Annotated in this window: 61 protein-coding genes (1 of these 61 cut by a window edge); 32 read left to right on the forward strand and 29 right to left on the reverse strand. The window is 53.8% G+C overall.

Annotation, left to right across the window (positions count from 1 at the left end):
- Positions 1-681 (reverse strand): MBL fold metallo-hydrolase (locus MVC73_RS06555; RefSeq protein WP_297508836.1); only part of this gene is annotated, 681 nt, incomplete at its 3' end.
- Between the two features lie 146 nt (positions 682-827).
- Between MVC73_RS06555 and MVC73_RS06560 the strand changes: the two genes are divergently transcribed.
- Positions 828-1,292 (forward strand): Mut7-C RNAse domain-containing protein, encoded by a 465-nt coding sequence (locus MVC73_RS06560; RefSeq protein ID WP_297508622.1) that lies wholly within the window; start codon positions 828-830, stop codon positions 1,290-1,292.
- On the forward strand, positions 1,289-1,996 hold the full coding sequence (locus tag MVC73_RS06565) for a 6-hydroxymethylpterin diphosphokinase MptE-like protein (protein ID WP_297508625.1): 708 nt from the start codon (positions 1,289-1,291) through the stop codon (positions 1,994-1,996). Before MVC73_RS06560 ends, MVC73_RS06565 begins: the two co-directional genes overlap by 4 nt.
- Here the strand turns inward: MVC73_RS06565 and MVC73_RS06570 are convergent.
- Positions 1,980-2,807, reverse strand: a complete 828-nt coding sequence (locus tag MVC73_RS06570) for a hypothetical protein (RefSeq protein WP_297508628.1) — start codon at positions 2,805-2,807, stop codon at positions 1,980-1,982. The two genes, MVC73_RS06565 and MVC73_RS06570, sit on opposite strands and share 17 nt — an antisense overlap.
- Before the next feature lie 88 nt (positions 2,808-2,895).
- Between MVC73_RS06570 and MVC73_RS06575 the strand changes: the two genes are divergently transcribed.
- On the forward strand, positions 2,896-3,111 hold the full coding sequence (locus tag MVC73_RS06575) for an LSm family protein (RefSeq protein ID WP_297508839.1): 216 nt from the start codon (positions 2,896-2,898) through the stop codon (positions 3,109-3,111).
- 9 nt (positions 3,112-3,120) lie between these two features.
- Positions 3,121-3,855: a molybdopterin-guanine dinucleotide biosynthesis protein B gene (gene mobB / locus MVC73_RS06580; protein WP_297508631.1), complete on the forward strand. Its 735-nt coding sequence runs from the start codon at positions 3,121-3,123 to the stop codon at positions 3,853-3,855.
- Positions 3,856-3,864: 9 nt separating this feature from the next.
- Here the strand turns inward: mobB and MVC73_RS06585 are convergent, their stop codons facing one another.
- Positions 3,865-5,850, reverse strand: coding sequence for a pentapeptide repeat-containing protein (locus tag MVC73_RS06585; RefSeq protein ID WP_297508633.1), 1,986 nt, complete (start codon positions 5,848-5,850; stop codon positions 3,865-3,867).
- A 104-nt stretch (positions 5,851-5,954) separates the two neighbouring features.
- Complete coding sequence (locus tag MVC73_RS06590; protein ID WP_297508634.1) at positions 5,955-6,356, reverse strand: M67 family metallopeptidase; 402 nt, start codon at positions 6,354-6,356, stop codon at positions 5,955-5,957.
- 65 nt (positions 6,357-6,421) lie between these two features.
- On the opposite strand from MVC73_RS06590, the gene MVC73_RS06595 reads away from it, so the two are divergent.
- The gene (locus MVC73_RS06595; protein ID WP_297508636.1) at positions 6,422-6,571 is read left to right on the forward strand and encodes a hypothetical protein; all 150 of its coding nucleotides are present in this window, start codon (positions 6,422-6,424) and stop codon (positions 6,569-6,571) included.
- Between the two features lie 135 nt (positions 6,572-6,706).
- A complete protein-coding gene (locus MVC73_RS06600) occupies positions 6,707-6,865 on the forward strand; it encodes a hypothetical protein (RefSeq protein WP_297508892.1) in 159 nt (52 codons plus the stop codon).
- Here the strand turns inward: MVC73_RS06600 and MVC73_RS06605 are convergent, their stop codons facing one another.
- The 5 genes from MVC73_RS06605 to MVC73_RS06625 form a co-directional block, all read right to left on the reverse strand.
- Positions 6,866-7,111 carry a hypothetical protein gene (locus MVC73_RS06605; RefSeq protein WP_297508639.1) on the reverse strand — a complete coding sequence of 82 codons (246 nt, stop codon included), beginning with the start codon at positions 7,109-7,111 and terminating at the stop codon, positions 6,866-6,868. It lies immediately after the preceding gene.
- Positions 7,112-7,567 (reverse strand): transposase, encoded by a 456-nt coding sequence (locus MVC73_RS06610; protein WP_297508642.1) that lies wholly within the window; start codon positions 7,565-7,567, stop codon positions 7,112-7,114. It lies immediately after the preceding gene.
- Between the two features lie 75 nt (positions 7,568-7,642).
- Positions 7,643-10,036 carry a CDC48 family AAA ATPase gene (locus MVC73_RS06615; RefSeq protein WP_297508645.1) on the reverse strand — a complete coding sequence of 798 codons (2,394 nt, stop codon included), beginning with the start codon at positions 10,034-10,036 and terminating at the stop codon, positions 7,643-7,645.
- An 88-nt stretch (positions 10,037-10,124) separates the two neighbouring features.
- Positions 10,125-10,610 carry an Hsp20/alpha crystallin family protein gene (locus MVC73_RS06620; protein WP_297508648.1) on the reverse strand — a complete coding sequence of 162 codons (486 nt, stop codon included), beginning with the start codon at positions 10,608-10,610 and terminating at the stop codon, positions 10,125-10,127.
- A 351-nt stretch (positions 10,611-10,961) separates the two neighbouring features.
- Positions 10,962-11,819 (reverse strand): MBL fold metallo-hydrolase, encoded by an 858-nt coding sequence (locus MVC73_RS06625; RefSeq protein ID WP_297508651.1) that lies wholly within the window; start codon positions 11,817-11,819, stop codon positions 10,962-10,964.
- Positions 11,820-11,905: 86 nt separating this feature from the next.
- Between MVC73_RS06625 and MVC73_RS06630 the strand changes: the two genes are divergently transcribed.
- From MVC73_RS06630 to MVC73_RS06660, 7 genes are all read left to right on the forward strand, one after another.
- Positions 11,906-12,844: an ABC transporter ATP-binding protein gene (locus MVC73_RS06630; protein ID WP_297508654.1), complete on the forward strand. Its 939-nt coding sequence runs from the start codon at positions 11,906-11,908 to the stop codon at positions 12,842-12,844.
- Positions 12,841-13,668, forward strand: coding sequence for an ABC transporter permease (locus MVC73_RS06635; protein ID WP_297508657.1), 828 nt, complete (start codon positions 12,841-12,843; stop codon positions 13,666-13,668). Before MVC73_RS06630 ends, MVC73_RS06635 begins: the two co-directional genes overlap by 4 nt.
- An 88-nt stretch (positions 13,669-13,756) precedes the next feature.
- On the forward strand, positions 13,757-15,445 hold the full coding sequence (locus tag MVC73_RS06640; RefSeq protein WP_297508660.1) for a methylmalonyl-CoA mutase family protein: 1,689 nt from the start codon (positions 13,757-13,759) through the stop codon (positions 15,443-15,445).
- Between the two features lie 200 nt (positions 15,446-15,645).
- Positions 15,646-17,094 carry a hypothetical protein gene (locus MVC73_RS06645; protein WP_297508663.1) on the forward strand — a complete coding sequence of 483 codons (1,449 nt, stop codon included), beginning with the start codon at positions 15,646-15,648 and terminating at the stop codon, positions 17,092-17,094.
- Between the two features lie 6 nt (positions 17,095-17,100).
- Positions 17,101-18,963: a hypothetical protein gene (locus tag MVC73_RS06650; protein WP_297508666.1), complete on the forward strand. Its 1,863-nt coding sequence runs from the start codon at positions 17,101-17,103 to the stop codon at positions 18,961-18,963.
- A gap of 120 nt (positions 18,964-19,083) precedes the next feature.
- Positions 19,084-19,695, forward strand: coding sequence for a hypothetical protein (locus MVC73_RS06655; protein WP_297508842.1), 612 nt, complete (start codon positions 19,084-19,086; stop codon positions 19,693-19,695).
- A 66-nt stretch (positions 19,696-19,761) separates the two neighbouring features.
- The gene (locus MVC73_RS06660) at positions 19,762-20,997 is read left to right on the forward strand and encodes a phosphoglycerate kinase (RefSeq protein WP_297508668.1); all 1,236 of its coding nucleotides are present in this window, start codon (positions 19,762-19,764) and stop codon (positions 20,995-20,997) included.
- Here MVC73_RS06660 and MVC73_RS06665 read toward each other — a convergent pair.
- From MVC73_RS06665 to MVC73_RS06680, 4 genes are read right to left on the reverse strand one after another with little or no spacing between them, the layout of a single operon-like run.
- Complete coding sequence (locus MVC73_RS06665; RefSeq protein WP_297508671.1) at positions 20,987-21,748, reverse strand: ABC transporter permease; 762 nt, start codon at positions 21,746-21,748, stop codon at positions 20,987-20,989. The genes MVC73_RS06660 and MVC73_RS06665 overlap by 11 nt on opposite strands.
- Positions 21,749-21,752: 4 nt before the next feature.
- Positions 21,753-22,745 (reverse strand): ATP-binding cassette domain-containing protein, encoded by a 993-nt coding sequence (locus MVC73_RS06670; RefSeq protein ID WP_297508675.1) that lies wholly within the window; start codon positions 22,743-22,745, stop codon positions 21,753-21,755.
- The gene (locus MVC73_RS06675; protein ID WP_297508845.1) at positions 22,729-23,154 is read right to left on the reverse strand and encodes a ferredoxin family protein; all 426 of its coding nucleotides are present in this window, start codon (positions 23,152-23,154) and stop codon (positions 22,729-22,731) included. The genes MVC73_RS06670 and MVC73_RS06675 overlap by 17 nt, the downstream gene beginning before the upstream one ends.
- Before the next feature lies 1 nt (position 23,155).
- On the reverse strand, positions 23,156-23,602 hold the full coding sequence (locus tag MVC73_RS06680) for a PadR family transcriptional regulator (RefSeq protein ID WP_297508678.1): 447 nt from the start codon (positions 23,600-23,602) through the stop codon (positions 23,156-23,158).
- 93 nt (positions 23,603-23,695) lie between these two features.
- Here MVC73_RS06680 and MVC73_RS06685 point away from each other — a divergent pair, with 93 nt between their 5' ends.
- Together MVC73_RS06685 and nth are read left to right on the forward strand one after the other, a co-directional pair.
- Entirely contained in the window at positions 23,696-24,124 is a 429-nt protein-coding gene (locus MVC73_RS06685) for an ATPase (protein WP_297508847.1), read from the forward strand.
- Positions 24,093-24,806, forward strand: a complete 714-nt coding sequence (gene nth, locus MVC73_RS06690) for an endonuclease III (RefSeq protein ID WP_297508680.1) — start codon at positions 24,093-24,095, stop codon at positions 24,804-24,806. The genes MVC73_RS06685 and nth overlap by 32 nt, the downstream gene beginning before the upstream one ends.
- 45 nt (positions 24,807-24,851) lie before the next feature.
- On the opposite strand, the gene MVC73_RS06695 is transcribed toward nth, so the two are convergent.
- Together MVC73_RS06695 and MVC73_RS06700 are read right to left on the reverse strand one after the other, a co-directional pair.
- A complete protein-coding gene (locus MVC73_RS06695; protein ID WP_297508683.1) occupies positions 24,852-25,430 on the reverse strand; it encodes a potassium channel family protein in 579 nt (192 codons plus the stop codon).
- A complete protein-coding gene (locus MVC73_RS06700; RefSeq protein WP_297508686.1) occupies positions 25,423-26,028 on the reverse strand; it encodes a TrkA C-terminal domain-containing protein in 606 nt (201 codons plus the stop codon). Before MVC73_RS06700 ends, MVC73_RS06695 begins: the two co-directional genes overlap by 8 nt.
- A gap of 134 nt (positions 26,029-26,162) precedes the next feature.
- Here MVC73_RS06700 and MVC73_RS06705 point away from each other — a divergent pair, with 134 nt between their 5' ends.
- The 4 genes from MVC73_RS06705 to MVC73_RS06720 all read left to right on the forward strand — a co-directional run bounded on the left by MVC73_RS06705 (position 26,163) and on the right by MVC73_RS06720 (position 30,399).
- On the forward strand, positions 26,163-27,353 hold the full coding sequence (locus MVC73_RS06705; protein WP_297508689.1) for a magnesium transporter: 1,191 nt from the start codon (positions 26,163-26,165) through the stop codon (positions 27,351-27,353).
- The gene (locus MVC73_RS06710) at positions 27,350-28,123 is read left to right on the forward strand and encodes a sugar phosphate isomerase/epimerase (RefSeq protein ID WP_297508692.1); all 774 of its coding nucleotides are present in this window, start codon (positions 27,350-27,352) and stop codon (positions 28,121-28,123) included. The genes MVC73_RS06705 and MVC73_RS06710 overlap by 4 nt, the downstream gene beginning before the upstream one ends.
- Before the next feature lie 87 nt (positions 28,124-28,210).
- Positions 28,211-29,626, forward strand: coding sequence for a CoA-binding protein (locus tag MVC73_RS06715; protein ID WP_297508695.1), 1,416 nt, complete (start codon positions 28,211-28,213; stop codon positions 29,624-29,626).
- A gap of 11 nt (positions 29,627-29,637) precedes the next feature.
- The gene (locus tag MVC73_RS06720) at positions 29,638-30,399 is read left to right on the forward strand and encodes an acetate--CoA ligase family protein (RefSeq protein WP_297508850.1); all 762 of its coding nucleotides are present in this window, start codon (positions 29,638-29,640) and stop codon (positions 30,397-30,399) included.
- Here the strand turns inward: MVC73_RS06720 and MVC73_RS06725 are convergent.
- The 3 genes from MVC73_RS06725 to MVC73_RS06735 form a co-directional block, all read right to left on the reverse strand.
- Entirely contained in the window at positions 30,396-30,713 is a 318-nt protein-coding gene (locus MVC73_RS06725; RefSeq protein ID WP_297508698.1) for a hypothetical protein, read from the reverse strand. The two genes, MVC73_RS06720 and MVC73_RS06725, sit on opposite strands and share 4 nt — an antisense overlap.
- A gap of 76 nt (positions 30,714-30,789) precedes the next feature.
- Positions 30,790-31,368 carry a hypothetical protein gene (locus MVC73_RS06730; protein ID WP_297508701.1) on the reverse strand — a complete coding sequence of 193 codons (579 nt, stop codon included), beginning with the start codon at positions 31,366-31,368 and terminating at the stop codon, positions 30,790-30,792.
- A gap of 57 nt (positions 31,369-31,425) precedes the next feature.
- A complete protein-coding gene (locus tag MVC73_RS06735; RefSeq protein ID WP_297508704.1) occupies positions 31,426-32,079 on the reverse strand; it encodes a PHP domain-containing protein in 654 nt (217 codons plus the stop codon).
- Positions 32,080-32,200: 121 nt separating this feature from the next.
- Between MVC73_RS06735 and MVC73_RS06740 the strand changes: the two genes are divergently transcribed.
- The 6 genes from MVC73_RS06740 (at position 32,201) to MVC73_RS06765 (ending at position 39,027) form a co-directional block, all read left to right on the forward strand.
- The gene (locus MVC73_RS06740) at positions 32,201-32,629 is read left to right on the forward strand and encodes a cobalamin B12-binding domain-containing protein (RefSeq protein ID WP_297508853.1); all 429 of its coding nucleotides are present in this window, start codon (positions 32,201-32,203) and stop codon (positions 32,627-32,629) included.
- Between the two features lie 38 nt (positions 32,630-32,667).
- A complete protein-coding gene (gene meaB, locus MVC73_RS06745) occupies positions 32,668-33,639 on the forward strand; it encodes a methylmalonyl Co-A mutase-associated GTPase MeaB (RefSeq protein WP_297508856.1) in 972 nt (323 codons plus the stop codon).
- Between the two features lie 4 nt (positions 33,640-33,643).
- Positions 33,644-34,042: a methylmalonyl-CoA epimerase gene (gene mce, locus MVC73_RS06750; RefSeq protein WP_297508707.1), complete on the forward strand. Its 399-nt coding sequence runs from the start codon at positions 33,644-33,646 to the stop codon at positions 34,040-34,042.
- 120 nt (positions 34,043-34,162) lie between these two features.
- Positions 34,163-34,594: a DUF835 domain-containing protein gene (locus MVC73_RS06755; protein ID WP_297508710.1), complete on the forward strand. Its 432-nt coding sequence runs from the start codon at positions 34,163-34,165 to the stop codon at positions 34,592-34,594.
- A gap of 44 nt (positions 34,595-34,638) precedes the next feature.
- The gene (gene smc, locus MVC73_RS06760) at positions 34,639-38,208 is read left to right on the forward strand and encodes a chromosome segregation protein SMC (protein WP_297508713.1); all 3,570 of its coding nucleotides are present in this window, start codon (positions 34,639-34,641) and stop codon (positions 38,206-38,208) included.
- 153 nt (positions 38,209-38,361) lie between these two features.
- Complete coding sequence (locus MVC73_RS06765) at positions 38,362-39,027, forward strand: ScpA family protein (RefSeq protein WP_297508716.1); 666 nt, start codon at positions 38,362-38,364, stop codon at positions 39,025-39,027.
- Between the two features lie 3 nt (positions 39,028-39,030).
- On the opposite strand, the gene MVC73_RS06770 is transcribed toward MVC73_RS06765, so the two are convergent.
- Positions 39,031-39,474, reverse strand: coding sequence for a hypothetical protein (locus MVC73_RS06770; protein ID WP_297508719.1), 444 nt, complete (start codon positions 39,472-39,474; stop codon positions 39,031-39,033).
- A 49-nt stretch (positions 39,475-39,523) separates the two neighbouring features.
- Here MVC73_RS06770 and MVC73_RS06775 point away from each other — a divergent pair, with 49 nt between their 5' ends.
- A complete protein-coding gene (locus MVC73_RS06775) occupies positions 39,524-41,878 on the forward strand; it encodes a DEAD/DEAH box helicase (RefSeq protein WP_297508722.1) in 2,355 nt (784 codons plus the stop codon).
- A gap of 94 nt (positions 41,879-41,972) precedes the next feature.
- Here MVC73_RS06775 and MVC73_RS06780 read toward each other — a convergent pair whose 3' ends face one another.
- Complete coding sequence (locus MVC73_RS06780) at positions 41,973-42,812, reverse strand: M55 family metallopeptidase (RefSeq protein WP_297508859.1); 840 nt, start codon at positions 42,810-42,812, stop codon at positions 41,973-41,975.
- 141 nt (positions 42,813-42,953) lie between these two features.
- Between MVC73_RS06780 and MVC73_RS06785 the strand changes: the two genes are divergently transcribed.
- A complete protein-coding gene (locus MVC73_RS06785; RefSeq protein ID WP_297508861.1) occupies positions 42,954-43,193 on the forward strand; it encodes a hypothetical protein in 240 nt (79 codons plus the stop codon).
- Here MVC73_RS06785 and MVC73_RS06790 read toward each other — a convergent pair.
- Genes MVC73_RS06790 through MVC73_RS06805 form a run of 4 tightly spaced genes read right to left on the reverse strand, consistent with a single transcriptional unit; the run spans position 43,180 to position 45,048 of the window.
- Positions 43,180-43,950, reverse strand: a complete 771-nt coding sequence (locus MVC73_RS06790; RefSeq protein WP_297508725.1) for a geranylgeranylglyceryl/heptaprenylglyceryl phosphate synthase — start codon at positions 43,948-43,950, stop codon at positions 43,180-43,182. The two genes, MVC73_RS06785 and MVC73_RS06790, sit on opposite strands and share 14 nt — an antisense overlap.
- Before the next feature lie 4 nt (positions 43,951-43,954).
- A complete protein-coding gene (locus MVC73_RS06795) occupies positions 43,955-44,437 on the reverse strand; it encodes a type II toxin-antitoxin system VapC family toxin (protein ID WP_297508728.1) in 483 nt (160 codons plus the stop codon).
- Positions 44,406-44,609, reverse strand: coding sequence for an antitoxin family protein (locus MVC73_RS06800; RefSeq protein ID WP_297508731.1), 204 nt, complete (start codon positions 44,607-44,609; stop codon positions 44,406-44,408). Before MVC73_RS06800 ends, MVC73_RS06795 begins: the two co-directional genes overlap by 32 nt.
- A gap of 4 nt (positions 44,610-44,613) precedes the next feature.
- A complete protein-coding gene (locus MVC73_RS06805; protein WP_297508734.1) occupies positions 44,614-45,048 on the reverse strand; it encodes a DUF123 domain-containing protein in 435 nt (144 codons plus the stop codon).
- 59 nt (positions 45,049-45,107) lie between these two features.
- Here MVC73_RS06805 and MVC73_RS06810 point away from each other — a divergent pair, with 59 nt between their 5' ends.
- Positions 45,108-45,491, forward strand: a complete 384-nt coding sequence (locus tag MVC73_RS06810; protein WP_297508737.1) for a DUF2095 family protein — start codon at positions 45,108-45,110, stop codon at positions 45,489-45,491.
- A 1-nt stretch (position 45,492) separates the two neighbouring features.
- Entirely contained in the window at positions 45,493-46,101 is a 609-nt protein-coding gene (trmY, locus tag MVC73_RS06815) for a tRNA (pseudouridine(54)-N(1))-methyltransferase TrmY (protein WP_297508740.1), read from the forward strand.
- Here the strand turns inward: trmY and MVC73_RS06820 are convergent.
- The gene (locus tag MVC73_RS06820; protein WP_297508863.1) at positions 46,085-46,531 is read right to left on the reverse strand and encodes a single- stranded DNA-binding family protein; all 447 of its coding nucleotides are present in this window, start codon (positions 46,529-46,531) and stop codon (positions 46,085-46,087) included. The genes trmY and MVC73_RS06820 overlap by 17 nt on opposite strands.
- Positions 46,532-46,588: 57 nt before the next feature.
- Here MVC73_RS06820 and MVC73_RS06825 point away from each other — a divergent pair, with 57 nt between their 5' ends.
- A complete protein-coding gene (locus tag MVC73_RS06825) occupies positions 46,589-47,269 on the forward strand; it encodes an adenylate kinase (RefSeq protein ID WP_297508742.1) in 681 nt (226 codons plus the stop codon).
- Here MVC73_RS06825 and MVC73_RS06830 read toward each other — a convergent pair.
- Positions 47,226-47,918 (reverse strand): hypothetical protein, encoded by a 693-nt coding sequence (locus MVC73_RS06830; protein WP_297508745.1) that lies wholly within the window; start codon positions 47,916-47,918, stop codon positions 47,226-47,228. The genes MVC73_RS06825 and MVC73_RS06830 overlap by 44 nt on opposite strands.
- A 78-nt stretch (positions 47,919-47,996) precedes the next feature.
- Between MVC73_RS06830 and MVC73_RS06835 the strand changes: the two genes are divergently transcribed.
- A complete protein-coding gene (locus MVC73_RS06835) occupies positions 47,997-48,410 on the forward strand; it encodes a ParB/RepB/Spo0J family partition protein (protein ID WP_297508748.1) in 414 nt (137 codons plus the stop codon).
- A 6-nt stretch (positions 48,411-48,416) separates the two neighbouring features.
- Here MVC73_RS06835 and MVC73_RS06840 read toward each other — a convergent pair whose 3' ends face one another.
- Both MVC73_RS06840 and glmS read right to left on the reverse strand, forming a co-directional pair.
- Positions 48,417-51,350 (reverse strand): STT3 domain-containing protein, encoded by a 2,934-nt coding sequence (locus MVC73_RS06840; protein ID WP_297508866.1) that lies wholly within the window; start codon positions 51,348-51,350, stop codon positions 48,417-48,419.
- Between the two features lie 10 nt (positions 51,351-51,360).
- Positions 51,361-53,169, reverse strand: coding sequence for a glutamine--fructose-6-phosphate transaminase (isomerizing) (glmS, locus tag MVC73_RS06845; RefSeq protein ID WP_297508751.1), 1,809 nt, complete (start codon positions 53,167-53,169; stop codon positions 51,361-51,363).
- 101 nt (positions 53,170-53,270) lie between these two features.
- On the opposite strand from glmS, the gene MVC73_RS06850 reads away from it, so the two are divergent.
- A complete protein-coding gene (locus MVC73_RS06850) occupies positions 53,271-53,459 on the forward strand; it encodes a PCNA-inhibitor (RefSeq protein ID WP_297508870.1) in 189 nt (62 codons plus the stop codon).
- Here the strand turns inward: MVC73_RS06850 and MVC73_RS06855 are convergent.
- On the reverse strand, positions 53,454-54,241 hold the 3' portion of the coding sequence (locus MVC73_RS06855; RefSeq protein ID WP_297508753.1) for a methyltransferase domain-containing protein. It continues 364 nt past the right edge of the window; 788 of the gene's 1,152 nt are visible here — the last part of the coding sequence; the start codon falls outside the window, past its right edge — the gene reads right to left on this strand; it ends in the stop codon at positions 53,454-53,456. The genes MVC73_RS06850 and MVC73_RS06855 overlap by 6 nt on opposite strands.

Below are 54,241 nucleotides of genomic sequence, written 5' to 3' on the forward strand. Positions count from 1 at the left end.
GACCAGCTCAAGGAAGGGCAGGTTCTTGTGGGAGATATGGCTCAAAACCGTTCTCTCGGCAAGGGAAAGGCCAATCTCAGATGCCTCGTCGGCGTTGTTGTGGTACGGGTCGTCAAAGCCGGGCGGATAAGTGGCGTCAACTATCGCCAGTCTCAGCGGGGCCCTCTTTTCTAAAAACTCCCTCGTCTCCTCCGGAAGGCCCTTCGTGTCGTAGAGTAAAGCCACGCTCTTTCCATTTTCCTCTATCAGATACCCTAAGGTCTCGACCTGATGGTTGAGCCTTATGGGAGTGATTTTCAGAGTGTCAACCTTTAGAGTTTGGCCGGGCTTTATCACGTTGGGCCTAAGGTTCTTCGGGTCGTTGAGGATTAGGGCGTCGGCGTGCCCCTCGGGCGCGTAGAGCCTCGTCTCCCTCGCCATCCAGCGGAGCTTGTAGAGGCCGTAGATGTGGTCGTGGTGCCAGTGGGTCAGGAAAATTGCCTCTAAGGGGACGTTGAGGAAGTCCCTTATGTCAGTTCCCACATCGAAGAGAACCGCTTTCCTGTTCTCGGTGATTATCGCTAGAGTCGAGGGTCTCCTCTGCGCGAAGCCGAACTTTCTGGCCTCGTTGCAGGTCGAGCATGTGCAGAGGTGAGCCGGAATCCCCTCGCTCCCGCCGGTGCCGATGAGGTAGACTAACATGGACACCACCTGTTTTATGGCTGTAAAATAGTTTCGCTTAAAAAGCCTTCCCTCACCCGACCTTAACGGGGTTCACCTTTAGAAGCTCAACGCACCGCCTGAACTTAACCACAAACACTTTAACGCAACTCGGCTAATACCTTTCGATGAAGTTCATAGCGGATATGATGCTGGGAAGATTAGCGAGATGGTTGCGTCTCTACGGCTACGACACCCTCTACGGCATTGAGGACGACGGCGAGATAATCCGCGTTGCCCTAAGTGAGTACAGGATAATCCTGACTCGGGACTCAGGTTTAGCGGAGAGGGCTGAAAAGCTCGGCGTTAAAGTTTTCATCCTCTCATCGAACTCCCTTGAGGATCAGGTGAAGGAGCTAAAGAGCTTAGGCGTTGAGTTCGGGGAGCTCTTCCCGGCGAACGCCCGATGTCCAAAGTGCAACGGTCCGATAAGGCCTGTCCCGAAGGACACAGTTAAGGGAAAAGTTCCTCCGAAGGTTTACGAGAAGTACGATGAGTTCTACGTCTGCGAGAACTGTGGCCAAATCTACTGGCCCGGGAGGCAGTGGGAGGAGATGCTTAAAATGGACAGAAAGCTGAGGGGAGAGAAATGAACTGGGAGCAGTGGAAGCCGTTCTACCTGAGAATAGTCCGCGAGATGGGCTATTCTGTCGAGAAGGACAGGGAAGCTTCCCGTATCCTTCGAGCCCTCCTCCTCGAAAGCGATGACTACATTCTCAAGGAGGAGCTTGAAGCTGTGATAGGAAAGAAAGCCTACGTCTTCGGTGCTGGCCCGAGCCTTGAGGTGGCTTTGGAGGAGTTTGAGTTCTCGGACGGGACGCTTATCTCTGCCGACGGAGCCACTTCAGCACTTCTAGATGCCGGGATAGTTCCCGACGTAATTGTGACCGACCTTGACGGCAGGATTCCCGACCTCAAGATAGCGAACGACAGGGGGGCGTTCATGGTTATCCACGCCCACGGCGACAACGTTGACAAACTTACAGCTTACGTCCCGCTCTTCTCAAGGATTCTGGGGACGTGCCAGACGGAACCTCTCGACATCGTCTACAACTTCGGAGGTTTCACCGACGGGGATAGAGCCGTCTTTCTGGCTGAGGCTTTGGGGGCGAGGGATATAATCCTTGTAGGCTTCGATTTTGGAGAGACTGTTGGGAGGTGGAGCAAGCCCTTCCTGAGGGAACACTCCCCGGTATGGGAGAGCAAGAGGAAGAAGTTTGCCTTCGCCCGGGAGCTCCTCCAACGGCTGGAGAAAAACGGGAGGGCGAGGTTGAGGTACCTCAGGCCAGGTCTTTGAGCTTCCTGACCTTCCCGCCCTTTATCTCGACGTAGCCGAGCCTTTTGAGGAGCCTCAAAACCTCCTCAAGCGAGGCTTTTGAGTAGTTGATGACCAGCGTCCCCTTAGGGGTGGGGACTACTATTGGGGATGCCCTCATGAAGCCCCTGATGAGTTCCTCCTCGGGTATCTTTCTGGCTCCGATGGCTTTGAGTATCTCCTCCGCCAGAATGGCCCTTCCAACAAGGGCGAAGTAGACCTTCAGGAGCGTCTCCTCAGGGAAATACTTACTCGCGACCTTTCCGAGGGCGTTTATCTTCCCTATGTCCATCTCCAGTATCTCGAACTCGTATTCGATGAGGAGGTCTGCGAAGGCGAACTGCTTGACCTTCTCCTCAACCTTCTCCGGGTTGTGGACGAGGTTGAAGGGGAACTTGAACTCAAACCTCAGCTTTGAGATGTCGACCCCTTCCCTGAGCTTTATGTTTTCCCCGTCGTATTCAACTGCCCCCTGCCGGTAGAGCTGGTCGAGGATTTCCGCGACCCAGAGGCCTTCCTTGAGCATCTCATCGGCCTTCTCGCCGGCCTTCAGGTGTTCAATAATGTGGTTCAGGCTTTCCCTGAACGAGAGAAAGCCCTCCTTCAACGCCTCAACGTCGGCCCCTTCAAGCCCTGAAATCGTGTTCTCTATCTCCTCCAGAGTCCCCTCGACCATGTAACCCACGAAGCCCTCGAAGCCCGGGCGCTCGTGAAGCTCGAAGCGTATTCCCTCCCTTTTAAGCTCCTCGGTGAGTGCCTTTCTTACAGCCTCGCTCTTCGTGACGAGTCTCATCCTATCACCGCCCATTCTTAGGGGGCCGGCTTATAGCGTTTGCGGGAAAGTATTAAAAGGGGCCCGCGTAGCTATGCCGGGGATGGCGATGGGCGAGAAGCAGTACCTCCTTGACAGAACCCTTGAGTCATGGAAAGGCAAGAGGATAGCCGTCGGAATCGGGAGCGACGCGAGCTTTTCGGGAATCCTGGTGGACTTCGACGAGGAGGTCATACTCCTCAGGGATGTTACCGACTACGCCGGCAACAAGGCCAAGGAACTGATAGTTAAAATCGACGACCTCAACTGGATAACCCTCCTCTGAGGTGAGAGCATGCGCGCGGTGGCCTTTGTTGGCTACAAGAAGAGCGGGAAGACGACGACGGTTGAGGCCGTTGCTAAAGTCCTTAAGGAGAGGGGCTACCGCGTGGCCATAGCGAAGAGCATGCACGCGAGCTTTGACAGAGAAGGAAGCGACACCTGGCGCTTTTCCCGGGTGGCCGATTCGGTTCTTGTGAGGGCAAATGACACCGATGCCCTCCTCTTCAAGGCCAAAGACGTCAACGCCCTCTTTTCAATGGTTAACGCCGATTTCCTCCTCCTTGAGGGGTTTAAATCGGTAAAGCACGTCCCCAAAGTGATATGCGCGAGGAGCGAGGAGGAGGTGAGGGAGCTTAACGACGGCCTCGCCATAGCGGTGAGCGGGGTCATAGCCAGCAACGGTGTCGGGGAGATGGGGGGCCTGCCCGTGATAGACGCCACCAGAGAACCGGAAAGGCTGGCCGACCTCGTGGAAAAACGCGCCTTCATGTTGCCCAACATCGACTGCGGTCTCTGTGGCTTCAGCTGTGCAGAGATGGCGAGGCTGATAGTTAAGGGCGAGAAAACCCTGAAGGACTGCGTTGTGCTCAGCTCAAAGCCCAGGGTTACGGTTAAGATTGACGGCCAGGTTCTCCCGATGAAGGACTGGGTTCAGGAGCTCGTCGAGAAGACTGTGAAAGGCATGCTCTCGGCGATGAAGGGCTACCGCGAGGGGAAGAGGATTGAGATTGTGATAAGGGAGGAGTGACGTCCACCCTTAGCGTGAAATTCTGAACGTTACGGTGTACAAGAACAGGGACATTAGTAGTAGCCCAAGGAACGACTCAAGCGAGACCAGAAGTTGTGGGATATGAGTTGTGAGGTTAGGCTGAATGTTGGCATATCCAAGGCTTGTGAAAGTGATAACGCTGTGATAGAGGTAGTCTAACCAGTCCGCAGGTATGGACTTGCCGTTCACGACCTTCACTATCCCGTTGGTGAGCCTGAAGAGGAGCGTAAATATCAAAATCGTGAAGAGTGAGAACATCAGTGGTCTCTCTGGCTTTGTTCCGTATCCTGTTAAAACCTTTAGGACAAGCCAATCGTAGAGGTAAGCCCTGAGTTTGCTTTTCAATCCTTTTGTTAACCTCAACTTTCGCCTGACCTCATTTCTACGGTAGTGCATCTGGAGGGCTTCCTCAAGCTTGCCGTTCTGGAGGTAAAAGTAATAAAGCTTGTTATACACCTCGTAAGAAGCATTATAAAGTTCTTGTATTGTTCCAAAATTAGCCTCATATAAGATCTCTTCCTTATGTTTCTTGTATTCTTGTTGGAGTTTAATCTCAAGAAGTGTTGCCTTAGACATTGATTTTTTATTATTTTTCCTAAGATTAAAATGCTTTCTTAGTCTTATTCTTTTAGATTTCACGAACATGCTGGGCTCTTTCAGAAGTCCTTCTCTTCGATCAAATAATATAACCTTTTTTCCATCTGCCACATAGTATACATACCCTTCATTCATTAGGTCATTAGCTAGTTTTTTATCAATTCTTTTGAGTTTTTCAAAATCAATTAATTCGTTTCTCTTCAATAGCTCTGATGCTATTTCGTTTATGTCGGTGATAGGATCATCATTAAAAATGTGTGCATCTCTAAATGTTGGTGTTTGATCTACATATGACTTATAAAGATTTGAATACAATAACTCCGCCTCTGTAAGTTTAGTTTGAGAGTTCATTAATACAAAATAGAGATCCGCACCTTTAAGCTTTACATTTTCAAGATTGGCACTTTCTAAATTTGTTCCCCATAAATCAGCTTTTTCGAGAGTTGAATACTTAAGATTAGCTTTTTTAAGGTTTGTTTTTGTTAGGTTTGCGTTTTTAAGATTTGCTCTCATGAGGTCTGCACTTTGGAGGTCTACTTCTTTAAGTTCTGCATTTTTTAATTTTGCATTTCTAAGCATAGCTTGGCTAAGGTTGACTGAATTGAAATAAGTACTTTCAAAAATTGCAGATTCAAGATTGATTTTTTTAAGAATTACATGTTCTAACCTTGCTTTTTTAAAATTAACTATTGAAAGATTAGAGTTATCCTGGAAGTTTACCTTATCCAAGTGAGCATTTTCAAAAGTTGCACCTTTGAGACTAGTTCCTATAAAATCAACCTGAATAAGATTAGCATTTCTAAACTTTGCGCCTTCGAGCATTGAGTTTTCAAAAGTCACTCTTTTAAGTGTTGTATTCTCTAGCTCTGTCCCCCTAAGACTGCAATCCCTTAATGTTACATCTTTAATTTTAGCATTGTTAAGTTTTGTTAGATCAAAGGATATTTTTTGAAGTTTTAAATTTTCTAAAATTGCATCCTCAAGATTTGTCCAGTCTAGATTAGTATTTTCAAATTTTACATCTTTAATGACGGCATTTTTTAGTACTGCACCTTTAAGTCGAGCATTTCTAAGATTAACTCCGCTGAGATCTGAATCCTTGAGATTTGCCCATTGAAGCTTGGTATTTTCGAAATTTACCTTTTCAAGTTTTGAATTTTTTAGACTTACCCATCTAAGGTTAAGGTCTTTGAGATTGGCATATTTGAGGTATATTCCAAAAAGTTCATGCCTCTTCAACTCCTCAATCTGTTCCTTGGTTGGTCTTTTTCCATCCTCTGGTTTATGCCAGTAACAATACTCCTCCCCCGGTAAAGCTTCAAGGGGGCATTCCCAGAGCTTACCGTCAACTTCCATTTTAAATTTACACTTTGGCATCTATCTCACCAAGGATGGGAGTTAATACTAAACATTTAAAGCCTTGAATTTAAAATTTTTCCTCTAAGGAGTCATTGGGCAACTTGGTAAGCTCCAATTTTTATTTACCTTAACTTTATGCTGACCTCAACCTCCTCCACCTTTCCCTCCCTCAGAACGTACGCCCCGTAGTTGCCTCTCTCGTCAACTATCAGCCACACCACCGGCCAGAGTTCCATCCCCTTTAGGTCCCTCCCGCTTGGCCTTGGCGGGCACTTCAGGTGGGAGTGGAAGATTCCAACAACTTCGAGCCCCTTCTCCTCAGCCTCATCCAGTGCCTCGACCATCTCAACGGGCTCCATCTCAAAGGCGACCGGCGAGGCCAGGCGGTTCCTCACGAACCTGACTTCTCTGACCTCAACGTCCTCACCGGCAACACCAAAGAGGAAACCGCAGATTTCTTCCTTTGAGGTTCTGGCCCTTTCGATGACCATTCCAAGGTCTTCCTGCCGTATTATCAGCCTCATGGTTCAGGAATGGTCACGTTAAGCTTTTAAGGTTTTGTTGAGTAAGCGGGCTCTGTGGTGGCCCTATGAAGTGGGAGGTTACCCTTCACGGCGGGAAGCACCACGGGGAAAAGCTCATGATAGAGGCTGAAACCGTGGACGAGGCAAGACGCTTAGCGGTTGCCGAGATGAGGAGAAAGGACGCCAGGGTCTTTGAGATGGAGAAGGTTGAGTGATTGTTTCCGCTCTTTGTTCCAAACCCATTCATCGATGCACCTTTTCCTTAGCCGATTTCAGTTCATTGATGTCCATTTTGGGACAGCAACGTTTTTAAAGCTCTGCGAAAGGTGCATATCACTACTGGTGATATGGTGGTGGCCATGCTTGTCAGGATAGTTTACTACCTTGAGAACACCCTCCCAGAGGAGAGAATAGTCGTGACCAATGATATTGGGAAGGCTGAGAGGCTCGCCAGAAAGGAAAAGGAAAGGCTGGGCGCGAGGGAGTACGAACTTGAGTGGGTCGCCTGATTAGCTTTCCCCTTCTATTTCGATTATCTTGACGTTCACAGGGAGCTCGCCGAGTTCTTCGGCGACCCTCTCCGCTGCCCTGTTCGAGCGGGCGAGCATGACGAAGGCAACATCGCCCCTGTACCTAGCCTCCGTGAAGCTTATCACATCGCCTCTGGCTATGCCGTAGCCTATCGCTTTCCTGGCTTCATCCTCGTATTTTCCAACGAACTTCTCCGGCACGCTCACAAGGACGCCGTAAATCATTCAATCACCCCCTTTCGTTTTTAGAGCAAAGAGAAAGAGCAGGAGTCCTGCCCATGTAAGGGCGAAATAAAGGTTGAGGCTGAGGATATGAAGCGGGACGGCGCTCAGCATCAGAAGACCTCCCGCTATACCGTATCTTCCGAGGTTCTTTGAAACGCGGTAGATGAAGTAAACCGCAGTCATCTGGAGGGCGGTGAAGGTTAGGTAAACTGACCACCATATCTGGGGAGAAACCTGGAGGGGGGTTATTCCAAGAACCTTTGCCCAGCCGGAAATCCCGAGCAGTATCTTTGCCCCGTAGAGAGGGAAGGAAAGCCCCACGACGATGGCCGACCACAGCCATTCTTTCCTGAACTCCTCCCACTCTCCCGCGAGAAGGAAGAGGGGGACTATCGAGAGAGGGTAGAGGTACATCATCAGGAGAAGGGCGAGAAAAACCAGGGCCGGCCTCTTCATCGAACCACCCCCAGAGGGCAGAAAAGGGTAAAGGGGCATCAGCCCCTTGCCCCGCGCGAACTTTCGTTCGCTGGGTCACGCTCCGCGTGACTGCTTGAACTGCTCCTGCACCTTCCTGTAGTACTCCATCGTTTCTTTGCTCACGCTCGGGCCTATCTTCTTGAGGGCCTCCTCGAAGTCCTTCATGGTGACCTTGACCTTCTGCCTTATCTCGTCAGCCTTCATGCCGGGCCTTATGATGCCCTCCTGGAGCGCCCTTCTCATCGCGAGCATCGCTGCCTCTCTCACAACTGCCGCAATGTCTGCACCGGTGTAGCCCTCGGTCCTCTTCGCGAGCTCCTCAAGGTTCACATCTTCAGCCAGCGGAACCTTCCTGGTGTGCACCTTGAATATCTCAAGCCTCGCTTTCTCGTCCGGCGCTGGAACGAGGATGAGCCTGTCGAAGCGCCCGGGTCTAAGCAAGGCCGGATCAATGATGTCGGGCCTGTTCGTTGCGGCTATGACCACTACACCGCTGTTCTCCTGGATTCCGTCCATCTCGGTGAGGAGCTGGTTGATGAGCCTGTCGGTGACGCGGTTCACGTCGGTGCCCCTGCGCGGAGCGATGGCGTCAATCTCGTCGATGAAGACCACCGTCGGTGCTGCCTGCCTCGCCTTTCTGAATATCTCGCGGATGTTCTTCTCGCTCTCGCCAACCCACTTGCTCAACACCTCTGGGCCTCTGATGGCTATGAAGTTGGCCTCGCTCTCGGTTGCAACTGCCTTTGCTAGTAAAGTCTTACCCGTTCCCGGCGGGCCATAGAGGAGGATTCCCTTCGGCGGTGTGATGCCTAGCCCCATGAAGGCCTCCGGATACTTGAGTGGCCATTCGACTGCTTCCCTGAGTTCCTGCTTTACGTTCTCTAGTCCGCCTATGTCTTCCCAGTGGACGTTTGGAACCTCTATGAGGACTTCCCTGAGGGCTGAAGGCTCGACCATCTTTAACGCCTCGTAGAAGTCCCTTCTCGTGACCTTCAGCTCGTCCAGGACTTCCCTTGGTATGTGCTCCGCTTCGAAGTCTATCTTGCCCTCGTTTATGAGCCTCCTGAGGGCTGCCATAGCTGCTTCTCTAGCGAGCGCCGCTAAGTCAGCTCCCACGAAGCCGTGGGTCTTCTCGGCCAGCTCCTCAAGCAGGTCGTCGATAAGCTTGGCCTTGACCTCGTCGTAGAGCTTTTCGTCTACCTCCCTGAGGGCCCTCTTGATCTCCTCCTCGTCCTTGGCTTCCCTGACCTTCGGGAGGGCCTTCTCGACGGCTTCTCTGTAGGCGTCGTTCTGCTCAAGCTTTTCAAGTATCTCGATGACCTTGCTCTTCCTGAACTCGGGCTCGATGGGCATTCCTCTGGTGTGTATCTGGAGTATCTCCTTCCTTCCCTGCTTGTCCGGGACGCCGACCTCAATCTCCCTGTCAAACCTTCCCGGCCTCCTCAATGCCGGGTCAATCGCATCGGGCCTGTTGGTCGCGCCTATGACTATGACCTTTCCACGACTCTTCAAACCATCCATCAGCGTGAGTAGCTGTGAAACAACCCTCTTCTCGACCTCACCGCTGACTTCTTCTCTCTTGGGCGCGATGCTGTCGATTTCATCGATGAAGATTATCGCCGGCGCGTTCTCCTCGGCCTCCTTGAAGACCTCCCTAAGCCTCTCCTCGCTCTCACCGTAGTACTTGCTCATTATCTCCGGCCCGTTTATCGCTATGAAGTGGGCGTTGGCCTCGTTGGCAACGGCCTTCGCTAGCAGAGTCTTACCCGTTCCCGGCGGGCCGTAGAGGAGAACTCCCTTCGGCGGCTCAATTCCAAGCTTCTCGAATATCTCCGGGTGCTTGAGCGGGAGCTCAATCATCTCCCTGACCTTCTGGATGACGTCCTTGAGACCCCCAATGTCCTCGTAGGTGACGCCTAAAGCGGCTGTCTTGCTTACCTCCTTGACAGGCTTCTCGCTAACCTGGAAGTCCGTGAACTCGGTTATCTGAACTATCCCGGATGGCTGGGTGGCCGTAACCACGAAGGTCAGCTCCTGTCCGAGGATGCCTATCTTGATGTAGTCGCCCCTGACGACGGGCCTTCCTATGAGTCTCTCGTGGAACCACTCGACGAAGTCCCTGCCGAAGCGTATCGGCTCTGTTGGTGCCACTATAACCTTCTTGGCTTCCCTGACCTCGGCCTTCCTAACGGTTACCTCGTCTCCAAGGCCAACGCCGGCGTTCTTCCTGATCGTTCCGTCCATCCTGATTATTTCCAGCCCTTCGTCCTCTGGATAGGCCGGCCAGACCACCGCTGCGGTGTTCTTGGTGCCGATTATCTCAACGACGTCTCCCGTCTGGACGCCTATCTCTCTCATTGCCCTCCTGTCAATCCTTACAATCCCTCTCCCGACATCCCTCTGGTGAGCGGGAGCAACCTTCAACCTTATTTCCTTCCTCTCAGCCATTTTCAACCACCTCCAAACTTTTCATGATCGATTAGCGTGATTCGCTGATTTTAGCCAAAATTTCTGAAAAATCGAAAGGGCTCAGTATTCACTCAATCTTGACCTCGAAGCCCTCCTTCTCCGGCTTGCTGGGCCTCTTCTTGGGTATCTCTATCTCAAGGACGCCGTTGTTATAGCGGGCCTTCGCTTTCTCCGGGATGACCTCCTCTGGAAGCCTTATGACCCTTCTGTAACCGCTGTAGTAGCGCTCGATCCTTATTGCCCCTTCCCTCTCAAGCTCCTTCTCGCGCCTTACCTGGGCCTCGATGTAGACGGTGTCCTCGGTAACGCGGAGCTTTATGTCCTCCTTCCTGACTCCCGGAAGCTCGACGGTGATGACGAAGCGGTCTCCTTTGTCGAAGATGTCGGCGAAGGGCTCCCTCCAGGTCTCGCGGAACTCAAAGCGCTCCTCCGGCTCGCGCCAGCTCCAGATTCTCGGCCCGCGCATGAAGTCCCTGAATATGGCGTCAATCTCCTCCTGTATCTCCCTCATAAGGTCGAAGGGGTCCCAGTAGCGGTCCCTCCTCCAGACCATCGGCACCACCTCCCGGTGCCTTTTTGATTACCAGTAGTTACTAAAAAGAGAAGCCTTTATAAACTTTTCGATTTTAGTTAGGGGAGGTAAGTTTAAGAGAAGAAGTGTGGAGAGAAGGGAAGGGAGGCCCTTGGGCATCACCTCCGCAGGGTTCTTGGAAAGGCCCCTGAAGCCATCCAGCCCGGGATCCCTGCCACGAGCCCGCAACTTACTCGGGAATATATTGGAATTTCCGAAGATTCCTGCAAATTAATAGGAGTTCTTCGAATATATTAAGGTTTCGGTTCAGAGTTTGAACCCGCGATGAGTGAAGTCTATAAAAGCCATTAACTTTTGATGAACAGGCGAACTTCATGGTTCTATTATGTCATTCTGCCCAACGGCTGTGGCCTCGTATCCGAGTCCCCTCAGTATCCCCGCGAACTCACCGGCGAAGCCGTAAACGGTAAAGACCTTCTCGGGCCGAACCTTTTCCACTATTCTCACTAGCTCCCAGAAGTCGGCGTGGTTGCTCAGCTTAAGCCTTCCGAAACCTGAAACGGTAAGCTCCCACGGTGAGAGCGAGTCCTCAACCCTCGGCGAGCGGTAGGAACGCAGAACAACCTCTCCATCCCTCTCGATGTTTTTGAAGGTAACACCGAACTTGGAGTAAACCCTCGCCACCTTCAGCATTGTCCTGCTCGGCCTAACCGTGTAGCCGTGAAGCTCAAGTATCTTCATGACTTCCTGGGCCTTCCCGGTCTGGTTCACGTAGAGGACCGGCCTCTTTCTCCTGTCTAGGGCTTCCTCCACGAAGGCTATTAGCTTCTTCTCCGCCTCCCTCGGCGAGGGAAAGGTGAAGCTCGGAACCCCAAAGGTCGCCTCGATTATCAGAAAGTCCGCCTTCGGAAAACGGCTCTTCTCAGCTGTTCTGAGCTTGAACCACTTGGTGTCGCCGGTGTAGAAGAGCGTCCCGGTATCGAGCCAGAGTTTTATTCCGGCTGAGCCGAGCATGTGGCCGGCCGGGTAGAGCTTTGCCTTGAAGTCTCCAATGTAGAACCTCTCCCCGAAATCAACCTCCTTGTAAAAGCCGCCTTTCCTCAGGTGGCTGAGGTACTTTGTTGCCTTTGTCGCAAAGATAATTTCACCGCTTACGAAGTGATCGCTGTGGGCGTGGCTCTGGAAGGTGAAGCGAGCGGAGCTGTCGAGGCCTACTTTCCCGATTATCATTGTTATTGATTCCACTCCCCCCAATATTAACCTTCCCGCCCGAAATCCTTAACTACATTCATTTCGATAGAATTCTGGGTGTTGAGATGGAGACCTACGTTATCGAGACGGGGGAACTCACCAAGTTCTTCGGCAAGAGAAACGTCGTCTACCATCTGAATCTCAAAGTGCCTAAGGGTGCTGTCTACGGCTTCCTCGGTCCGAACGGAGCGGGAAAGACGACTACAATTAAGATGCTCACAGGCGCTCTAAAACCCACCTACGGCGAAATAAGGATTTTCGGCATGGAGATGCCTCGCGAAAGGGTTAAAATCATGAGAAAAATCGGCTACATGCCGGAAAAGTCCATAGCCTACGATGATATGACGGTCTTCGAGTTTCTAACCTACATGGGGCGCCTTCTCGGACTCAAAAAGGAAGAGGCAATAAAGCAGGCCAGGGAGCTCATGGCGTACACGGGGGTTGGAAAGCTGGCCTTTCACAGGATGAAGGAGCTTTCCAGCGGGCAGAGGCAAAGAACGATATTCGCGGCTTCCCTCCTTGGGAATCCCGAGCTCCTCATTTTGGACGAGCCGACGAGCAATCTCGACCCGGTCGGGAGGATGGAGTTCATAGGGAAGGTTCTTGAACTGGCCAAGTCCGGAAAAACAATATTCATAAGCTCTCATATTGTGAGCGAGATAGAGCGAACCTGCAACTACGTCGGGCTCATAAAGGACGGCCAGCTCATCGAGCAGGGCCGCGTGAGGGAGCTCGTGAGCGTGGAGAGCAACGACTACGACATCATGGTCTCGGACAACTCAAGGCTCATTGACTTCCTCAGGGACAAGATCTACGTCAGAGAAGTTTGGGAGGAGGAAGGCGTGGTCAGGGTCAGGCTCGACGAGAGGTTCTTGGAGAGATTTTTCCTCGAAGTTCCCCAGTTCATAGCTGGCGAAAAGCTTGCCCTCAAACTCTTCAAACCCCACACCAGTCCCCTCGAAAGGATTCTCATGAAGCGCTTCAACGGGGGGTGGAAGGAATGAATCCGAGAACCGGGTTTAAATTCGATAGGCTGTTCTTGTCCCCGCTGTGGGTCATCTTTTCCACTGAAAGCATAAAACTGCTCCGTTCGAGGAAGTTCAAGGTTCTTCTAGCTATAACACTGTTCCCGTCGGTGATTTATCTCCTCAGCCCTAATCCAATCGGAAGCGGAGTGGAAGGCATGAGAAAGGCCTTCCAAGCACTGATGCTCGACCTGCTCCCCAACTACTGGCTCGGGATAATTGGCCAGCTTATAGTCATAATCCTTATGAGCGACCTCCTTGCCGGAGAGATAGACAGGGGGACGATAAGGCTCCTAATCGCGAAGCCCCTCCGCCTTTCGGAGCTCGTGGCGGCCAAGTTCCTAGCTGGATTAAGTACTTTGGTGCTCCTGTTTGGCATTCCCTACGTGGTGATATGGCTCTACAACCCCGTCGTTTACGGAACGGGAGTTAACGGGCTCGGAGAGGGCTTTGGCGATTTTCTCTACGTCCTAGGTGTGACCGTTCTTCTGGTGGCCAGCATAGGGGCCCTTTCGATGCTCCTGTCAGTGGTCATAAGCCGCCCCCTCTACGCTTCCCTCGCTACCTTCGGTCTGCTCTTCCTGCTCCAGTTCCTCATACCCCAGATTCCGTACATCAGCAACCCTGAAAGCTACACCCTTGGTTACAGGGCGGTTCTCCTCCTCAAGAGTAGCTTCCACGAAGTTGACCTGTCTGGATTTCAGGGAAGCTCTGAATACACGGCTTTCTTTTTCATATTCTTGACAGTCCTCTTGTTGGTGCTAACGTGGGTCGCCCTAGAAAGGAGGGAGTTCCCTGACTGATGGATGTTTTATCCAATGCCAAGGGAGAGCTTGAGCTATGTAAAAGGTTTTTATACTTCGGTGCCCAATTAGGGGCAGGTGATCAGGAATGACCTTCGATAAGGATAAGCTCGCCAAGATTCGCGAGGAGGAGAAGCGCTGGGAGGAGACCACGGTTAAGAAGTTCATCGAGAAGAGGCCCGAGAGAAAGGAGAAGTTCATGACCGATGACGGATTCGAGATTAAGAGGCTCTACACTCCCGCTGACCTCGGCGAGGACTGGGACTACCTCGAAAAGCTCGGCTTTCCCGGAGAATACCCCTTCACGCGCGGTGTTTACGCCACCATGTATCGCGGTCGCTTCTGGACGATGAGGCAGTATGCCGGCTACGCAACAGCTGAAGAGAGCAACAAGCGCTACAAGTACCTTCTCAGTCAGGGGCAGACGGGTTTGAGCGTTGCCTTCGATTTGCCGACCCAGCTCGGCTACGACAGCGACCACCCGATGGCTGAGGGTGAGGTTGGTAAGGTCGGAGTTGCCATTGATTCCCTCTGGGACATGGAAATACTCTTCGATGGAATCCCGCTCGACAAGGTCTCCACAAGCATGACGATAAACTCCACCGCTGCAAACCTTCTCGCCATGTACATTCTCGTTGCCGAAAAGCAGGGCGTAACCCAGGACAAGCTCCGCGGAACCGTTCAGAACGACATCCTCAAGGAGTACATCGCGAGGGGAACCTACATATTCCCGCCCCAGCCGAGCATGCGCCTTACAACCGACATCATAATGTACTGCGCCGAGAACATTCCAAAGTGGAACTCCATAAGCATAAGCGGTTACCACATTAGAGAAGCTGGAGCAAACGCCGTCCAGGAGGTCGCTTTCACCCTCGCCGACGGAATAGAGTACGTTAAGGCCGTCATCGAGAGGGGAATGGACGTTGACAAGTTCGCGGGAAGGCTGAGCTTCTTCTTCAACGCCCACAACAACTTCCTTGAGGAGATAGCCAAGTTTAGAGCAGCAAGGAGGCTCTGGGCGTATATAATGAAGGAGTGGTTCCACGCCAAGAACCCGCGTTCCATGATGCTCCGCTTCCACACCCAAACAGCGGGTTCAACTCTGACAGCCCAGCAGCCCGAGAACAACATCGTTCGCGTTGCCATACAGGCTTTGGCTGCCGTCCTCGGCGGAACCCAGAGCCTGCATACCAACAGCTATGACGAAGCTTTGAGCCTTCCAACGGAGAAGAGCGTCAGGATAGCCCTCAGAACCCAGCAGATTATAGCCTACGAGAGCGGTGTCGTTGATACCGTCGACCCGCTCGGGGGAAGCTACTACATCGAGTGGCTCACCGACCACATCTACGAGGAGGCTCTGAAGTACATCGAGAAGATTCAGAAGATGGGCGGAATGATGCGCGCCATAGAGCGCGGCTACATCCAGAAGGAGATTGCAGATGCAGCCTACAAGTACCAGAAAGAAATCGAGGAGGGGAAGAGGATCATCGTCGGCGTCAACAAGTTCCAGACGGACGAGCCGATAGAGGTCGAGATACTCAAGGTTGACCCGAGCATAAGGGAGAAGCAGATAGCGAGGCTCAAGAAGCTGAGGAGCGAGCGCGACAGCAAGAAGGTCGAGGAAGCCCTCGACAGGCTGAGGAAGGCAGCGGAAACCGAGGACGAGAACCTGATGCCCTACATCATTGAGGCCCACCGCCATCTGGCTACCCTCGGGGAGGTTACCGACGTCTTAAGGGAGATATGGGGCGAGTACCGCGCTCCCCTGATATTCTGAGCCTTCTTTCCTTCTGGTTTATGTTTTTCATTATCCGAATTGGTTCCCCGTGGTCGGTTTTTAACATTCGATGTTAAGTGCCTTTATTTCCCGGCAACGTTTTTAAGTCCCATCTCGTACTGGAACTATAAGATGCTTCATGCCCATGTGGAGGTCACGTTGTGTTAAATCAACGCTCCAACGAGGCTGGAGATGATATGATGAGGAACGTCGTTCCCCTAGTTTTCGTCGCCGTCATGTTGCTTGCCCTTCCAGTTTCCGCAACCTACTACGTGAAGGAACCAAGTCCGCTCTATGAAGTAAAGTACACGGTGCTCTCCAATGGAACGGAGGCGTTGGTTCATCTGGGAATCCTCCAGTGGGGAATTGACTGTGGTATGACTGACTGCCGGTCAGCTGTTTTTGGTGCCGAGGAGTTCCTGCTTTACTTCAACGGCTCTCGCCTCTACCTCCTCAACTTCACGCCCGTCCTAGCTCTTTCCCCCGCGGAGATAATTTACAAGGGGGCAACTTTCTTCAACGGGAGCTGGTACGTGGAAGTCGAGTACTACCCGCAAACCTGCTCAACTCTCGTTGACAGGTTCTACAGACTCGACACTGAGCACTTCTGTGTTGAACCAATCAACGTTAACTGGTTCTGGCTTCCAAAGGGAAAAGTTAGCGACTCCATAAACGGCTGGCGGATTGAACTGCAGTCCCTCGGTCCCGGTGAGTGGGGTTATGCCAACGTGAGCGACCTCTGGATTGCATTGAGCGAAAGCGCGAGCAAGTGGTTCTCTGGCCCGATAACCGTTCCGAAATCGAGCGTTTTCCCGGTTTACTTCACCCTCGAAAGGGGCGATCTAAAGAGAAACGTTACCCTCGTGTATTTAAACACCACAAACAACTCCAAGGGCCTTGTACAGGGCTTTTGGTTTCCAAGTAAGATTAAAATCGTCAACGTGACGGTCTGCAGAGACGTTGGCGTCCGGTTTCCCCTCACGGTGGTCAAGGTGGACGGGGTTTGGAAGGGAAACGAGGGCGCTCTCATCGTGATTGACTACGAGTACCTCAGCCCCGGAATGTGTCCCGAGGAAAACCCGCTCAACTGCACCCTCATTCCGGACATGGTTGCCTACTACCTGTTCTACGTCTCTTCCAGCGGGCCGTATTTCCTCGGGGCCTACCCCGAAGAGCCCGCGGTGAGGTTTGAGAACAACGTCTGGAGGCTCAAGCTCCACCTCTGGAACGGTAGCGTCGAAAATGCGACCTTCAATCCCTCCTGCCTCAACGCCTCGAACGTGAGCCCCGTTAAACTGCCGAACGTCTCTCTCAGCTGGAAAACGGTGGATGCGGGGAGACTCGCGATACGGTATCCGGTAGAGTTCCTGGGTTTCTCAGGCAATCATACCGTTGTTATCACGAACTCCATGGTGAAAAAAGTCCTTCCGTACGTTCCCTTTACCGTTGGCATAAACGGAAAGTTCTACCCTCTGTTCAGGCCCTCAAACGGTACGCTCCAGCCGGTTCCTCAAGAGGTTAATCCTGACCTTAGCTGTTTTCCAACCGAATCAAAGCCCGGGAAAAATAAGGGAATCTGCGGACCCGGAGTGTTTCTGCTTCTGACCGTCATCAGTTCCTTGTTTTTATTTGGGAAGTTTGAGGGGTGATGTCATGTGAGGAGGGGTCTCGGATTAATCCTTCCGGCACTTCTGTTGCTCTCCATCCTCCCTCCTTCAGGCGCATCCTCTATCAGTTCACCGGCCTACGTGGTCCCGGCGTTTCCCGTGATGTTCCACCTCCGGCTCACGAGCAATGGGAGCATGGCGTTTGCTTTCATCGAAGCAGATGCATATGGGAAGTACGTTGAGTACATGTGCCCCATAGACTACCCCGACAGCGATTTTGAATGCCACGAGGTCAGCAAATCCGACTACCTGCTCGTTGAGCTCGGAAACAGTGCTGAACTAATTGACGTTAGCGGGCTCGTGCTAAGACCCCAGAAGGGTTCTGGGGGACCAATAGCTCTCTACCCATCCTTCGCACCCTTTGGTGGAAGATGGTTCCTCGTCCACAACCGCACCGTCCGGGAGTACTACCCCATTCAAAACCGCTTCGGTTCTCCTGTAAACGTTTCAACGATTACGGCTTGGACTCTTACGAACCTCTGGCGGGTCATGTCGGTTCCTCCAGAAATCTCAAACGGCTCGCTGGTCTTTACTTTCCCCTACAACGGCACCTACAGGGTTTCCCTCAACCTTTTCAGATCCTACCTCGAACCCCTCGCCTTCAATGCCTCCAGGAGTATGAGCGAACGGGAGTTCATCACCCATCTCAGGGCGATTCCCTTCGGAGGTGGTTTGCTAATCTACCTGCCTACCTATGGTGTATCGCTCTGCGGGAACGGCAGTCTCGTGGTTAAGAACCAGCTGAACCCCTACGTTCCCTACAGATGGGTTTACTACCGGGCCGGAGAGTTCCCGAAACATGCTTTTCCCCTCGTCTTCTACTACAAAGATGGCCACCTGAGACCCGTCCTGAGGGTTGTTCCCTACGGAAACAGCCTTGCCATCGATGTTTCAAAGACTGCATCCTTTAGAGTTGGCGGTAGCTCCTCCGCGCCGAGGGTGGATGTCCCGAGGAGGGCACTTTACGTTGGTGAAGTGGATATTGACACCGCTTATCCACCTACCAACGTTACCTTCGTGAGGGTATTAATACTCTCCCCTGGCTTGGCCAGACGGAAACTCTTAGGAGAGGTTGTCAACGGCAGGTCTCTTCTCTACCTCAACCTGCCCTTCGAAGGTCAGTTCTACTACTCCAAGGGCCACTGGTTCTATTATTGTACGTCATGTACCCCCAAGCGGTACTACCTCTACGACTGGAGGGATCATGCCTTAATCGAAGGGAACTTCTCCCCCGACGCAAAATACGTAGGCAAGGTTCCTCCCGGCCTATGGAACGCCACGGGCGTTGATTTTATGTTCAATGACAACCGCATAGACCTTTTCCTCGTTCCTCTCTCCAACTTTTCAAGGTGTCTACCAGACAGCAGACCCGTGGCTATGAAGCTTAAGGAGATGGGAATCGGAAACGGTTTTCTCCTATACTTCCCGCGCTACACCACAGGAATTTCTTTGGCTGGAATGGAGTGGGCTATTGTGTCCGACACTGGAGATGACGTTGGCGTCATGGTCTCTGGAAAGCTTCCCTGTCCGCTCTTTTACTACGCCAACGGCAGTATAAAGTTCTTTATGAGATTGACCCTTGCCAACGTCACCATCCCGGTCGGGAGCTGGATGCTGACGCTCTCTTATCCCTACATCAACGCCACGCCAATGGTCAACGTCTCGGTGGTCTCGCTCGGACAGATTGAGAGGAACGGAACCAGTTCAACAACAAGATCGGAACAAATCAACTCGACTGTAGTCAATGTTACGGAGATGGGACAGAGGGAAGGTTCAAGTATCTGTGGGTCGGGATTTCTTCTGCTCCTAATCGTCTCGTTTCTATTCTCTCGAATATTCATTCGGAGATGACCTTTTCAAATTCGCGATTTTTCCAATTTTTCTTGAAAAACCTTCGAAAGAGCCCATCTTCATCCGACCACCATGGAAGGGTTTTTAAACCGTTAGCCTGAGCGTCCCGTGGTGATGGGGGTGAAGTTCAGGGGCAAAGCCTTCGGCAACACCGTGAGGATTGAGTTTGATATACTCACCCTCGGCGAGCTTAAGATAAAGGACCTGCGAGACTTTGATGTTGATTCCCTCAGGATAGAGCTCAAGCCGACTTCATCCGGTATAAGGATCATCGGTATATGGGAGGGGCCTGTGGAGAGAGCCGGCGAGGGCATAAAGAAGGCCCTTGAGGAGAGCTACAAGCTCCGCGAGAGAGTTCTGAACAGGATAAGGAGCAAAACGGAGGCAATACGCTCTACCATGCTCCAGCTCGGCTTCAAGGAGAGCGTTGAAGGCTACGGGAGTGCCCTGCGCTTCACCAAGAAGGTCGGCCCCTACGAGATAGTCGTGGTCGCTTCAACGACCGACGACGTTGTCCGCGTTGAGGTCTACGGCAACGAGGGAAAGGTCCTCAGCCCTGAACTTGAGAGCATATTCGAGGACGTTGAGGTCGAGGAGCTTGAGATTTACGACTTCGACGATGGGAAAGAGGAGAGGCTCGTGATAAACCTTGAGATACCGAGGAATGACGAGGGGCCGGAGAGGAAGATAGCAGAGGCCATAAAGATGATAGAGAACATGCTGATGGCTTGAGTTCAACGGTTCCAGTTAAAGCAAAGCCTTTTTAATTCAATGTTTTCACAGGCAAATGGTGATGCAATGTTCAGGCTCACCGACTTCGACTTCTCCAATCGAACCGTCTTCCTGAGGGTTGACCTCAACTCACCGGTCGAGAACGGCAGGATAACCAGCGACGCCCGCTTCCGGGCGGTTCTTCCGACGATCAAATACCTCCTCGACAGCGGCGCGAAGCTCGTCATAGCCACCCACCAGAGCAGGCCCTACAAGGGGGACTACATAACCACCGAGGAGCACGCGGAGATACTGAGCGGTCTCCTTAATCAGGAAGTCGAGTACGTCGAGGACATCTTTGGAAGGCTCGCGAGGGAGAAAATAAGCTCGCTCAAAACTGGAGAGGCGATAATGCTGGAAAACCTCCGCTTCTCGGCTGAGGAAGTCTTCTACAAGCCACTTGGGGACTGCGAGAGGACTTTCTTCGTGAGAAAACTCGCGCCCCTCATAGACTACGTCGTCAACGACGCCTTCGCGGCATCTCACCGCTCACAGCCCTCTCTCGTCGGCTTTGCACGCTTGAAGCCGATGGCGATGGGTTTTCTGATGGAGAAGGAGGTCAGCGCTTTAACGAGGGCCTACGAGCGCGGGGAAAGCCCGAGGGTTTACGTTCTCGGCGGGGCGAAGGTCGAGGACTCGCTGAGGGTAGTTGAGAACGTCCTGAGGAAGGAAAAGGCCGACTTAATCCTCACCGGCGGCCTCGTCGGTCAGGTCTTCACCCTTGCGAAGGGCTTCAACCTCGGCGATGCGAACATCGAGTTCATGGCTAAAAAGGGCCTCCTTGGGCTCGTTGACTGGGCCGAGAGGATACTCGACGAGTTCTATCCTATGATAAGAACCCCCGTTGACTTCGCGGTTGACTACAGGGGTGAAAGGCTTGAAATTGACCTCCTCAGCGACGAGAAGAAGCTCTTTGACGAGTACCCTATCCTCGACATAGGTTCGAGAACTGTCGAGAAGTACCGCGGGATACTCCTAAACGCCGGAACAATTGTAGCCAACGGCCCAATGGGGGTCTTTGAGAGGGAGGAGTTCGCCCTCGGGACGGTGGGGGTCTTTAAAGCTATTGGCGAGAGCAAAGCTTTCAGCGTCGTCGGAGGGGGCCACAGCATAGCGAGCATCTACAGGTACAACATAACCGGGATAAGCCACATCTCCACCGGCGGAGGGGCAATGCTCAGCTTCTTCGCGGGTGAAAAGCTTCCAGTCCTTGAGGCCTTCAGGATAAGTTACGAGAGATTTAAAGGAGAACTCAGTCGATAGTTGCCTTCCTGAACTCAAGGGAGGCGAGGCCGGCCAGCAAACCCGCCAGGAGGGTCAGGATTAGCCAGTCGGTGGTAACGCTGAAGGTTGGCGCGAGCCCCGTTAGGTAGTAGCGTGAGCCATCAACCGCGTATGTCAGGGAGTTTATCATGGCCAGCAACTTCATCCACCCGGGCATCGTCTCAATTGGGTAGAAGGCTCCGCTGAGGAACGTCATCGGGAGCATTATCATCATGATGACCATCTGGAAGCCCTCCATACTGGTCATTCTCAGCGCTATTGCCACCCCCATGCCCGCTATAGCTATTCCGACGAGGAAGCTCAACCCGATGGCCGGGAGAATTCCAGAGACCCTCAGGTTGGCCAGAGCAAAGCTCAGGAAGAGTATTATGAGGCCCTGAATCAGTGCCATTATCGCTCCCCCGGTTATTCTCCCGAGTATGGCCTCGGTTCTGCTGGCCGGCGCGACGAGAATCTCCTTCAGAAAGCCGAACTGCTTGTCCCAGATTATCGTTATCCCCTGCATGAAGCTCATGTTGAATACGGTCATGGCCACTATCCCTGGCACTAGGTAGGTCACGTAGTCCGTGCCAAAAAGTAGCAGGGCAACGCTCCCCTTGAAAAGACCGCTCCATCCGAGTCCGAAGAAGATGAGCCAGATGAGTGGGTTGATGATACTGCCAAAGACCCTCGCGCGCGAATGGGAAAAGCGCTTCAGCTCGCGGTAGACCATGGTTGTGAAGACCCTCATTCAGTCACCTCCTCCCGAACAGGCGCATCCTCTTCCTCATCCTCTCCCTAACGGCCTCCCTTTCGTCCGCTTCGTCCCGTATCTCCCTGCCCGTCAGGTAGAGGAAAACGTCGTTAAGCGTCGGTCTGTGGTAGGTGACCTCAAGTATTCGGATGCCTCTCGTGGAGGTCAGTTCGAAGAGCTTTGGCAGGGCCTCCGAGGCGTTCTCAACCTCAAGGGCGAGCCGTCCATCCTTTAGGGTTCTGCAGTTCCTTATGAAGTCCCCTTCGATGCAGCTGGCCTTCCCCTCGGCCCTGAGGTAAATGACGTCCTTCCCCACGAGCCTTTTAAGTTCCTCTGGAGTCCCCTCGGCGATTATCCTTCCGTGGTCGATTATGGCTATCCTGTCCGCGAGCATTTCGGCCTCGTCCATGTAGTGGGTAGTCAGAAAAATCGTCATATCGTGCTCCTCCTTCATGGCCTCTATGTAGTCCCAGATGCGGGCCCTGGTCTGGGGGTCGAGGCCTATTGTGGGCTCATCAAGGAAGAGCACCTCCGGCTCGTGTAGGAGGGAGCGCGCTATCTCAAGCCTCCTCTGCATGCCACCGCTGAACGTCTTCACCTGTCTACCCCTGAACTCCCAGAGCTCAACGAACTTCAGGAGCTCCTCAATCTTCTCCCTCAGCTCGCTCCCGCCAAGACCGTATATCCTTCCATGGATGTACATGTTCTCGTAAGCTGTGAGTTCGCTGTCGAGGCTGGGGTCCTGAAAAACAATCCCGATTCTCTTCCTTACCTCGTTTGCCTCTTTCACTACGTCGTGGCCCGCTACACTGGCCCTGCCCGCGGTGGGTCTCAGAAGGGTCGTCAGAACGTGGACGGTGGTTGTCTTTCCAGCCCCGTTAGGCCCGAGAAAGGCGAAGATTTCGCCCCTCTTCACCCTAAAGGAGATCCCTCCAACGGCCTCGAAGTCGCCGTAGCGCTTCACGAGGTTCTCAACTTCAATCGCCCACTCCACCGTCACCACCAAGGAAGTTGTTCCTTTTAAACCTCTCAACGTGCTCCTTCCGGAAAACAAAGCTAAGGCCATACCTCTTCTTGAAGGGCAACGCCAAGGCGCTCTTGATGAAGGTCAGGGCGGGATGCCTTACCGGGCTTTCGGCGGGTCTCAGCGCCCCTGTCGGGCAGGCCTGAACGCAGATGTAGCACCTCCTGCAGGCTTCCGGGTTCTTCATGAAGGGCCTGAGGCGAACCCTGTATCCAACCCCGAAGAGGCTCACCCTCATCGGGACGACTTCCCATATCTCCTCGCTGAAAGGACATGCTGAAATGCACTCGTCGCCCCCGCCACATATCGGGTAGTGTATGACCAGCGGGGAGGTGTCCTTCATTCTTTCGTAGTAGTCCTTCCAGTCCGGGACTTCCATCTCACTCACCGAGGAGGACGAGTTTAATCCGTCTGGCGCAGTCCTTGAAAAGCTCCTCAAGCTCCCTCCGCTGGCCATCGTCAAGCTCCTCAATCCTTGAGAAGAGCTCCCTGAAGGCCTCCTTGAGTTCCTCACCGCCGAGCTCAAGGAAGAGCTTGTAGGCCCTCATCTTTCCCTTGGCCTCTTCAAGCTCAGCCCTGTGCCTCTCAAGGTATTCTAGGCCCTTCTCCGTTATCACGTAGGTCTTCCTCTCACGCTTTCCCTTCTCGGCAACTTCGATTAGTCCGCTCCTCCTGAGCGATGCAAGGATTGGGTAAACCGTCCCGGCGCTCAGCTTTATGCCGTAGAGCCTCTCCATCTCGGCCATCACGCCGTAGCCGTGGTTTGCCTCTCTAAGCAGGTCGAGGATGACGAGCTTGAGCGTGCCCCTGACGTTGGGCTTCTCCATCGAACCACCCAATATATCGGGCGACATATCGGTTAAAAGTCTTTGGGTCGCCATCCTTATTAAGGCCCCGCCCAACTCCTTCAGGTGATATGTATGAGGCTGGTTCTCAAGCCACTCTTTGAGGCCGAACTGACCCCCGACTTCGCGGAAGTAATAAAGGGTAAGCTCCTCGGAAAGGAGGTTAAAACCGGTGAGGAAGTCGTCGTTGAGCTGATTGGAGAGCCCCTCCACTTCAAGGTTCTCTTAGCCGAGCCCTCCCCTCTCAAGGTAACGAGCTCGACGAAAATCGAGTTCTCGACCGGGAACCTTGATGTAGCCAACGTTGAGTTCGAGAAGGAAGTTGAGGACGTCATACCCTTTGGGAAGGGCTTTGTCGTCGTCCTCGGAAACAAGGTCGTCGTGCTCTCCAAGGAGGGGCAAAAACTTTATAGCGAGGAGTTCAAGCCCCTTAAAGGAATTAGGGTAACTGAAGATTCGGTGGTGGTAATCCATGGTTCGGGCGTCAAAATCATTAGACCCTAGCCTTTTCACCTTCGAGGAGAGCTGGGAAGAGAAGAAGAGAAGGGCCGAGAAAATAGTCGAAATCCTCATGAAGACACACCCCAGGGAGAAGCTCCTCATAGGCGACCCGTACAGGACTCTGATTCACTGCATAATCTCCCAGAGAATGAGGGACGAGGTTACCTACCGCGTCTGGGAGGAGCTCTTCAGGAAATACAGGGACATCGAGACGATAGCAAAAACGCCCGTCGAGGAGATGCAGGAGTTCCTGAGAAAGCGGGGGGTCGGCCTCTGGAAGACGAAAGGCGAGTGGATAGTCAAGGCTTCGAGGATAATCCTTGAAAAGTACAGCGGGAAGGTTCCCGACGATGTTCACGAGCTCATGAAGTTGCCGGGAATAGGTAGGAAGTGCGCCAACATAGTTTTAGCCTACGGCTTCGGAAGACAGGCTATTCCAGTTGATACGCACGTTAACAGGATAAGCAAGCGCCTCGGTCTGGCTCCACCGAGGGTTCAGCCGGAGAAAGTCGAGGAGTACCTCAGAGAGCTCATCCCGCGGGAGAAGTGGATATACGTGAACCACGCCATGGTTGACCACGGGAGGAGCATCTGCAAGCCGATAAGGCCGAGGTGCAACGAGTGTCCCCTCAGGGAGCTCTGCCCCTACGCTAAGGGGCTCGTAAAGGATGAGGACATAAGGTAGAAAAGCCGACCCATGAAGACGCTAGAAGAAGAGGATAACCAAGAATCATTCTTCCTCCTCTACTTCTTCCCCGGCTAGCTTTCTCAGCTTGTCGAGGTCGGAGCCAACCGCTATGAGGACGTCCCCCTCTTCGATTGTGTCCTTCTTCCCCGGGTCGTAGATGTAGCGGTCACCGCGCTTTATGGCTATTATCCTCGTCCCTATCTTACTCGGGAGCTTGAGCTGTTCAAGGCTCTTGCCGATGAGAACCGAGTTGGGCCTGACAGTTACCCTTCCGAGTTCCTCTTCGGTGTCCTCCATTATTTCCATGATGATAGGGTGTGGCTCTATGTCCCTCAGGACTATGTCCGCTATACCGTAAGCTGCGTCGCTTATGCGCTCGTTTATGTCGGCGAGGTCTATTATACTGAGCAGGCTCTCTGGATCGTCCTCTTTCTTAGCTGCCCGGAGGGCTAGCTTTTTGACTTTGAGGGTTAGGTCGTCTATTCTCTCCTCAAGGATATAGACCTCCTCGGCTATGTCCTCGCTGTTGTACATGACGGAGGAGAAGGCCAAGTCTATCATGAGGGCCGAGAGGTCCTTCATCTCTATGAGGCAGTTCCTAATCTCCTCGAATTCATCCATGGGACACCACCTTCAGAACACCGCGGGCTATCTCCTTAAGCCTCTCAAGGGCCGTTCGGGTGCCCCTTGCTATGAGGGTGTCGTTCGGGAATATCTTTGTGTCCTCGTCGGGGTCAAAAATCCACCTCTTTCCCCTTCTTATTGCAATCACCCATGCCCCGGTGTTAGTCGGCAGATCAAGCTCCTCAAGGCTCTTCCCGACGAGTTCGGAATCGGGGGAAACGACGGCTTTCCCTATCGTCTCCTCACTCTCAAGGATAACCTCAGTGACGAGGGGATGGAGCTTCTCTTCGAGAACCATCTTCGCGAGATCCGCTGCCGCGTTGGATATATCGTCTATCGAGCGACCCATCTGGAGGATTGACGTTATTCTCTCCGCGTCCTTGAGGTTTCTTGCAGAGAGAACTGCCCTAACCATCAGGTTGTAATTGAGGATGTCGAGGTATTCCTCAAGCTCAAGAACCTCTTCGGCCATCTCCTTTTCCCTGAAGAGAACAGCCGAGTAAGCAAGATCAACCATGAGCTCAGCCGTGTTCTTCATCTCGACGAAGATGTCCTTTACATTGTCGGGAACCTCAACCTCGTCCCATTCTTCCATCGAAGTCCCTCCCCCGTTTTGAATCTCTGCCCCGGCTTATTTACTTTTCGCCGCTCAGTTGAGTGTAAATGACAACTTTTATAAAACTGCTCCGCTAAATGGCCCGGAGGTGGGAGGAATGGGGGTGGAAGACGATGCTCCCGGTGGAAGTAACCGTTGGAACCCACGGATGGCGGGAGAGGTTGAAACAGACGTTTTTGGTAACGTTCCCAGCGTTATTGCTCTGTTTAGCCCTTGATTTCGTTGGTGGGGGTGTTTTGGGCAAGAATTTCAAGATAATAGCCACTTCGTATCCGCTTCTCCTAGTCATCCTTCCCGGTCTTAGCGATTTGAGGGGCAATGTTTTCGGTGCGATGGCTTCGAGAATGACAACCGCCCTTCACCTCGGTAAAATCAAAGGGATACTCGATAAGGAGGTCACTACAAACGTATCGATGGCCATTGGGAGTTCTAAGATACCTCTCATCGTTCTCTGGGTGGCCGGTGCAATAAAGCTCGGCTTTTCGCACTCGGCCTTCATTGTCCTCCTCATTGTCATAGCTTCAGCCATAGTCATTGGTCTGCTCCTTGGCTATTCAACCGCTTTCATCACGATATTCCCCTACCGCTGGGGTACCGATCCGGACATGATAGCAGCACCCCTGATAACTTCCGTGGCTGACGTCATAACCATCCCGACGCTCGTTTATCTCATATTCTTCTATGAAGACCACAAAACGGCCTTCTACGCATTCACGGCCTTCATGATAGTCCTCTTCCTCCTGCTAATATTCCTCTCCGACTACAAGAAGGAGCACGTGAAGGCATTCAAGGAGGTCTCGGGTGTCCTGACGATCCTGGCCCTCATCGAGATATTCTCAGGTTCCACACTCGAGTCTTACAGCGACGTTATCTCCAAGGCCATAATCCTCAGCGTCATGTATCCCTCAATACTCGACAGCGTTGGTAACTTCGCATCCATAGCCGCGGCAACTACTTCAACGAGGCTGAACCTCTCCGGAAAGAGCGCGCTAATGAACAGGGGGTTTTACCTTGACGTTTTGGCCCTCCTCTTGCTGACGCCGATAATCGGCTTCCTGACCAACTACATAGCCATCCACGTCACGAACCTGATAGGCTACCACGCCGCACTGATATGGCCCTTTATTCTTGGTTACCCCTTGCTCGTCGTTGCAAATATTGGAATTGGAGTCTTCATCGCCTACCTTTCCCACCGCTTCAACATAGACCCCGACAACGTTGCCATCCCGACTGTTACAACAATATCTGACGTTATGGGAACCCTCTTTGTTGTCCTGTTGGCAAAGATGATGGTGGGAGCATGATAGGCCTCTCGACCACGGCTTACCCGGGAAGGAACGTTAGGGCCTTCGAGGAGTGGCTCAGAGCGGTTAAGGAACTTGGCTTTGACGCCGTTGAGCTCGTGAGCGAGTGGCCCAACTTCCTCACCCGAACCAACTGGAAGAGCTATTCCGAACTGATTGAGAGCTACTCCTTAGCTGTAACGGTTCACGCGCCCTTCAGCGACGTGAACATAGGCTCCTTAAATTCTCGAATCAGAGAGGCTTCTCTGGAGGTTCTTGAGGAGGCCCTTGAGGTCTCTTCCCTCCTTAACGCCCTGAGCGTTACGGTTCATCCCGGCCACTGCTCCCCAGCGAGCAGAAAATACAGGGACGACTACAACTGGGTTCACAGGCAGTCGCTTTCAAGGCTTGGGGAGCTTTCGCGGGAATACGGGGTCACCGTTGGGGTTGAGAACATGCCCAGCTTTCCCATACTGGACGCTCAGACCCCGGAAAGGCTCGCCGAGCTCCTTGAGGGAATTGAACTGGGCGTTACCTTTGATCTCGGCCACCTGAACACCACCACGAGGGACTTTGAGGGCTTCCTGAGGATTTTTAAAGGGCGAATAGTCCACATCCACCTCCACGACAACTCAGGCAAAGCCGACGAGCACCTGGCCGTTGGAGATGGGATAATCCCCTGGAGGGAAGTCCTGCCGAAGCTCCCGGGGGTCCCGCGGGTTCTTGAAGTTTCCAGCCTTGAGGACGCGGAGAGGAGTCTGGGCTATCTCAGGGACATTGGTGGGCTTTAAAGTTCATTGGAGCTCATCTTTACAAAACGCAACCCTTTTATACATTCCCACCGAACTGGAAACGGTGAATCTTCTGGAGGGAGGAGCATGACCGAGAAAATCGTTGAAGAACTGAAGCCCTTCTTCGAGCCAAAGGCCGTCGCTATCATCGGCGCGACCAACAAAAAGGGCAAAGTCGGGAACGTTATCTTTGAGAACTTCAAGAGGAACAAGGAGAACGGTGTTTTCAAGGGCAACATCTACCCCGTGAACCCCAAGCTGGATGAGATCGAGGGCTACAAGGTTTACCACAGCGTTAAGGAGCTTCCCGACGATACCGACCTCGCGGTGATAGCGATTCCAGCTCCATTCGTGCCCCAGACCATGAGGGACATAGCGGAGAAGGGGATAAAGGCCGTCATAATCATCACCGGTGGCTTCGGTGAGCTCGGAGAGGAAGGTAAGAGGCTTGAGCGCGAAATCTACGAGATAGCTAAGGCCAACGGGATACGTGTTATCGGCCCGAACTGTGTTGGCGTTTACGTACCTGACACAGGCGTTGACACCGTCTTCCTGCCCGAGGAGAAGATGGACAGGCCGAAGAGCGGGCCAATAGCCTTCGTCAGCCAGAGCGGGGCTTTTGCAGCTGCGATGCTCGACTGGGCTGCTATGGCGGAGATAGGAATAGGCAAGATGGTCAGCTACGGCAACAAGATAGATGTTGATGACGCCGATTTGATGGACTACTTCATCCACGACGACGAGATAAACGTCGTTACCTTCTACATCGAGGGCGTCAAGGACGGAAGGAAGTTCATGGAAAGCGCGAAGAGGATAACGAAGGTCAAGCCGGTCATCGCTCTGAAGAGCGGAAGAACCGAGTATGGAGCGAAGGCCGCATCAAGCCACACGGGTTCTCTGGCCGGAGCGGATGTCATTTACGATGCGGTCTTCAAGCAGACGGGGATAATAAGGGCTGAAGACTTTGAGCACATGTTCGACTTGGCGAAGGCCTTTGCATCACTCAAACACAAGCTCCCGAAGGGCGATAGGATAGGCATCATCACCGACGGCGGTGGAGCTGGAGTCATGGCCAGCGATGCAGTTGCCAAATTCGGCCTCAGGATGGCGGAGCTGAGCGAGGAGACGATAAAGTTCCTCAAGGAGAGGTTCCCGCCACATGCCGTTGTCGGCAACCCGACCGACGTAGTTGGCGACACCGACGCCGAGAGGTACAGGCTTGCCCTTGAGGCATTTACAAAGGACCCGAACGTGGACGCGATACTCGTTATAGTCCTCTTCCAGGTGCCACTCCTTGAGGACGAGAAGGCCATAGAGATACTGGCTGACTACCAGAGGAAGAGCGACAAGCCCATAGTTGCCGTCGCTATGGGTGGAAGGAAGACGGACCGCTACGCGAGAATGCTTGAAGAGCGGGGAGTTCCGGTCTATCCAACCCCTGAAAGGGGCGTCAGAGCTCTGGCCGGTCTCGTAAGGTACGCCCAATACCTGAAGAAGGAGTGAAGGTGATGGTTATGAAGGAGGAAGCCCTTAGGGTTATCGAGTCCGTCCTTAATGAAGGCCGGACGGCGATGGTTGAGTACGAGGCAAAGCAGGTTTTGAAGGCTTACGGCCTTCCCGTCCCGAACGAAAAGCTCGCAAAGACCCTCGATGAGGCTTTGAAATACGCCGAGGAGATAGGTTATCCCGTTGCCATGAAGCTCATGTCACCGCAGATTCTCCACAAGAGCGACGCTAGAGTGGTCATGCTCAACATAAAAACCCCCGAGGAGCTCAGGCAGAAGTGGGAGGAGATACACGAGAACGCGCGCAAATACAGGCCCGATGCGGAAATCCTCGGCGTCTTGATTGCCCCAATGCTGAGACCCGGCAGGGAGGTCATCATAGGCGTAACCGAGGACCCGCAGTTCGGCCACGCAATAATGTTCGGTCTCGGCGGAATCTTCGTCGAGGTTCTGAAGGACGTGACGTTCAGGATAATCCCGATAACCGAGCGCGACGCGAGGAAGATGATAACCGAGATCAAGGGCTACCCGATTCTTGCTGGAGCGCGCGGTGAAGAGCCGGCCGACATAGAGGCAATAGTCGAGATGCTCCTCAAAGTTAGCGAGCTCGTCGACGACCTCAGGGACTACATAAAGGAGATGGACCTCAACCCGGTCTTCGTCTATGAGAAAGGTAAAGGAGCCGTCGTTGTGGACGCGAGGATTATCCTCAAGGTTCCGGAGAAGAAAGAGCCCGAGATAAGCGCAGAATACAGGGAGAGGTGCGCTTAGTTCTCTTTTTCCTCTTTGTAAACCATCTCGATGTAACTCAGGATGTCGTGGACTATGAAGAAGCTTATCACGGCATCGAGGGCCATTCCCAGCTTCCCGTACATGAGCGAGAGTATCGAGACGAAGAGTGTTATGCCTGCGTAGATCAGGGCAACCTTAACGGCCGTCCTGTTCTTCCGCCCGACAAAGTAAGCTAGGAGGAGGGTAAAGAGGGCAAAGGCCAGGTAAACCGTTGAAGAGGAATAATAGGCCTCGCCCAGGAGGAGGAAGCCGTAGAGGACGAGGAGGTAAGTTGAGAGCTGGAGGGGCCTCATTCACATCACGTACCGCTCCAGAGTTCCGGTGTATTTAAATCCATCGCTGTTTTTCAAAGGTTGAGGGATTTTTAGCTCATATGCCGAGCAGTTTCAACAGTCTCTCGAACTCCCGGGGTGAGCCCCTTATTACCGGATGCCTCGGGACGAAGGGACAGGGCTTCTCGGGACGGGAGCTGGCATCAAACGTCCCTATGACTCTTGCAATCGAGACGACCTCCTCCTTGTCCAGCCCTATAAGGGGCCTGAGAACCGGCAAATCGCTGGCGGTGCTGATGAGTGCCAGGTTATCTAGGGTCTGGCTTGCCACCTGACCGAGGGAATCCCCGGTTATGATCGCCCGTGCACCCCGGGATTTGGCCTCCCTGCAGGCCCTCCTGAGCATCAGCCACTTGCAGACCAAGCACGTCCACCGCTCTTTTTTAAGCTCCCTCAACCTCTCGAAGGCGGGCACGTGCTCCTCGGAGAAGTCCACAACGACCGGTTTCTCAATTTCGCCATATTTCCTCAGGATTTCCCAGAGCTCGAAGACCTTCTTCTCCTTAACTTCGTCCTGCCTGAAGTGCACTGGAATAACGTGGAGGCCCTTCTGGAGCATGAGGTAGATGGCAACGGGCGAGTCTATGCCTGAGCTCATCAGTGCGACGGCCTTCATCGCTCGATGGTTGGGCTCTCCCTTTAAGGCCCTTTCCTAAACCATAGGTTGAAGTGCCTAGAGGAACTCCCCGAACAGGAGGTCTTCCCTTCTTCCCCCGGCCTTCTTGAAGACCCTCTCGCTCCACGAGACGCTCCCAACGGCCTCTGGAAAGTGGGCGTCGCTCGCGAAGGTCAGCTTAATTCCACGCTTTATGCACTCCCTCACGAAGTCTAATTCGGGAACGCGGTAGCGGGAGCTTATCTCGAAGGCAACTCCTTTGGCCTCTGCAAGCTCCAGTATCTCCCCGAGCTCTTCCTCCGCGGGATAGCCTATGTAGTTGAAGCTGGCCCCGAAGTGTCCTATGACGTCCACTTCGTCTTCGAGGGCTCTTTTCACGAGGGTCAGGTATTCCTCAGGGGTTTCCACCCACTCGTGGACGCTCGCTATGAGGTAGTCAAGCCCCTCAACAGCCCAGTGGGGAACGTCTATTCCGTCCCGGGTTATGTTCGCCTCGACACCCGCAAGCACCGTGAGCTCGGCCTCACTGCCCCATCGTTTTATTTCTCTCACGTAGCGGTTGAGTCCCCTGCCGAGGAGGTAGTGACTGTGGTCGGTTATGCCGAGAACCCTCAGGCCCTTCCGCTCTGCTACTGCTATGTTGTCGTAGACGGAGCCGAGGCCGTCGGAGTAAGCCGTGTGGGTATGGGCATCGTGCGGAAACTCCAGCATGTTTCCCTCTTAGCTGTGTGCGTTTAAAACGCTTCTGGACAAAATATCCAACGTAAAGCCAAACCTTGAATTTTGACAAAGGTTTAAATATTATCCCGCCCAATCCCCTGCGGTGGTGCTCATGGTAGACCGCTCAAAAGTCCGCGTTGTTATAGCGAAGCCAGGATTGGATGGCCATGACAGGGGAGCGAAGGTCGTTGCGAGGGCCCTTAAGGAGGCAGGTTACGAGGTCATATACACCGGGATAAGGCAGACCCCGGAGCAGATAGTCGAGACTGTCATCCAAGAAGATGCTGCAGTTCTTGGAATAAGCATCCTCTCCGGAGCGCACATGGTTCTCATTCCGAAGATACTCAGGCTTTTAGAGGAGAAAGGGCTAAAGCCCGGGGAGGACGTAGCCGTCTTCGCCGGCGGGATAATCCCGCCCGATGACGCCGAGGAGCTCAAAAAGATGGGAGTCTTCGAGGTCTTCGGCCCCGGAACACCGCTGAAAACCATAATAGAGGCCGTTGATAAGGCCGTCGAGAACCTCAAGAGGTTCAGGGCTTAACTTTATATCCCCTCTGGATAATTTCTCCAGTGATGCCTATGGCCGAAGAACTGGAGGGCTTAATTGACCTTGCACTCAAAGGCGACAAGAAGGCCATAGCGAGGCTCATAACGCTCGTTGAAAACGACGAGGAAAAGGCCAAGGAAGTAGTGAAGAGGATATACCCCCTCACGGGAAAGGCATACGTCGTTGGCATAACCGGTCCTCCCGGCTCTGGAAAGTCAACCCTCCTCGACAAGCTCATAAAATTGGCTAGGGATGATGGACATAAGGTCGGCGTCATAGCAGTTGACCCCACCTCACCCTTCACAGGCGGAGCCTTACTCGGAGATAGGCTGAGGATGCAGAGGCACTCAACGGATCCGGGGGTTTTCATAAGGAGCATGGCAACCCGCGGTGCCCTCGGGGGCTTAGCGAAGGCCACCAACGACGCGATAAAGGTTCTTGATGCATCCGGCTACGATCTGATTTTTGTCGAGACCGTTGGAGTCGGCCAGATAGAGGTGGATATTGTCAAGACTGCCGACACAGTTGTCCTCGTAACCGTCCCCGGTCTTGGCGACGAGGTTCAGGCGATAAAGGCCGGCCTCATGGAAGTGGCCGACATCTTCGCCATCAACAAGGCCGACAGGGAAGGCGTTGAGATGGTCTATCTTGAGCTCAAGATGGCCCTTGAGTTCGAGAAGGACAAGTGGAAGGAGCTCGGCTGGGAGCCGCCGATAGTCGAAACCACCGCCTTCACACTCAAGGGGGTTAAGCCCCTATGGGAAGCCATAAAGGGGCACAGGGAATACATGGAGTCAAGTGGAAGGTTGAGAGAGCGCAGGGCCTTCCGTGCCCGGGAGGAGGTAAAAACAATAATAGCCTCGTCGATAGCGAGGAAGGTCGAAGAGAGGCTCGCGGAAGGAGAAGCTAAAGAGCTTATTGAGGAGGTCGTGGAGAGGAAGCTCGACCCGTATTCGGCCTCTCAAATCGTAATGGAGAAACTTAAGGAGGATCTCTGGAGGTGATTGTATGTTCAAGAAGATAGACCACGTTGGTATAGCCGTTAAGAACCTTGAGGAGGCCATAAAGGTATGGGAAGGCCTCGGCCTCAAGGTCGATGAGATTGAAGAGGTTCCAGACCAGAAGGTTAGAACCGCAATAATCCACATCGGGGAGAGCAGGATAGAGCTTTTGGAGCCAACGGCGGAGGACTCACCGATAGCGAAGTTCATAGCCAAGCGCGGTGAGGGGATACACCACATAGCCCTCGGCGTTGACAACATAGAGGAGCACCTCAAAGAGCTGAAGGAGAAGGGCTACCGCCTCATAGACGAGAAGCCGAGGATCGGCGCTGGGGGAGCGAAGATAGCCTTTGTGCACCCGAAGGCTGTAACCGGTGTTCTCCTAGAGCTTTGCCAGAGGGAATGAACATTTTCTACCATTTTGGCTTTTGTTATTGAATTATTTTCCCAAATGTTCTGTTGAAGGGGAAATACTTATAAACCGTGAGAATCCAATTCCTACGTCCTAACACGAGGATGGGGAGTGATGTTGATGTTGCTGAGGGGGAGGAGAACCCCCGAGAAATACTCCCGATTTATTTCACCGGAGCGCGTTTCAAAGCTCCTTAAGAACAATGGGAGAAGGAAAATTGTGTTCATTACCCGAAATCCCGATGAAAAGCCCGGAAAAAACGTATCTCTTCTCTGGATAAGCAGCATTGAGCACCCGAAGGCCATTAACCCTCGGAAGCTTCATGTTATCGAGCAGAAGGTGTGGGACGAACTCAATAGGGAGAACGCGGTGGTTGTTCTGGACGGTCTTGAATACCTTCTCCTTGAAAACGGGCCAGAGACCACCCTTCGATTCGTTGGGAAGCTAAGGGACATGGCAATACTGACGAACTCCAACATCTACATTGTAGTCAGCGAGGCCATAGACGAGAAGATAAGGAACCTCCTGAGGAGGATAGTTGAGTGAGGTTTATATATTGAGTGTCCCTTTTCTCCCTTTAGGTGTGAGTCATGCCTTACATTGAAAAGATTGAGATGAAGGGTTTCAAATCATACGGCAACAGGAAAGTTGTCGTGCCACTCGCCAGGGGTTTTACCGCCATCATCGGTGCCAACGGTTCTGGTAAGAGCAACATCGGTGATGCTGTTCTCTTCGTCCTTGGAGGGCTCTCAGCGAAGGCCATGCGAGCCAGCAGGATAAGCGACCTTATCTTCGCGGGCTCAAAGAGCGAGCCTCCAGCAAAGTACGCCGAGGTTGCGATGTACTTCAACAACGAGGACAGGGGCTTTCCGATAGACGAGGATGAGGTAGTGATAAAGCGCAGGGTTTATCCCGACGGGAGGAGCACCTACTGGCTCAACGGGAAGAGGACGAGCAGAAGCGAGATAATCGACATCCTGAGCGCCGCGATGATTTCCCCGGACGGCTACAACATAGTTCTTCAGGGGGACATAACCAAGTTCATCAAGATGTCCCCAACGGAGAGGAGGCTCATCATAGACGAGATATCCGGTATAGCCGAGTACGACGCCAAGAAGGAGAAGGCGTTGAAGGAGCTCAAGCAGGCGGAGGAGAACCTCGCCAGGGTTGACCTCCTCATAAGGGAGGTAAAGGCCCAGCTGGACAAGCTCGAAAGGGAGCGCAACGATGCCTTGAGGTACCTCGACCTGAAGGAGCGCGTGGAGAAGGCCAGGGTTACCCTCCTCCTCGGGGAGATAAAGAGGCTGGAGCGCTTTATTGAGGAGGGAAAAGCGAGGAGCGAGGGGCTTGAGGCCGAAATCGGTGCCCTTGAGGCGAAGCTGAGGGAGATAGCAAGGGCAATCGTTGAGAGGGAGAAGAGGCTTGCCGAGGTCGAGAGGGAGCTTGAGGAGAAGAGCGAGGATGGAATCCTTGAGGTCACGAGGAAGATAAGCGAGGTCAAGTCCAAGATAGAGCTCGCGAGAAGGAACATCGAGAACGCCGAGAGGGAGATAAAGGATAGCCAGAAGAGGCTCTCGAAGGCCAAGGAGGAACTGAAGAAGGTTTCGGATGAAATCGAGAAGAGCAGGAGCGCCATAAAGCGCTGGAGCAAGAGGCGCGAGAAGCTCCTGGCGGAGATAAAGACCCTCGAAGCTAGCAGGAACGAGCTCGTCATCAAGCTGGGTGAAATCGACAGGAAGTACTCCATAGCAAGGGAAGAGTTCGACAGGGTCGTTGAAGAGCTTGAGAATGCAAAGAAGGAGCTCTACATGAAGGAAGGGGAAATCGCGAAATACGGCGAGGAAATCGAGAGGGCGAAGGCCAGAATAGTGCAGGCCAACCTCAGGAGGAACTCTCTGAAGGCAGGCATAGAGGAGACGAAGAGGGGACTTGAAGCCAAAAGGTCCGAACTCTCCGAGGTGGAGGCTAAAATATCGAAGGCCGAGGCGAGGCTCAGGAAGGCCGAGAAGGAGCTTGAGGAGAAAGTTAGAAGGCTCAAGAAGATAGAGCCAGAGCTCGCTAAGGCCAAGGAGGAGCTGATAAAGGCCGAGGCCCAGAAGGAGGTAAGGGGCAACAGGGCCGTCGAGTTCCTCAAGAGGGAAAACATCCCCGGTCTCTACGGGACTCTGGGGGAGCTCATAAGGGTATCTGACGAAAAATACGCCCTCGCCGTCGAGGTGGCCCTTGGGGGCAACTACGACAACGTTGTTGTCGAGGACGACCGCGTTGCGGAGAGGGCCATAAAACTCCTCAAGGAGAAGAAGCTCGGCAGGCTTACATTCCTCCCCCTCAACAAGATAAAGCCGAGGTCAATGAAGGTGAAGCCCTCCCTCGGCGTTCCGGCCCTTGATGTTGTGAGCTACGACCCCCGCTTTAAGAACGCCGTTGCCTACGCCCTCGGGGACACGCTGATAGTGAACGACATGGATGAAGCGAGGAGCGTCGGGATAGGAAAGGTCAGGATGGTGACCCTTGGCGGTGAGCTCCTTGAGAGGAGCGGTGCGATAACAGGGGGTCATTACAGGCCACGCGGGAGACTCGGCCTCAACGTCGAGGAGATAAAGAAGCGCGTCGAAAACCTGGAGAGAGGGAAAGAGGCCGTTGAGGCCGAGGTAAACTCCCTCAGGGCAGAGCTCAAGGGTATTGAGAACACCCTCTTCGAGCTGAGGATGAAGAAGAGCGAGCTCAATAAGGACGTTCAGGTTCTCCAGAAGGAGCTTGATAGGCTACTTGCCGAGGACAGAGCCCTGGCAGAGGAAATCGAGGAGAAGGAAGAACTAATAGCTAAACTCCAGGAGATGACCGAGAAGGCCAGGGGAGAGATGGCGAAGCTGAAGGGAAGGATTGAGAGGCTTGAAAGAAAGAGGGAGAAGCTCAGGAAGGCCCTCGACAACCCCGAGGCCAGGGAGCTGAACGAGAGGATAAGGGAAGTCGAGAGGGAGATATCCAAGCTCAAGGAAGAGCTCAGCAGGGTGGAGAGCAAGCTCGAAAGCCTTGAGAGCAGGATAAACGAGGAGCTCCTCCCGAGGAAGGCCGACCTTGAGGAAGAAATCGAGGGGCTCATCAACAGGATAAACGCCCTGAAGGCCAACATAGAGGAGAACGAGAGGGCCATCGAGGGCTTCAATGCCGAGCTTGAGGAGCTGAAGAAGGCCGAGGAGAGCGTTAAGGGTGAACTCAAGGAGCTCCGTGACGAGCGCGAGAGGCTGAGGAAGGAGATAGCCGGGCTAAGGAAGGAGAAGGATGAGCTCTCCAACAGGCTCAACGAGCTCAGAATCGAGGCCAACACACTGAGGATAAAGCTCGGACAGGCGGAAGCCACTCTGGCCGAGAAGAGGGCGGAGCTTAAGCACTTTGACGCCAAGCTGATAAGGTCAATTAAGGAGGTTCCCTTAGAGCTGGACGCGCTCAGGGAGCAGATTGAGCAGATGGAGGCCGAGATGCGCTCCCTTGAGCCCGTCAACATGAAGGCCATCGAAGATTTTGAGGTCGTCGAGAGGCGCTACCTTGAGCTCAAGAGCAAGCGCGAGCAGGTGGTTGCAGAGAAGGAGAGCATCGAGGAGTTCATAGAGGAGATAGAGGGCCAGAAGAAGCAGGTTTTCCTCCAGACGCTGAACGAGATAGCCAGGAACTTCTCACAGCTCTTCGCCAAGCTCTCGCCCGGTGGGGAGGCGAAGCTCGTCCTCGAAAACCCCGAGGATCCGTTCTCGGGTGGCCTTGAGATAGAGGCCAAGCCTGCAGGAAAGGACGTCAAGAGGATCGAAGCCATGAGCGGTGGTGAGAAGGCGATAATAGCGCTCGCCTTCGTCTTCGCGATACAGCGCTACAAGCCTGCCCCCTTCTACCTCCTCGACGAGATAGATGCCCACCTCGATGATGCAAACGTCAAGCGCGTCGCCGACCTGATCAGGGAGTCCGCCAGGGAGAGCCAGTTCATCATAATGACGCACCGCGACGTCATGATGGCCAACGCAGACAGGATAATCGGCGTCAGCATGAGGGACGGCGTCTCCAGAGTCGTATCGCTGAGCCTTGAGAAGGCGAGAAAGATACTCGAAGAGATAAGGAGGAAGGACGAGAAGGAGCACAGGGAGATGTTCGGGAGGTTGAGCGAGGGATGAGCAATGTTCGACAAAGAGGAGTTTGAGAGATGGCCATCACCGGCGGAGTACACGTTAAACATGGCGTATGGACACTCAATAAAGAAACTAAGCTGGCAAAAAGAGGTTCCAAAGATTTGAGAGAGGATGGGTTCGAGTCAAAGGGTGAGAACCATGGAATCCCGGCGAGAAGAGGAGATTACCCCCATTGACATCCTCCTCCAGCTGGTTCAGCTCGGGAAAGTTGATCCCTGGAACATAGACATAGTTGACCTAACCGAGAAGTACCTTGAAAGGCTGAGGGAGATGAAGGAGCTCGACCTCCGCGTTTCCGCGAGGGCCATCTTAGCGGCTTCAATACTCGTGAGGATGAAGAGCGAGGCCCTGCTTTACGCCGATACCGAGGAGGGAGAAGAGAAGAAGGAGGAGCGCATCCGCGTTGACGTTGAGCCACTCGCACCGCCCCTGAGAAGGGTCGAGCGATACTACACCTTCGACGACCTCGTGGAGGCCCTTATGGACGCCCTTGAGGAGGCTGAGAAGAGAAAGCCCCGGAAGAGGAAGAGGGAGGAGATAGACGAGGAGGTCTTTGTGGTCGATGACTTCCGCGTTGACATCGAGAAGCACGTCAACAAGCTCTACGAGATAGTGAGAAAGCTCTACGAGGAGACGGGGAAACCTATAAACTTCTGGGACCTTGTCTTTGACCCCACCCCAAAGTACGTTGCCAGAACCTTCCTCTACCTGCTATTCCTGGCGAACATGGGCAAGGTCGACCTCATTCAGGAGGAGCCCTTTGGGGAAATCCTGGTTGTTCCCCTCGAAGGCCAGCCGGCGTGAGGCTTACCCCCTCCGCTCGCGGAAAGCCGACCGTTCACTCCTCTTGGCTGGCCTCAGGGTTATTGCCAAGAGCGGGGCCCTCGTTCCGATGTAAAGGCTCTTCTTTTCCCGGTTGATGTAGAAGCAGTAATTTCCCTCTGGAATAAGTTCGAGGAACTTTTTGGGCGTCGTGAGTTTCACCATCCTTTCATCGAAAAAGACGCACTCGTAGGAGTCCCTTATCCCCTCGACTCTCTTGAGAATCTTCTCCCTCGAAAGCCTCTCACAGGGCAGTTCGGCGCAGACGAGGCTCTTTCTCCCATCGGTGAAGATAGCAACGCCTTCCCTGGGGGCAAGCCTCACGGAGCGGTCGATGAAGTCCCAGAGCTCCGAGTATATTCTCTCCAGTTTCCTCCTCTTGGCGAGCCTTTTGGCGAGCCTCTCCCTTGCGTGCCTCGTCAGGAGCATGTCCGGGGTTAGTCCGAGAGTTTATAAAGTTCGCCGGGAACCTATGCATATGTATTTCCGCAGGGATTTAATCGAACCCAGGGTTTATCAGGAGGTCATCTACGCGAAGTGTAAGGAGCGGAACTGCCTCGTCGTTCTTCCTACGGGTTTGGGGAAGACGCTCATAGCGATGCTCATAGCCGATTACAGGCTCTCAAAATACGGCGGGAAGGTTCTCATGCTCGCTCCTACCAAACCCCTAGCTCTTCAGCATGCGGAGAGCTTTAGAAAGCTCTTTAACCTCCCTCCTGAGAAGATAAACGTTCTGACCGGCGAGCTTTCTCCCGAGAAAAGGAGGAAAATCTGGGAGGAGAGCGTTGTAATAACGGCAACTCCCCAGACTGTTGAGAACGACGTCTTAACCGGCAGGATTTCCCTTGAGGACGTTGTCCTGCTCGTCTTTGATGAAGCACACAGAGCGGTGGGCAACTACTCCTACGTCTTTATAGCGAGGGAGTATCTGAAAAGGGCAAAGCACCCGCTCGTTCTGGGCTTAACCGCCTCACCGGGAAGCGACGAGGAGAAGATACGGGAGATAGTGAAGAACCTCGGGATAGAGCACATCGAGGTTAGAACCGAGAGCTCGCCCGATGTGAAGCCTTACGTCCAGAAAATAGCCTTTGAGTGGGTCAGGGTTGACCTCCCCGGAATCTACAAGGAAGTCCGCTTAATCCTCAGAGAGATGCTGAAGGAGAGCCTTAAACCTCTCGCGAATGCTGGCCTCGTCAGTTCCGCTTCACCGGACATACCCAAGAGAGAGGTTTTACAGGCGGGCTCAAAGATAAACCAGGCCGTCGCCAGGGGCGACTACTCGCTCGGTTCCCTTATGAAGCACCAGGCGAAGGCGATGAAGCTCCACCATGCTATAGAACTCCTAGAAACGCAGGGGTTAACCGCTTTGAGGGCCTATCTAAAAAAGCTCCGCGAGGACCGCTCCAAGTCGAGCAGGGAACTCATGGAAGATCCCCGCATGAGGAAGGTGATTTACCTCCTCGTTCAGGCGAAGGAACTCGGACTTGACCATCCGAAAATGGAGAGGCTGAAGGAGCTCATAAGGGGCCAGCTTGAGAAAAAGCCCGATTCAAAGATAATCGTTTTCACGAACTACCGCGACACCGGGAGGAAGATAGTCGAGGAACTTAATGGAATGGGGATCTCAGCGGAGCGCTTCATAGGCCAATCCAGCAGGGTCAACGACCGGGGGATGAGCCAGAGGGAACAAAAGGAGATACTCGACAGGTTCTCCAAGGGGAAATTCAAGGTTCTCGTGGCCACAAGCGTCGGCGAAGAGGGGCTCGACGTTCCCGAGGTTGACCTTGTGGTTTTCTACGAGCCCGTGCCTTCAGCGATAAGGAGCATCCAGAGGCGCGGTAGGACCGGAAGGCACAGGCCCGGAAAGGTTGTGATCCTGATGGCGAAGGGAACGCGCGATGAGGCCTACTACTGGAGCTCAAGGAGAAAGGAGAAGGGAATGTTCGAGGCTATAAGGAAAATCGCCAGAGAGCTTGAGAAGTCGAAGCCGAAAAGGGCTGAAATAATGGAAAAGCCTGTGGAGAGGACGGAGATGGGTAGGGGGAAAATAACTTCTTTGGACGCTTTTCTCAGGCCTAAAAAGAAGGAAGGCAAGACCCTTAAGCCTCAGGAAAAGTCTGAGAAAACCCGTGAAAAGCTGGAGGAACTTCCGATTAAGCCCATATTCGTCAGAAAGCCGAAGGGCATCGTCGTTTACGTTGACTCGCGCGAGCTAAGGAGCGGCGTTCCAAAGCTTTTGAGGGAACTCGGCGCGGAAATCGAGGTTAAAACGCTCGACGTTGCCGATTACGTAGTCAGCGAGGAGGTTGGAATAGAGAGAAAGAGCGCCAACGACTTCATACAGTCTATCATAGACGGTAGACTCTTCGACCAGGTTGAGAGGCTAAAGAAAGCCTACGAGAAGCCGGTGATAATCATCGAGGGCGAGCTCTACGGCATAAGGAATGTCCACCCGAACGCGATAAGGGGGGCCATAACGGCCGTAACGCTGGACTGGGGCGTTCCAATCCTGTTTTCCTCCGGGAAAGAAGAGACCGCCCAATTCATCTACCTGATGGCGAAGCGCGAGCAGGAGGAGAGGAAGAAGGAGGTTCGCTTAAGGAGCGAGAAGAAGGCACTAACTTTAGCGGAGAGGCAACGTTTGATAGTCGAAGGCCTGCCCAACGTCTCGGCAACTCTGGCGAAAAGACTCCTAAAGCACTTCGGCAACGTGGAGAGGGTCTTCACCGCCACCGAGGAGGAGCTCAAGGAGGTTGAGGGAATAGGCGAGAAAAAGGCGAGGGAGATAAGGAAGGTGATTACTGCCCCATACGTCGAGGAGGACAAAGCTTAAGGGGGGTAGAGATGGGATAGAGAACGCCCCCGGGAAACCGCGGCGGGTGAGCGGACGGCGAGCAGTGATCCCGCTTCGCTCCCTGGGGGTACACTCACCTCCTCAGGATTGAACTGACGCCTGCGGAGGCCAGTATGAGAAGCTCTATCATGCGGTAGGCCTCTTCAACGTTTTTCGCTCTGAAGACAACGCTCCTTCCGTCGATTCTCTCAACTAGGGGACATAGCTCCGCGGAATCTGCGAAGGCACTGCTGAGGAACCGGAGTTTGACCTCAACGGGCGTCTTTGTCCTCAGGGGTTTTATCAGGCCTTCTTTCCACTTCCCGACGGCCTCTGCAACCCCTTTTCTCAGGAGGGTCTCGACGGTCTCCATGGCTGGACTGACCGATGAGTAGCGGGAGAAGCTATCCTTCAGGACAACCCCAACGGTTCCGGATAACTCGCTCAAGTCGTCCTCTATGAGCCTCCTGTCTCCGGCGACCATTATAACCGGTATCCCCCATTCGCCGAGGAGGTACGCGTTGAGGAGGGCCTCACTTACAGCTTTCCCGTTCACCTCTATGCTTGCCACGCTCGAACTGCTGTAAGTGTGGTCGAAGGTCGCCTTTCCCGTGCCAGCTTTGGCGTGATAGCCGAGGAAAACCGCGATGTCTGCACCCTTTGCTCCCGCCACCATGCTCAGGGGCCTTGGAAAGCCCCTGACGAGCCTTGCATAGCCCGGCATTTCATCGGGCAACACGTTCACCATTGGCCCGTGGCTGTCGGCTATTACGACTTCCTCAAAGCCCTCTTTGTGAAGGGCTTCTGCAACGGCCTTGGCGACCCTTGTGGCTATCTTTCTCGCCTCCCCGTAGAGGGCACCTTTTGGGAGAAGGTGCTCAACGCTCACAACGTGGGGCAGGCCCTCAAGGTCTATGGAAACGAACGCCTTCACGGGAATCACCAGATGAACGTCGAAACGCTAAGGTAAAAGTCTTTTCATAACCCCCGGTAATATCGGGCTCGGAGGGCAATAATTCCCGCTTATGAAAAAGGTTTTATAGGACTTCTTTCAAAGAATAAAACGGTGATAGGTATGAAAATTGTTGAACTTGACATTAGAGTCCCCTATGAGAGTAGGGGGCGAATTCTGAGGCATATCCTTTCCAGGTTAAGGGGCAGGATAAGGGACATACACTTCTTCCCGCCCGACAGCAGGGGTATTAGTGAGGTCAGGATGGAGGTAATAGAAGAGAACCCGAGCCCTCTCCTCGCTGAGCTTAAGAAGCTCCTCAAGGGCGGTGGCATCGCGTTCAGGGTCTTCACAGAGGCCTGACGCTCTTTATCCCTCTGTTCAGCTCTTCCAGCTTTTCCCTGGCTTTCTGGAGGGAACCGGCCTTCTCTATTGCCGTCCCTGTAACCACTATATCGGCACCGGCTTTAACGGCCTTTCTCGCCTGCTCCTCGGTCCTTATTCCCCCTCCGACTATGAGGGGAACGTCTATGACCTTTTTCACGAGCGCTATCATCTCGGGCGGAACCGGCTTGCTTGCCCCGCTTCCAGCTTCGAGGTAAACGAGCCTCATGCCGAGGTACTGGCCGGCCAGTGCGTAGGCAGCTGCAATCTTCGGCTTGTGCCTCGGGATTGGCTTTGCATCGCCGACCCATCCGACCGTTTCCCCCGGCTCGACTATGAGATAAGCCATGGGGATTGGCTCTATGCCGTAGCGCTTAACCTGGAAGGCACCGAGTGCCTGGGCCCCGGTGATGAAGAAGGGGTTCCTTGAGTTGAGGAGGCTCATGAAGAATATCGCGTCGGCATACTTGCTTATCCCTCCGTGTGAGCCCGGGAAGAGTATTATGGGCAGTGATGAGGACTCCTTGATGGCCTTAACGACGCTATCCAGGACTTCCCCCTCCGCCCCGGTCGAACCGCCGACCATTATCGCATCGACGCCGATTTCCTCACCCATCTCCGCTATCCTTCCGGCAGTTTCGGGCTCGACATCGTCAGGATCGAGGAGAACGAAGTGGAGCTTCTCCCTTTTGAGCTTATCGTGGATGTAGCGTTCAACCTTGCCGATTTCGAGCATGGGTTTACCCCCCCATGAAAGCATTTATCTCACTCTCACCAATCGATTCGTCTATTAGGAGGCATTCAACGTTTACTCTACGGGCATGAGTGCAGAGTGCCCTGTCGCGGGTTACTAAACGGTACTCCCGGCTTTTTGAAAGTGCCAGAAAATAGGTGTCGAATCCTGAAGGAGAAGTATCCGATGCAATGTCTTTGGCAACCTTATAGAACATTTCTTCTGGAACGACTTCAAAGGAGTTCTCAATGGCATTTCCAAGCCTTATTGCAAGTTCCCTATCGCCACTTATCCTTTTCACAACGCTGATAGACTCCACGACTGCAACCCGGGGTACAGCTACATTCTTCCCGCGAACCAACTTAAGGACAAGCCTGCATTTCGAGAGAATGCTCTTTGACCCTCTAAGCTGAGGGTAATCCGAGCCATAGAAGAACGCTCCCACAATGACATTAGTGTCAATAACGAACCCTCTTTCTTCCCCTGACATCTTCGAACACATCCCCTATGTTAACCTTGACTTCTATGCCCTCAATTTCGTTCATCATATCCCATATGGTCTCCCCTATGAGGACTTTCACCTTGGTACCCTTTGGAAGTTTGACCTTTCTGAGGGGCCTGAAGGATTCCCCGTCATAAATTGCCTCGATCACGGTTCCCATTCTCTCACCTTGGGTTTTCTATATCCTCCACACTTTTAACCCTTTTCCACTCCAGGCCGAGTCTCCTAAGGATTTCAACCAAAATCCAGTCCGGTTCCTTCTCAAAGCGATAGAGGTTTGTGCTGGCCTTGATATCGCTGGCTCCGAAGCCCTCAACCGGCTCTCCAAAGCGGGAAACTTCAAGTGAAAGCTTCTCCTCAAGCCTCTCCCCGCTCGGAATCAGGTAGGCCCTCAAAAGCTCCGCCTCCTTCAGGAGGTAGTCTATGTGCCAGTGGAGCTTTTTCTCCTTCGAGAAGTGCCTTCTAACTCTCTTTTCAAGGGAGTTCATGGCGGAGCCGACGTAGACGTAGTAGCCGGCCTTGAGCGGAAACTCCCTGGCCTTCGTCCTTATCGTCCGGCCATCTTTGAGACGTATGACGAGGAAGTAAGAGCCCTTCATGAACCTTCCTCCGGCTTACCATTTATAAACCCTTGACCCTACTATGCCCGGTGTGCCGGATGGTGGAGAAGAAGAAACGGCCCGTGGATGAGTTCGCTTGGCAGGAGTACGATAGGGAGGAGTTCGAGAAGACTTTCCCTGCCCTTTCAAGGGAGCTTGAGGAGGGAGGGCTACCAATAGAGGCCTACCGTGCCAGCGAGGAAGAGGGGGAAGCCGAGGCCGAGCCGATGGACTTCTCCGGCTATGAGCCGACCGTGATAGACTTCCTCAGGCGCTGTGAGACCGACGAGGAGGCCCTTGAGATAATCAACTGGATGGAGGAGAGGGGAGAGATAACCCACGAGATGGCAAAGGAGCTCAGGATTACGCTGGTTAAGAAGGGCGTTAGGGCCTTCGGGCCAAAGAAAGAGTGGGGCTGGTACGAGAGGCACGGGAGGCACTGAGTTGAGAACCTTCATAATAAAGGCCTCGAAAGCCCATACTTCGCCGGACTTCAGTTTGGACGACCTTCCCGGGACGAGCGGGAGGATAGACGTGCTCTGCAGGTTTTTGAACAGCGCATTCCTTCTCTCTCACGGGTTCAGAAGGGACGTGAGGGTTTGGTTGCTTCTCTACGGTCCCCCGAATCCGCCGAAGGCGATACGGTTTGAGGGGGGAAGACTTAGAGCCAGGCTCAACCCGGACGAGAGGAGCACGGCGAAACTGATAATGAGGGCCCTTGAAACCGCTAAGGCCCTCAGGAGGCCGAGTAAAGAGCTCGAAGTCCTCCCGGGGCTGTACGTCAGCAACATGACGTTCGAGGACGTCGTGAGAAGAACCGTGAAGGAGTCTGGACTCTTCTACCTCCACGAGAAGGGGAAGCCGATTGAAGAGGTGAGCTTCCCTCAGAACGTGGCCTTCGTCCTCGGCGACCACGAAGGGCTTCCTGAGGAGGACGAGAGGTTTCTTGAGGGGATAGCGGAAAAAATAAGCGTGGGAAGGAAGAGCTACCTTGCCTCGCACGTCGTTGCCTTCGTCAACATATTCCTGGACTCGCTCACTCCTCGGCCTTGAGCTTCAGTGAGGTGTGCTCCTGCTTGAGCTCCTCAATCCTCTCGATGAGCTCGTCGACCAGCTTCTTGATGTTGAGTGAGAGCTCCTCAATGGCCCTGACCTTTTCCTCAAGCTCCCTCTCCCTTTCCTCGACCTCCTCCATGGCCTTTGCGAGCCTCTCCTCTTCGGACTTCTTGTAGACCTCAACCTTTAGGGAGTCGTAGTCCCAGACTATCTGGCCGTCGGAGATATCAAAGTCAACGGTTATCCTGACGACGTCCTCCTTGGCAACGCCCATCTCCTGGAACTTCTCAAAGATTTTCTGGTTGAGCTCACCCGCGGCCCTGACAACTTCCTTCGGGTCGACCTTCCCCTTCGTCAGGGCAAACAAAACGCGCCTAACCTTGTAGGCGTAGCCACTTGCCCGGACGTAGCCGGTGCTCAGCCTCATGGCCACCACCAAAATTTTATTCGCAAAAGGTGCATAAATGCTTAATGGTGGTTGCTGGTGAACATACTTATATTCGGACCCCCAGGGAGCGGTAAGTCAACGCATTCCCGCAGGATAGTCGAGCGCTACGGCCTGACCTACATCTCCTCCGGCGATATAATCAGGGAGGAGATAAGGCGGGGGAGTGAACTTGGGAGGGAGATGGAGAGGTATCTGGCCAACGGACAGCTGATACCCGACACGATAGTGAACGCACTCGTCATATCGAGGCTCAGACGGCAGAGGGACAACTTTATCCTCGACGGTTACCCAAGAACTCCGGGACAGGTGATAGCCTTCGAGAACTACCTCTACGACCACGGCATAAAGCTCGACCTAGCACTTGAGATTTTCATAAGCGAGGAGGAGAGCGTCGAGAGGATAAGCGGGAGGCTCATATGCCCCAACTGCGGTGCAGTTTACCACGTCCGCTACAATCCCCCCAAGGTTCCGGGGATTTGTGATGTCTGTGGCTCAAGACTCGTAAGGCGTGAGGATGACATGCCCGAGGTCGCAAGGCGGAGGTACCGAACGTACATCAAGAACATGGGGCCGATTATAAAGTTCTACAGGTCAAGGGGAATATACGTGAGGGTTGATGGCGAGGGAAGTATTGAGGAGGTCTGGAAGAGAATACGTCCCCTCCTCGACTACATCAGCGGGAGGGGCCGTTTCTCAGGCGGTTCATCAGTTCCCTGACGTCTTCCCTCTGGGAGAGGTCATCCTCTTTTTCCTTCCCAACTATCTCCACCGCGACAGGGTATCTAACGCCGAGAAGGCTCCTGAGGTAAGCCTCAGCCCTCTCACTGAGCCTGTCTGAGAGGCTTATTCTCGTGGCCCTGTCGAGCTTCTGCTCCATGGTGATGGTAAGCCTGACGGCATCTCCCTCCATCTTCAGATCCAGAGCCCTCACACGGTAACCCCACTCCCTCAGCTTTATGCCAATTCCCTTCCCGACGCGAGCTAGGGCGGGCTTTACTTCCTGTGGACCGTTGACCGTCAGGGAGATGCTGCCCCTCCTGCCGCTTCCCTTCGGGACTTCCTTCACTTCCATGCCCGCTATATGGAAAGAAACACCGTAGAAACTCCCAAAGGAAGAGGTTGCCTCACCGCAGAGCTTTTCGAGAATCCCCTGGATTATCCCTTCTATGTCGTAGGCCTGAAAGCTCCCGTGGGAGGCCTCAACGTAGAAGAACAGGTTGAGTTCCCGCCCTTTCGGGACGACGCGAACCTTCATGTCCTCAACGACTGCCCCAAACGTGTCGAGGGCCCTCTGGAGCTTGTCGGCGAAAAGCTTGTCGATGATGGGATAGTAATCAGGGGGGTCAACTTCGAGCAACCCTTCCACTCCCTAGTATACTTTGGTGCAAATCTCTTTAAGGGTTTCCCTTGAAATTCAATCTATCCTCATATTTCTCCACCGCGGGTGAGAGACTTGAGCGCTCCGAGGCTCATAACTCGTGAGGAAGCCCTGAGGAGGGCCGAGAAAATAGCCCGGGAGTACCGGGCACTCTACGGTATTGAGTTCAAGCTTGAGAGGAAGTTCGTCCCCCTCGGTTCCCTCGTCCCAACTCAGGCCCAGCTCAACGAGGCCAAGCTCCTCGTGGTTCTCCAGGAGATAAAGCACGGCTACGACGCTCCCATAACAGTCATCCCCTACGGGGGAAGGTACTACATCATAGACGGCCACCACAGGGCCTTTGCCCTCTGGAAGCTCGGCTTTAAGGAAGTCGAGGCAGTCATACTGAGGCCAAAGAAGCCTTTTGTTCCGGGGGTAGTTAAAACTGCCGAGAAGAGCGGGCTTAAAAGCTTGGCGGACGTAAAAATAGTCAGGGATTAGGAGGGCTCAGCCCTCCCAGATTACGTAGGCCTTTTCCGTCAGGAACACAGGCTCGACCCTCTTGCTCACTATCACTACCTTGTCCTTGCCGTACTTCTTGTAGAGCTTCTCTATGTACTTGTCGAAGAAGTCCGCCGGGAGGGTGGCCTTCCCTTCAACCACGTTGTCGCCCTTCTTAACCGAGAGCGTTTTCACGGGGACGTAGCCGACGATTTCCATGTGCGGTTCGAGGTAGAAGCTCTTCTTGTAGATGTCCGTGCCGTTTGGTGCAACGTAGTAGTAGAGCACCCCCCTAAGGGCGAACTGGACGTTCTCGTAGGCCCTGTCAAAGGCCTCGGTCAGCTTTATCGTTCCGCTCTCCCCGGGCTTCAGAACCTCGTTGGGCCTCACCATCTTTCCGTTCACATAGACCGGGCCGTTGGTGACCCCGACCGGGCCCTGCTGGATGAGGACGAGGCGGTACTTGGTGGCGTTGGGGACGTTGAGCTTAAAGGTCACCGGCGTCTCGTTGAGGTGGTTCAGGTTGAGGTTTTCGACAACGACCTTTCTCTCGACCAGCTTGGTGCCGTTGTAGGCCTCGAAGACAAGCTTTCCGTCCTTTACGTCCCTGCCGAACGCTGAAATCCAGAGGCGGAACTCGTGCTCTCCAACGGGCAGTTTCCCGCCGGAGAGGGTGCTGTATATCGAGACCCACGTCTTATTCTCCAGCACGTCTATCCGGTAAACTCCGAAGGGCCTGAACTCGTAAACCCTGACGCTCGGCACTTTGGCCCCGTAGTTTCTCTCAAGGTAGCCGTTGTAGGCTGTATAAACCAGCTTGAAGTTGGCGAAGAGCTTCTGGGCATCCCACTGGTTGAGCGAGAAGGGGAGGGCCAGTGCGAGCCTGACGTAGTCGCTGAAGGCGATTTTGTTGTAGGCCAGTATGCCACCGTAGGGGGTTATGTAGAGGACGTAGGGGATGACCCCGCGCTTTCCGTGGTATATCTTGCCCTTTGTCAGGTCTATGGTCAGGTATGGCTCGTAGACGGCGTTTCCAAACTTGACCAGAACGGTGTCGTTCTTAACCGCCATCTGGTCGCTCTGGACGTAGCCGAACATGGCGTTGCTCCTGTACTCGCCGTAGTTTATCGCACCGCCGAGGTAGGCTATGGCCCCGAACTTCCCGAAGTCGCTCTGCCTGTCGAAGGGGTCGAGGAAGGTGATTACATATCTGTCTTCCCACGCCTCAAGGTCAACTTCCGCCTTCTCGTTGGTTCCGGAGAAGAAGCGGGCTATTATGTACCTCCTGTCGTAGGCGTGGCCACCGTCGCTTACCGCCCTTCTGTGGCTCAGCAAACTGGACTCCTCCCAGTAGCCGTAGTCCCACCAGCTCATCACGGTATCGTAGGGCCCGCTGTGGTTCGCTATCCAGAAGAGTGCGTCCGTCCAGCTCTCGGGGACGCTACCGGGCATCTTGGGGTTTATGAAGCGGTAGTAGGCCATTGAGTTTTTCTGCTGCGTCATCGCGTAGCTTGCCCCGACGTAGGGCATTGGGATGAAGAGGAGTATGAGGAAGATTGCATAGAGGGCCTTTGTTCCGGCGCTCTCCTTCATGCCCTCGACGAGGACGAAGGCCTCTCCGATGAGTATTCCGGCCAGTATCGCCACAGGTCCCGAGGCCTGGAAGGAGAAACGGATGGCGTTGAGGAGCAGGTAAACGGTCGCGAGGTAGTAGACGATTATGAAGGTCTCCTTGTACCAGTCGTAGGCACCGCTCTTGAGCTTCTTCGTCACCTTGAGAAGAACGAGGAAGAAACCGGCAAGGGCCATGAAGAAGACAAGCCCGTCGCTGGCCTTGACGCTGAAGTAAGGCGCAATCTGACTCCACTTGGTTTTTGCAAGCTCAGCGACCGTCTGGTAGAGTGGAGTGGACTGGGTTGCCTGACCGAGGAACCTGAAGAGGTCCCTGCCGAAGTAGCCGTAGAACGCCAGAAAGCCGATGACGAGGACAGCGGTTACGGCTCCGAGCCTGTGGAGCTTGTCCGAGTAGTTCAGGCCGAGCTTCCTGCCGTAGAGCATTATTGCAACGAGGACAAGGAGCGCCAGATAAGCTTCAAAGGCGAAGACGAGGAATTTTCCGATTCCCACGAACCCGGTTCTGCTCACGGCCAGTCCTAGGAGTATCGAAACTCCTAGAATGGAGAGATACTCCTTCGTGAACCTCTCAAGCTGGCCTATCCTGCCCGCTATGAAGACTCCTATCGCGTAGAGGCCTCCAAGGGTTAGGAGCACCATGACGCCGAGCTGGCTACCGTTCCAGACGCCCATGTAGATTGGACTGAGGAGGAGGAACAGTATAGCACCGGCTATCTTCTTCCAGTTCCACCTCTTCTCGTCGAGGTAAACGAGGAGGAAGAACACCGCGAAGAGGAAGAACATCATGAAGGGCCCTTCACCACGGTTGTTCCCCGAGTAGGTCTTCGTTATGTTGGAGGTCGAGAACATTATCATTGCCGCCCCCCAGAAGCCGGCCCAGTTGGAGTGGAGCTTCCAGCCTATCAGATAGACTGCTATGACTATCATCGCACCGACGAAGGGAGGCCAGAGCTTGAAGGCCCCTAGGACATCGGTGCCGAAGAGCGCGTGGGTGACTTTGTAGAAGAGGGCCTGCATAGTGTAAAGACCAAGGTAGCCCTCGGCCTTTATGCCACTCGGAGGGTAGGCGTAGGCGTAATACTTCGGAACCCACTGGCTTATCGCCTGCCTGTACATCTCGAAGTGGAAGAAAGTATCCGGATCGAGGAACGTCCTGTAGGCGGAGGTTACGTTCCTTATTTTGAAGCCTATGTAGGCGAATATGAGTGCCACAAGGGGCAGGCCGTAGTCGCGGGCGTAGACGTAGGCCTTCGAAAGGCCCGGCCCCTTCTTTTTCTTCCTTTTCTTCTTGACATCCGTTTTCATGGGCACCACCTCATTCAACGGTAACGGACTTGGCAAGGTTTCTCGGCTTGTCGGGGTCGTTGCCCCTCAAAACCGCGAGATGATATGCGAGGAGCTGGAGGGGAACTATGTACGGGATTGGACTCAGCAGCTCGTCCAGCTTCGGCATCTCGATGAAGACATCGGAGACCTTCCTGAGCTTCTCAGAGTCGCCGAGGGAAACCACGAAGGCCCCCCTAGCCCTCGCCTCCTCGATGTTGCTCATGGTCTTGTCGAGGGTCTTCCCGCTCGGGGCTATCGCGACGACGGGGACGTTCTCCTCGATGAGTGCAAGAGGCCCGTGCTTCAGCTCACCCGCGCTGAGGCCCTCGGCGTGGATGTAGCTTATCTCCTTGAGCTTCAGAGCCCCCTCAAGGGCCGTTGGAAGGCCTATGCTCCTCCCTATGTAGAAGAAGTCCCTTCTGTCCTTCAGGTTCTCGGCGAGCTCCCTGAGGGAATCGCTGAGGCCCAGTACCTCCTCAACTCTATCGGGTACCCCCCTGAGCTCACTTTCAAGTTTCTTGAGGTAATCCTCGTCAGCCGTCCCGAGGATGCGGGCGAGTTCTATGGCGAGCATCGTCAGAACGGCCAGCTGGGTCGTGTAGGTTTTGGTAGCTGCCACTCCAATTTCAGGCCCGGCGTGGGTGTAGAGGGTCAGGTCAGCTATCCTCGTGGCCATACTGCCAACCACGTTGACTATTGCCAGAACCTTCGCCCCCTTTCTCTTCGCGAGCTTCATCGCCGCGAGCGTATCCGCGGTTTCACCGCTCTGGGTTATCGCTATGAGGAGAGTTCTTTCGTCAACGAGCTCCTCGAACTCGTAGCGGAACTCGCTGGCCTCCTCCACGACGGGAACCTTCTTGGCGAGGCGCTGGAAGAGGTACTTCCCGGCCAGAGCCGCGTGGTAGGAAGTCCCCATGGCAACGAAGTAGACCTTGTCGTAGTTCGCTATCTCTCTGGCAACAAGCTTTACGGCCTCGACGTTCCCGTGTATGGCATCCCTCAGTGCCCTCGGTTGCTCGAATATCTCTTTGAGCATGAAGTGCGGGAAGCCAGCTTTCTCGGCCATCTCAAGGGTCCAGCTTATCTCCCTGACTTCTTTTTTCACAGGTTCTCCGGTGATGAGATTCTTAACGATCCAAGAATCCTTTGTGACGACCGCGTACTCCATATCGTCGAGGAAAACGACCCTGTTGGTGTATTCGAGGAATGCCGGAACGTCGCTCGCGGCGAACATCTCCCCGTTACCTATGCCGAGGACTAGAGGACTCTCGTTCCTCACGAAGTAAAGCCTGTCGGGTTCTTCAGTGTATATTATCCCGAGCGCGAAGGAGCCCTTCAGCTTTAAAAGCGCCTTCCGCAGGGCTTTCTCAAAGCTTTCCCCGGATTTCAGTTCCTCCTCTATGAGGTGGGCTATCACCTCGGTATCGGTGTCGCTCTCGAAGGAGTGTCCCTTCTTTATCAGTTCCTCCTTGAGCTCGGAGAAGTTCTCGATGATGCCGTTGTGAACGAGGGCCAGCTTTCCGGTGCAGTCCCTCTGGGGGTGGGCGTTTATATCGTTCGGAACACCGTGGGTGGCCCAGCGGGTGTGGCCGACGCCGCGCTTTCCGGGCATCCTGTGAAGCGCAAGCCTCTCAACGACCTCGTCTATCTTTCCGGCTCCCTTGAGTATGTGGAGGATGCCGTTTTCCTCCGTTACAATTCCAACCGAGTCATATCCTCTGTACTCAAGCCTCTTCAGGCCCTTAATTATAACTTCCGCCGCGGGCCTGTCACCTATGTAACCGATGATACCGCACATGCCACTCACCTTCCTTACTCTTTTCCCGGATAAACGCACGGAGTTAAAAGCTTTCCTGAGGGGCAAAGTCTTTATACGCTTCGTTCCATCATGAGTGGGTGTTGGCTATGAGGCTCGACGACTTCATTGGGGCGGGAAAGCCAAGGAAGAACGAGAGGAAGGTCAAGAAAAAGAAGCGCCTCAGGGAGACGAGCTTGGACGCGTTCCTTCCGGAGGAGCACGTTGAGTACTTCAGGCAGCTCCGCATTGGCTCGAAGAGAATAAGGAACTCCAGAGTTGAGGAATTATAGGGCCTCCGCTATTACCGCTTTCTCTCCAGCCCTGAAGACGAAGGCCCTCCTCTCGCCCCTGAGACCGGCCTCAATCCTCTTCCTCAGCCTCCAGTACTCGTTCTGGGGGACGCTCACCTTGAGGGTTGCCCTCCCAAAGCCCTCCTTTCTCAGGAAGTCGTTTATCCTGAGGGGATGGAAGGGGAGAACGCCAACAACGCGGTAGGTTCTCTTTAGGTAAGGGCTTTTTATCTCCCCGTCTCCGGTCGCTAAAACCCTCCTCTTCTCGCGCAGGAGCATTTTGGCATCCACTGGAAGGATGTGGAAGAGCTCGTTTATCAAATCGGCGTAGTCTATGCTTTGAGGTATCTCGTAGAGGTATTCGCCGGGTTTCTCGGCCCACTCGACGATGTTTTCCAGATTGGGATTGCTCTCAAGCCTGACCCTCGCTGGAAGGATTACCGCACTCCTCTCGGCCTTTGCGAGTGGTTCTGTGTAGAAGGTGAGCCTGTTCAAGGCCCCGAAGAGGTCTATGTACTCGAACTCGCCCTTCCATGGAACCCTCTCCCGCCTGATCTGGGGAGGCAGGTCGAATATGAAGGCATCGGTTTTCTTTGAGTACGCCTCGTAAACCTTCAACGGGCTCGGGAGCAGGTCTTCAAGTCTTCTCTCCGGCATCTCGGGGGGACGGGCTGGGTCAGAGAAGATTACCTCGGCATCGACCCTTTCGACGGTCTCAGGCGCGAGGGAGTCGGCGTTTATGAACTCGATGTTTTTCACGCCGTATTCCTCGGCGTTCCGCT

The organism is Thermococcus sp. (assembly GCF_027052235.1).
In the GTDB taxonomy this organism is placed as follows: domain Archaea; phylum Methanobacteriota_B; class Thermococci; order Thermococcales; family Thermococcaceae; genus Thermococcus.

Coding starts and splice junctions, on each gene's coding strand:
- MVC73_RS06725 (WP_297508698.1), bottom strand. CDS start 30,713: ATGAGGCCCCTCCAGCTCTCAACTTACCTCCTCGTCCTCTACGGCTTC.
- MVC73_RS06775 (WP_297508722.1), top strand. CDS start 39,524: ATGTATTTCCGCAGGGATTTAATCGAACCCAGGGTTTATCAGGAGGTC.
- MVC73_RS06785 (WP_297508861.1), top strand. CDS start 42,954: ATGAAAATTGTTGAACTTGACATTAGAGTCCCCTATGAGAGTAGGGGG.
- MVC73_RS06770 (WP_297508719.1), bottom strand. CDS start 39,474: ATGCTCCTGACGAGGCACGCAAGGGAGAGGCTCGCCAAAAGGCTCGCC.
- MVC73_RS06685 (WP_297508847.1), top strand. CDS start 23,696: ATGAGGCTGGTTCTCAAGCCACTCTTTGAGGCCGAACTGACCCCCGAC.
- MVC73_RS06665 (WP_297508671.1), bottom strand. CDS start 21,748: ATGAGGGTCTTCACAACCATGGTCTACCGCGAGCTGAAGCGCTTTTCC.
- MVC73_RS06565 (WP_297508625.1), top strand. CDS start 1,289: ATGAACTGGGAGCAGTGGAAGCCGTTCTACCTGAGAATAGTCCGCGAG.
- MVC73_RS06790 (WP_297508725.1), bottom strand. CDS start 43,950: ATGCTCGAAATCGGCAAGGTTGAACGCTACATCCACGATAAGCTCAAA.
- mce (WP_297508707.1), top strand. CDS start 33,644: ATGTTCAAGAAGATAGACCACGTTGGTATAGCCGTTAAGAACCTTGAG.
- MVC73_RS06800 (WP_297508731.1), bottom strand. CDS start 44,609: ATGGGAACCGTGATCGAGGCAATTTATGACGGGGAATCCTTCAGGCCC.
- MVC73_RS06700 (WP_297508686.1), bottom strand. CDS start 26,028: ATGGAAGAATGGGACGAGGTTGAGGTTCCCGACAATGTAAAGGACATC.
- MVC73_RS06585 (WP_297508633.1), bottom strand. CDS start 5,850: ATGCCAAAGTGTAAATTTAAAATGGAAGTTGACGGTAAGCTCTGGGAA.
- MVC73_RS06730 (WP_297508701.1), bottom strand. CDS start 31,368: ATGAAGGCCGTCGCACTGATGAGCTCAGGCATAGACTCGCCCGTTGCC.
- MVC73_RS06705 (WP_297508689.1), top strand. CDS start 26,163: ATGCTCCCGGTGGAAGTAACCGTTGGAACCCACGGATGGCGGGAGAGG.
- MVC73_RS06710 (WP_297508692.1), top strand. CDS start 27,350: ATGATAGGCCTCTCGACCACGGCTTACCCGGGAAGGAACGTTAGGGCC.
- MVC73_RS06605 (WP_297508639.1), bottom strand. CDS start 7,111: ATGATTTACGGCGTCCTTGTGAGCGTGCCGGAGAAGTTCGTTGGAAAA.
- MVC73_RS06840 (WP_297508866.1), bottom strand. CDS start 51,350: ATGAAAACGGATGTCAAGAAGAAAAGGAAGAAAAAGAAGGGGCCGGGC.
- MVC73_RS06820 (WP_297508863.1), bottom strand. CDS start 46,531: ATGAGGCTGAGCACCGGCTACGTCCGGGCAAGTGGCTACGCCTACAAG.
- MVC73_RS06630 (WP_297508654.1), top strand. CDS start 11,906: ATGGAGACCTACGTTATCGAGACGGGGGAACTCACCAAGTTCTTCGGC.
- MVC73_RS06610 (WP_297508642.1), bottom strand. CDS start 7,567: ATGAAGAGGCCGGCCCTGGTTTTTCTCGCCCTTCTCCTGATGATGTAC.
- MVC73_RS06675 (WP_297508845.1), bottom strand. CDS start 23,154: ATGGAAGTCCCGGACTGGAAGGACTACTACGAAAGAATGAAGGACACC.
- MVC73_RS06715 (WP_297508695.1), top strand. CDS start 28,211: ATGACCGAGAAAATCGTTGAAGAACTGAAGCCCTTCTTCGAGCCAAAG.
- MVC73_RS06805 (WP_297508734.1), bottom strand. CDS start 45,048: ATGAAGGGCTCTTACTTCCTCGTCATACGTCTCAAAGATGGCCGGACG.
- MVC73_RS06810 (WP_297508737.1), top strand. CDS start 45,108: ATGGTGGAGAAGAAGAAACGGCCCGTGGATGAGTTCGCTTGGCAGGAG.
- MVC73_RS06590 (WP_297508634.1), bottom strand. CDS start 6,356: ATGAGGCTGATAATACGGCAGGAAGACCTTGGAATGGTCATCGAAAGG.
- MVC73_RS06765 (WP_297508716.1), top strand. CDS start 38,362: ATGGAATCCCGGCGAGAAGAGGAGATTACCCCCATTGACATCCTCCTC.
- MVC73_RS06615 (WP_297508645.1), bottom strand. CDS start 10,036: ATGGCTGAGAGGAAGGAAATAAGGTTGAAGGTTGCTCCCGCTCACCAG.
- MVC73_RS06695 (WP_297508683.1), bottom strand. CDS start 25,430: ATGGATGAATTCGAGGAGATTAGGAACTGCCTCATAGAGATGAAGGAC.
- MVC73_RS06575 (WP_297508839.1), top strand. CDS start 2,896: ATGGGCGAGAAGCAGTACCTCCTTGACAGAACCCTTGAGTCATGGAAA.
- MVC73_RS06755 (WP_297508710.1), top strand. CDS start 34,163: ATGTTGATGTTGCTGAGGGGGAGGAGAACCCCCGAGAAATACTCCCGA.
- MVC73_RS06570 (WP_297508628.1), bottom strand. CDS start 2,807: ATGAGACTCGTCACGAAGAGCGAGGCTGTAAGAAAGGCACTCACCGAG.
- MVC73_RS06625 (WP_297508651.1), bottom strand. CDS start 11,819: ATGATAATCGGGAAAGTAGGCCTCGACAGCTCCGCTCGCTTCACCTTC.
- MVC73_RS06620 (WP_297508648.1), bottom strand. CDS start 10,610: ATGGTCTGGAGGAGGGACCGCTACTGGGACCCCTTCGACCTTATGAGG.
- MVC73_RS06740 (WP_297508853.1), top strand. CDS start 32,201: ATGGTAGACCGCTCAAAAGTCCGCGTTGTTATAGCGAAGCCAGGATTG.
- MVC73_RS06645 (WP_297508663.1), top strand. CDS start 15,646: ATGAGGAACGTCGTTCCCCTAGTTTTCGTCGCCGTCATGTTGCTTGCC.
- nth (WP_297508680.1), top strand. CDS start 24,093: ATGGTTCGGGCGTCAAAATCATTAGACCCTAGCCTTTTCACCTTCGAG.
- mobB (WP_297508631.1), top strand. CDS start 3,121: ATGCGCGCGGTGGCCTTTGTTGGCTACAAGAAGAGCGGGAAGACGACG.
- MVC73_RS06720 (WP_297508850.1), top strand. CDS start 29,638: ATGAAGGAGGAAGCCCTTAGGGTTATCGAGTCCGTCCTTAATGAAGGC.
- MVC73_RS06735 (WP_297508704.1), bottom strand. CDS start 32,079: ATGCTGGAGTTTCCGCACGATGCCCATACCCACACGGCTTACTCCGAC.
- MVC73_RS06635 (WP_297508657.1), top strand. CDS start 12,841: ATGAATCCGAGAACCGGGTTTAAATTCGATAGGCTGTTCTTGTCCCCG.
- meaB (WP_297508856.1), top strand. CDS start 32,668: ATGGCCGAAGAACTGGAGGGCTTAATTGACCTTGCACTCAAAGGCGAC.
- glmS (WP_297508751.1), bottom strand. CDS start 53,169: ATGTGCGGTATCATCGGTTACATAGGTGACAGGCCCGCGGCGGAAGTT.
- MVC73_RS06640 (WP_297508660.1), top strand. CDS start 13,757: ATGACCTTCGATAAGGATAAGCTCGCCAAGATTCGCGAGGAGGAGAAG.
- smc (WP_297508713.1), top strand. CDS start 34,639: ATGCCTTACATTGAAAAGATTGAGATGAAGGGTTTCAAATCATACGGC.
- MVC73_RS06660 (WP_297508668.1), top strand. CDS start 19,762: ATGTTCAGGCTCACCGACTTCGACTTCTCCAATCGAACCGTCTTCCTG.
- MVC73_RS06680 (WP_297508678.1), bottom strand. CDS start 23,602: ATGGAGAAGCCCAACGTCAGGGGCACGCTCAAGCTCGTCATCCTCGAC.
- MVC73_RS06795 (WP_297508728.1), bottom strand. CDS start 44,437: ATGTCAGGGGAAGAAAGAGGGTTCGTTATTGACACTAATGTCATTGTG.
- MVC73_RS06595 (WP_297508636.1), top strand. CDS start 6,422: ATGAAGTGGGAGGTTACCCTTCACGGCGGGAAGCACCACGGGGAAAAG.
- MVC73_RS06560 (WP_297508622.1), top strand. CDS start 828: ATGAAGTTCATAGCGGATATGATGCTGGGAAGATTAGCGAGATGGTTG.